The sequence below is a fragment of the Micromonospora sp. LOL_023 genome (assembly GCF_048060115.1).
Classification (GTDB): Bacteria; Actinomycetota; Actinomycetes; order Mycobacteriales; family Micromonosporaceae; genus Micromonospora_E.
In genome coordinates this window covers 1-56454 of record NZ_JBHMIM010000002.1, presented here as the reverse complement: position 1 = coordinate 56454, position 56454 = coordinate 1, and the positions used below count along the sequence as shown (strand labels likewise).

59 protein-coding genes (1 of these 59 only partly in view) are annotated in these 56454 nt (G+C 70.2%); 35 read left to right on the top strand and 24 right to left on the bottom strand.

The window, feature by feature from the left end; genetic code table 11:
* Positions 1-9, bottom strand: the beginning of a protein-coding gene (locus tag ACFHVL_RS01390; RefSeq protein WP_416624823.1) for a Maf family protein. 636 nt of this gene lie to the left of the window's left edge; the window shows 9 of its 645 coding nt (coding positions 1-9); it begins with the start codon at positions 7-9; the stop codon falls past the left edge of the window.
* A gap of 40 nt (positions 10-49) precedes the next feature.
* Entirely contained in the window at positions 50-271 is a 222-nt protein-coding gene (locus tag ACFHVL_RS01385; RefSeq protein WP_416624821.1) for an acyl-CoA carboxylase subunit epsilon, read from the bottom strand.
* Positions 272-455: 184 nt separating this feature from the next.
* Between ACFHVL_RS01385 and ACFHVL_RS01380 the strand changes: the two genes are divergently transcribed.
* From ACFHVL_RS01380 to ACFHVL_RS01370, 3 genes are all read left to right on the top strand, one after another.
* On the top strand, positions 456-2723 hold the full coding sequence (locus ACFHVL_RS01380) for a protein kinase domain-containing protein (RefSeq protein ID WP_416624819.1): 2268 nt from the start codon (positions 456-458) through the stop codon (positions 2721-2723).
* A gap of 71 nt (positions 2724-2794) precedes the next feature.
* The gene (locus ACFHVL_RS01375) at positions 2795-2998 is read left to right on the top strand and encodes a hypothetical protein (protein ID WP_416624817.1); all 204 of its coding nucleotides are present in this window, start codon (positions 2795-2797) and stop codon (positions 2996-2998) included.
* A gap of 71 nt (positions 2999-3069) precedes the next feature.
* Positions 3070-3804 carry a M50 family metallopeptidase gene (locus ACFHVL_RS01370; RefSeq protein ID WP_416624816.1) on the top strand — a complete coding sequence of 245 codons (735 nt, stop codon included), beginning with the start codon at positions 3070-3072 and terminating at the stop codon, positions 3802-3804.
* 21 nt (positions 3805-3825) lie between these two features.
* Here ACFHVL_RS01370 and ACFHVL_RS01365 read toward each other — a convergent pair whose 3' ends face one another.
* Complete coding sequence (locus tag ACFHVL_RS01365; RefSeq protein WP_416625054.1) at positions 3826-5418, bottom strand: acyl-CoA carboxylase subunit beta; 1593 nt, start codon at positions 5416-5418, stop codon at positions 3826-3828.
* 165 nt (positions 5419-5583) lie between these two features.
* On the opposite strand from ACFHVL_RS01365, the gene ACFHVL_RS01360 reads away from it, so the two are divergent.
* The 3 genes from ACFHVL_RS01360 to ACFHVL_RS01350 all read left to right on the top strand — a co-directional run bounded on the left by ACFHVL_RS01360 (position 5584) and on the right by ACFHVL_RS01350 (position 7755).
* Entirely contained in the window at positions 5584-6108 is a 525-nt protein-coding gene (locus tag ACFHVL_RS01360) for a hypothetical protein (protein ID WP_416624814.1), read from the top strand.
* A gap of 18 nt (positions 6109-6126) precedes the next feature.
* A complete protein-coding gene (locus tag ACFHVL_RS01355) occupies positions 6127-7083 on the top strand; it encodes a biotin--[acetyl-CoA-carboxylase] ligase (protein ID WP_416624812.1) in 957 nt (318 codons plus the stop codon).
* Positions 7084-7179: 96 nt separating this feature from the next.
* The gene (locus ACFHVL_RS01350) at positions 7180-7755 is read left to right on the top strand and encodes a PH domain-containing protein (protein ID WP_416624810.1); all 576 of its coding nucleotides are present in this window, start codon (positions 7180-7182) and stop codon (positions 7753-7755) included.
* Between the two features lie 31 nt (positions 7756-7786).
* On the opposite strand, the gene ACFHVL_RS01345 is transcribed toward ACFHVL_RS01350, so the two are convergent.
* The 3 genes from ACFHVL_RS01345 to ACFHVL_RS01335 all read right to left on the bottom strand — a co-directional run bounded on the left by ACFHVL_RS01345 (position 7787) and on the right by ACFHVL_RS01335 (position 9577).
* A complete protein-coding gene (locus ACFHVL_RS01345; protein ID WP_416624808.1) occupies positions 7787-8284 on the bottom strand; it encodes a MaoC/PaaZ C-terminal domain-containing protein in 498 nt (165 codons plus the stop codon).
* A 9-nt stretch (positions 8285-8293) separates the two neighbouring features.
* Positions 8294-8893 (bottom strand): GtrA family protein, encoded by a 600-nt coding sequence (locus tag ACFHVL_RS01340; RefSeq protein WP_416624806.1) that lies wholly within the window; start codon positions 8891-8893, stop codon positions 8294-8296.
* A gap of 147 nt (positions 8894-9040) precedes the next feature.
* Positions 9041-9577: a GtrA family protein gene (locus ACFHVL_RS01335; RefSeq protein WP_416624804.1), complete on the bottom strand. Its 537-nt coding sequence runs from the start codon at positions 9575-9577 to the stop codon at positions 9041-9043.
* A gap of 348 nt (positions 9578-9925) precedes the next feature.
* Between ACFHVL_RS01335 and ACFHVL_RS01330 the strand changes: the two genes are divergently transcribed.
* The 4 genes from ACFHVL_RS01330 to ACFHVL_RS01315 are packed head-to-tail and all read left to right on the top strand — an operon-like array spanning position 9926 to position 14717.
* Positions 9926-11773 carry a phosphoenolpyruvate carboxykinase (GTP) gene (locus tag ACFHVL_RS01330; RefSeq protein WP_416624803.1) on the top strand — a complete coding sequence of 616 codons (1848 nt, stop codon included), beginning with the start codon at positions 9926-9928 and terminating at the stop codon, positions 11771-11773.
* Between the two features lie 20 nt (positions 11774-11793).
* Positions 11794-12699: a hypothetical protein gene (locus ACFHVL_RS01325; RefSeq protein ID WP_416624802.1), complete on the top strand. Its 906-nt coding sequence runs from the start codon at positions 11794-11796 to the stop codon at positions 12697-12699.
* Positions 12700-12745: 46 nt separating this feature from the next.
* Positions 12746-13936: a geranylgeranyl reductase family protein gene (locus ACFHVL_RS01320; RefSeq protein ID WP_416624800.1), complete on the top strand. Its 1191-nt coding sequence runs from the start codon at positions 12746-12748 to the stop codon at positions 13934-13936.
* A gap of 10 nt (positions 13937-13946) precedes the next feature.
* Positions 13947-14717 carry an isoprenyl transferase gene (locus tag ACFHVL_RS01315; RefSeq protein ID WP_326555526.1) on the top strand — a complete coding sequence of 257 codons (771 nt, stop codon included), beginning with the start codon at positions 13947-13949 and terminating at the stop codon, positions 14715-14717.
* Between the two features lie 74 nt (positions 14718-14791).
* Here ACFHVL_RS01315 and otsB read toward each other — a convergent pair whose 3' ends face one another.
* The 3 genes from otsB to ACFHVL_RS01300 form a co-directional block, all read right to left on the bottom strand.
* Positions 14792-15616 (bottom strand): trehalose-phosphatase, encoded by an 825-nt coding sequence (gene otsB / locus ACFHVL_RS01310; protein ID WP_416624799.1) that lies wholly within the window; start codon positions 15614-15616, stop codon positions 14792-14794.
* Positions 15617-15718: 102 nt separating this feature from the next.
* Complete coding sequence (locus ACFHVL_RS01305) at positions 15719-16069, bottom strand: hypothetical protein (RefSeq protein WP_416624798.1); 351 nt, start codon at positions 16067-16069, stop codon at positions 15719-15721.
* Between the two features lie 188 nt (positions 16070-16257).
* On the bottom strand, positions 16258-16698 hold the full coding sequence (locus tag ACFHVL_RS01300) for an XRE family transcriptional regulator (protein WP_416624796.1): 441 nt from the start codon (positions 16696-16698) through the stop codon (positions 16258-16260).
* A gap of 265 nt (positions 16699-16963) precedes the next feature.
* Between ACFHVL_RS01300 and ACFHVL_RS01295 the strand changes: the two genes are divergently transcribed.
* From ACFHVL_RS01295 to ACFHVL_RS01270, 6 genes are all read left to right on the top strand, one after another.
* Positions 16964-17308, top strand: a complete 345-nt coding sequence (locus tag ACFHVL_RS01295; RefSeq protein ID WP_416624795.1) for a hypothetical protein — start codon at positions 16964-16966, stop codon at positions 17306-17308.
* A 22-nt stretch (positions 17309-17330) separates the two neighbouring features.
* The gene (locus ACFHVL_RS01290; RefSeq protein ID WP_416624793.1) at positions 17331-17687 is read left to right on the top strand and encodes a hypothetical protein; all 357 of its coding nucleotides are present in this window, start codon (positions 17331-17333) and stop codon (positions 17685-17687) included.
* 481 nt (positions 17688-18168) lie between these two features.
* Positions 18169-19614 (top strand): PhoH family protein, encoded by a 1446-nt coding sequence (locus ACFHVL_RS01285; protein WP_416624791.1) that lies wholly within the window; start codon positions 18169-18171, stop codon positions 19612-19614.
* Positions 19615-19904: 290 nt separating this feature from the next.
* Positions 19905-20600 (top strand): transglycosylase SLT domain-containing protein, encoded by a 696-nt coding sequence (locus ACFHVL_RS01280; RefSeq protein ID WP_416624789.1) that lies wholly within the window; start codon positions 19905-19907, stop codon positions 20598-20600.
* 131 nt (positions 20601-20731) lie between these two features.
* Positions 20732-21370, top strand: coding sequence for a rhomboid family intramembrane serine protease (locus ACFHVL_RS01275; RefSeq protein WP_416624787.1), 639 nt, complete (start codon positions 20732-20734; stop codon positions 21368-21370).
* Between the two features lie 172 nt (positions 21371-21542).
* Positions 21543-22511, top strand: coding sequence for an NAD(P)/FAD-dependent oxidoreductase (locus tag ACFHVL_RS01270; RefSeq protein ID WP_416624785.1), 969 nt, complete (start codon positions 21543-21545; stop codon positions 22509-22511).
* Between the two features lie 36 nt (positions 22512-22547).
* Here ACFHVL_RS01270 and glpX read toward each other — a convergent pair whose 3' ends face one another.
* Positions 22548-23579: a class II fructose-bisphosphatase gene (glpX, locus tag ACFHVL_RS01265; protein WP_416624783.1), complete on the bottom strand. Its 1032-nt coding sequence runs from the start codon at positions 23577-23579 to the stop codon at positions 22548-22550.
* 193 nt (positions 23580-23772) lie between these two features.
* Here glpX and ACFHVL_RS01260 point away from each other — a divergent pair, with 193 nt between their 5' ends.
* The 5 genes from ACFHVL_RS01260 to hpxZ all read left to right on the top strand — a co-directional run bounded on the left by ACFHVL_RS01260 (position 23773) and on the right by hpxZ (position 27080).
* Positions 23773-24336 carry a DUF4245 domain-containing protein gene (locus ACFHVL_RS01260; RefSeq protein WP_416624781.1) on the top strand — a complete coding sequence of 188 codons (564 nt, stop codon included), beginning with the start codon at positions 23773-23775 and terminating at the stop codon, positions 24334-24336.
* Positions 24337-24403: 67 nt separating this feature from the next.
* A complete protein-coding gene (locus tag ACFHVL_RS01255; RefSeq protein ID WP_416624779.1) occupies positions 24404-25069 on the top strand; it encodes a GntR family transcriptional regulator in 666 nt (221 codons plus the stop codon).
* A gap of 130 nt (positions 25070-25199) precedes the next feature.
* Positions 25200-25889, top strand: a complete 690-nt coding sequence (locus ACFHVL_RS01250; RefSeq protein ID WP_416624778.1) for a cysteine hydrolase family protein — start codon at positions 25200-25202, stop codon at positions 25887-25889.
* A gap of 8 nt (positions 25890-25897) precedes the next feature.
* Positions 25898-26614, top strand: coding sequence for a cysteine hydrolase family protein (locus tag ACFHVL_RS01245; protein WP_416624777.1), 717 nt, complete (start codon positions 25898-25900; stop codon positions 26612-26614).
* Positions 26601-27080, top strand: coding sequence for an oxalurate catabolism protein HpxZ (gene hpxZ, locus ACFHVL_RS01240; RefSeq protein ID WP_416624775.1), 480 nt, complete (start codon positions 26601-26603; stop codon positions 27078-27080). The genes ACFHVL_RS01245 and hpxZ overlap by 14 nt, the downstream gene beginning before the upstream one ends.
* A gap of 279 nt (positions 27081-27359) precedes the next feature.
* Here hpxZ and ACFHVL_RS01235 read toward each other — a convergent pair whose 3' ends face one another.
* Entirely contained in the window at positions 27360-27611 is a 252-nt protein-coding gene (locus tag ACFHVL_RS01235) for an exodeoxyribonuclease VII small subunit (protein ID WP_416624773.1), read from the bottom strand.
* A gap of 29 nt (positions 27612-27640) precedes the next feature.
* The gene (gene xseA / locus ACFHVL_RS01230; RefSeq protein ID WP_416624771.1) at positions 27641-28897 is read right to left on the bottom strand and encodes an exodeoxyribonuclease VII large subunit; all 1257 of its coding nucleotides are present in this window, start codon (positions 28895-28897) and stop codon (positions 27641-27643) included.
* Between the two features lie 145 nt (positions 28898-29042).
* On the opposite strand from xseA, the gene ACFHVL_RS01225 reads away from it, so the two are divergent.
* On the top strand, positions 29043-30050 hold the full coding sequence (locus ACFHVL_RS01225) for a 4-hydroxy-3-methylbut-2-enyl diphosphate reductase (RefSeq protein ID WP_416624769.1): 1008 nt from the start codon (positions 29043-29045) through the stop codon (positions 30048-30050).
* 5 nt (positions 30051-30055) lie between these two features.
* Positions 30056-30523: a hypothetical protein gene (locus ACFHVL_RS01220; RefSeq protein ID WP_416624767.1), complete on the top strand. Its 468-nt coding sequence runs from the start codon at positions 30056-30058 to the stop codon at positions 30521-30523.
* 68 nt (positions 30524-30591) lie between these two features.
* Here ACFHVL_RS01220 and ACFHVL_RS01215 read toward each other — a convergent pair whose 3' ends face one another.
* Together ACFHVL_RS01215 and ACFHVL_RS01210 are read right to left on the bottom strand one after the other, a co-directional pair.
* The gene (locus ACFHVL_RS01215) at positions 30592-33849 is read right to left on the bottom strand and encodes a S8 family serine peptidase (protein ID WP_416624765.1); all 3258 of its coding nucleotides are present in this window, start codon (positions 33847-33849) and stop codon (positions 30592-30594) included.
* A 192-nt stretch (positions 33850-34041) separates the two neighbouring features.
* Positions 34042-35241: a DNA recombination protein RmuC gene (locus ACFHVL_RS01210; RefSeq protein WP_416624764.1), complete on the bottom strand. Its 1200-nt coding sequence runs from the start codon at positions 35239-35241 to the stop codon at positions 34042-34044.
* Positions 35242-35340: 99 nt separating this feature from the next.
* Between ACFHVL_RS01210 and ACFHVL_RS01205 the strand changes: the two genes are divergently transcribed.
* Both ACFHVL_RS01205 and ACFHVL_RS01200 read left to right on the top strand, forming a co-directional pair.
* A complete protein-coding gene (locus ACFHVL_RS01205) occupies positions 35341-36114 on the top strand; it encodes a hypothetical protein (RefSeq protein WP_416624762.1) in 774 nt (257 codons plus the stop codon).
* A 60-nt stretch (positions 36115-36174) separates the two neighbouring features.
* Positions 36175-36792 (top strand): hypothetical protein, encoded by a 618-nt coding sequence (locus tag ACFHVL_RS01200; RefSeq protein ID WP_416624760.1) that lies wholly within the window; start codon positions 36175-36177, stop codon positions 36790-36792.
* A 58-nt stretch (positions 36793-36850) separates the two neighbouring features.
* On the opposite strand, the gene ACFHVL_RS01195 is transcribed toward ACFHVL_RS01200, so the two are convergent.
* Complete coding sequence (locus tag ACFHVL_RS01195) at positions 36851-37138, bottom strand: hypothetical protein (protein ID WP_416624758.1); 288 nt, start codon at positions 37136-37138, stop codon at positions 36851-36853.
* Positions 37139-37231: 93 nt separating this feature from the next.
* Between ACFHVL_RS01195 and ACFHVL_RS01190 the strand changes: the two genes are divergently transcribed.
* From ACFHVL_RS01190 to ACFHVL_RS01175, 4 genes are all read left to right on the top strand, one after another.
* Positions 37232-37381, top strand: coding sequence for a hypothetical protein (locus ACFHVL_RS01190; RefSeq protein ID WP_416624756.1), 150 nt, complete (start codon positions 37232-37234; stop codon positions 37379-37381).
* A gap of 42 nt (positions 37382-37423) precedes the next feature.
* Positions 37424-37672, top strand: coding sequence for a hypothetical protein (locus ACFHVL_RS01185; protein ID WP_416624754.1), 249 nt, complete (start codon positions 37424-37426; stop codon positions 37670-37672).
* A 277-nt stretch (positions 37673-37949) separates the two neighbouring features.
* Positions 37950-38783: a phytanoyl-CoA dioxygenase family protein gene (locus tag ACFHVL_RS01180; RefSeq protein WP_416624752.1), complete on the top strand. Its 834-nt coding sequence runs from the start codon at positions 37950-37952 to the stop codon at positions 38781-38783.
* 97 nt (positions 38784-38880) lie between these two features.
* Positions 38881-39777, top strand: a complete 897-nt coding sequence (locus ACFHVL_RS01175) for an RNA methyltransferase (RefSeq protein WP_416624750.1) — start codon at positions 38881-38883, stop codon at positions 39775-39777.
* 27 nt (positions 39778-39804) lie between these two features.
* Here the strand turns inward: ACFHVL_RS01175 and ACFHVL_RS01170 are convergent, their stop codons facing one another.
* From ACFHVL_RS01170 to ACFHVL_RS01155, 4 genes are all read right to left on the bottom strand, one after another.
* The gene (locus tag ACFHVL_RS01170) at positions 39805-40020 is read right to left on the bottom strand and encodes a hypothetical protein (RefSeq protein WP_416624748.1); all 216 of its coding nucleotides are present in this window, start codon (positions 40018-40020) and stop codon (positions 39805-39807) included.
* Between the two features lie 18 nt (positions 40021-40038).
* On the bottom strand, positions 40039-40230 hold the full coding sequence (locus ACFHVL_RS01165; protein ID WP_416624746.1) for a hypothetical protein: 192 nt from the start codon (positions 40228-40230) through the stop codon (positions 40039-40041).
* A 187-nt stretch (positions 40231-40417) separates the two neighbouring features.
* Positions 40418-41170: an SGNH/GDSL hydrolase family protein gene (locus ACFHVL_RS01160; protein ID WP_416624745.1), complete on the bottom strand. Its 753-nt coding sequence runs from the start codon at positions 41168-41170 to the stop codon at positions 40418-40420.
* Positions 41171-41254: 84 nt separating this feature from the next.
* A complete protein-coding gene (locus ACFHVL_RS01155) occupies positions 41255-41842 on the bottom strand; it encodes a GNAT family N-acetyltransferase (protein WP_416624744.1) in 588 nt (195 codons plus the stop codon).
* Positions 41843-42208: 366 nt separating this feature from the next.
* On the opposite strand from ACFHVL_RS01155, the gene ACFHVL_RS01150 reads away from it, so the two are divergent.
* A complete protein-coding gene (locus tag ACFHVL_RS01150) occupies positions 42209-44770 on the top strand; it encodes a beta strand repeat-containing protein (RefSeq protein WP_416624742.1) in 2562 nt (853 codons plus the stop codon).
* Between the two features lie 133 nt (positions 44771-44903).
* Positions 44904-45737 (top strand): class I SAM-dependent methyltransferase, encoded by an 834-nt coding sequence (locus ACFHVL_RS01145; RefSeq protein WP_416624740.1) that lies wholly within the window; start codon positions 44904-44906, stop codon positions 45735-45737.
* Here ACFHVL_RS01145 and ACFHVL_RS01140 read toward each other — a convergent pair.
* Genes ACFHVL_RS01140 through ACFHVL_RS01120 form a run of 5 tightly spaced genes read right to left on the bottom strand, consistent with a single transcriptional unit; the run spans position 45730 to position 52744 of the window.
* The gene (locus tag ACFHVL_RS01140; protein WP_416624738.1) at positions 45730-47637 is read right to left on the bottom strand and encodes an ABC transporter ATP-binding protein; all 1908 of its coding nucleotides are present in this window, start codon (positions 47635-47637) and stop codon (positions 45730-45732) included. The genes ACFHVL_RS01145 and ACFHVL_RS01140 overlap by 8 nt on opposite strands.
* Entirely contained in the window at positions 47634-49418 is a 1785-nt protein-coding gene (locus ACFHVL_RS01135; RefSeq protein ID WP_416624736.1) for an ABC transporter ATP-binding protein, read from the bottom strand. The genes ACFHVL_RS01140 and ACFHVL_RS01135 overlap by 4 nt, the downstream gene beginning before the upstream one ends.
* A 30-nt stretch (positions 49419-49448) precedes the next feature.
* Positions 49449-49964 carry a methylated-DNA--[protein]-cysteine S-methyltransferase gene (locus ACFHVL_RS01130; protein WP_416624734.1) on the bottom strand — a complete coding sequence of 172 codons (516 nt, stop codon included), beginning with the start codon at positions 49962-49964 and terminating at the stop codon, positions 49449-49451.
* A gap of 2 nt (positions 49965-49966) precedes the next feature.
* A complete protein-coding gene (locus ACFHVL_RS01125) occupies positions 49967-51496 on the bottom strand; it encodes a DNA-3-methyladenine glycosylase 2 family protein (protein ID WP_416624732.1) in 1530 nt (509 codons plus the stop codon).
* A 27-nt stretch (positions 51497-51523) separates the two neighbouring features.
* Positions 51524-52744 (bottom strand): MFS transporter, encoded by a 1221-nt coding sequence (locus tag ACFHVL_RS01120; RefSeq protein ID WP_416624730.1) that lies wholly within the window; start codon positions 52742-52744, stop codon positions 51524-51526.
* Positions 52745-53024: 280 nt separating this feature from the next.
* Between ACFHVL_RS01120 and ACFHVL_RS01115 the strand changes: the two genes are divergently transcribed.
* The 4 genes from ACFHVL_RS01115 to tnpB form a co-directional block, all read left to right on the top strand.
* The gene (locus tag ACFHVL_RS01115) at positions 53025-53495 is read left to right on the top strand and encodes a hypothetical protein (protein ID WP_416624728.1); all 471 of its coding nucleotides are present in this window, start codon (positions 53025-53027) and stop codon (positions 53493-53495) included.
* Positions 53496-53586: 91 nt separating this feature from the next.
* The gene (gene ychF / locus ACFHVL_RS01110; protein ID WP_416624726.1) at positions 53587-54672 is read left to right on the top strand and encodes a redox-regulated ATPase YchF; all 1086 of its coding nucleotides are present in this window, start codon (positions 53587-53589) and stop codon (positions 54670-54672) included.
* 227 nt (positions 54673-54899) lie between these two features.
* The gene (locus ACFHVL_RS01105) at positions 54900-55481 is read left to right on the top strand and encodes an IS607 family transposase (protein ID WP_416624725.1); all 582 of its coding nucleotides are present in this window, start codon (positions 54900-54902) and stop codon (positions 55479-55481) included.
* The coding region (gene tnpB, locus ACFHVL_RS01100; protein WP_416624723.1) for an IS607 family element RNA-guided endonuclease TnpB at positions 55478-56454 on the top strand (977 nt) is incomplete at its 3' end. The genes ACFHVL_RS01105 and tnpB, both read left to right, overlap by 4 nt.

Sequence of the window (56454 nt, the reverse complement as noted above, 5' to 3'; positions counted from 1 at the left end):
GGTAGGCACGAACGGTGAGGCTACCGGCCGGGTGGAAGCCGGCCGAACATCAGCGGGGCAGTGCCGACGCCCGCCAGGCGTCCGGCCCGGGGCGGGGCAGCGCACCGTCGGCCGGTCGGGCAGAGCGCTCCCACCGGGAGCCGGACGGCCGAGGGTCGCCACTGTCGGAAATCGGACGGGTACCCGCAACCACCGCACCGACGAGTGCGGCGAGCTCCTCGGCGCTCGGAGTGCCCCGTACGACCCGCCATTCCCGCTCCGCGTCGGCCATCGGCGCAGTTTACGTCCTGTCGGGCGGGTCAGCGACCTGCCCGATCATGGCCCGGCGCGAGTGGTGAGAATTACCAGCGCGATGTGACCGCCGCGGGGTTGGCGGATCGTACAATATGACGCGCGGCTCACACCGCCGCGTGCCGATCGTGTGGCACTCAGATCTTCCGGGTACGGTCATTTGGATGTCCGTGGTGCCCCCGCAACTAGTTGCTGACCGTTACCGGCTGGTCGAGCCGCTCGGTCAAGGCGGCATGGGCCGGGTCTGGATGGCCCGGGACGAGGTGCTGCACCGCGACGTCGCGATCAAGGAACTGGTGCCGCCGCCGGGTCTGACCACCCAGGAACGCCGCGAGATGCGCGAACGTTCGATGCGGGAGGCGCGGGCGATCGCCCGGCTCAATCACATCAACGTGGTACGCGTCTTCGACGTCCTGCAGACCGACGGTGACCCGTGGATCGTCATGGAGTACGTGGCGTCGCGGTCGTTGCAGGACGTGCTCGCCGAGGCCGGCCCGGTGCCGGCCGTCCGGGCCGCGGAGATCGGAATCGGGGTGCTCGGCGCGCTGCGGTCGGCCCACCTGTCCGGAGTGATGCACCGTGACGTCAAGCCCGGCAACGTTCTGCTCGGCCACGACGGCCGCGTGGTGCTGACCGACTTCGGGCTCGCCACCGTTCCCGGTGACCCCAACGTCACCCGGACCGGGCTGGTGCTCGGATCACCGGCGTACATCGCTCCGGAGCGGGCGCGGACCGGCAGCGCCGGGCCGGAAGGTGACCTGTGGTCCCTCGGTGCCACCCTGTACGCGGCCGTCGAAGGACAGTCGCCGTACGCACGGCCGACCGCGATCGCCACGCTCTCCGCGTTGGCCACCGAGCCCCCGCCGCCGGCCCGCCGGGCGGGTCCGCTCAAACCGGTCCTCGCCGGGCTGCTGCGCAAGGACCCACACGCCCGGATGAAGGCCGACGAAGCGGAGCGGCTGCTCATCCGGGCGAGTGGTCGCGGTCCCCGTCGCGGTCGCTCACTGCTCGACGGGGTACGCCGACCCAGCCCGCTCGGGTCCCGTGAGGTCCGGCCGGGCGAGTCCCGTACCGGACTCGTGCCCGGTCCACGTGCCGGCGCCGCTCGTATCCCGACTCCGGGCACCCCGCTGCCGACGGCGTTGCCGGTGGTCCCCGGGCCGGCCAAGTACAGCGCGCCCGTCCGGCCGGCCAGTTCGGCCGACGCGACCCGAGTCGTCACGCCGGCCGGGGCCGAGCCGGCGGCCGAGACGACGGTCCTCCCGCCGCAAGCCAGGACGACGCAACAGAAGGTCCCGGCTGGGCAGGCACCGACAGCGAAGGCCACGGCCGGTGCGGCTCCGGTCGACTCCACCGCCCTCGCCGCAGCGGCACCGGCGACGGAGCAACCAGCCGACGCCGCCGAAACCGGCAGCGGACAGCCGGTCGCAGCCGGGCCGGCCGCCCAGACGGCGGTGACCGACGGTACGGCCGTCGACGGTACGGCCGTCGACGGTACGGCCGTCGACGGTACGGCCGTCGACGGTACGGCGGTCGAGGCAGCGGCGCCGACCGCGCCGTCGGACACGGACCGTTCAGCAGCGGTCTCAGCTCCCGCTCCGGCCCCGGCCCCGGTGATCGCGAACGCCGCGGTGCCGCCGCCAGACACCCAGAGCCGGCAGAACTGGTCCGGCCCCGCGCGGGTCTTCGACCGGGTCGCCCGGACCACCACCACGGTGCCGCGCAAGTGGTTGCTCAGCGGCGTGGCCGGGGCGGTCGTGCTGGTGCTCCTGGTGACCGTCGCGTTGCTCAGCTCCGGCGACGAGGGCGAACGGCGCGGGCAGCTCGGCACCGACCCGCAGCCGGCGCCGCCAGCGGCGAGCGCCGCCGCGTCCACCGAGCCGACCCCCGAACCGGGCTCGGTCGCGCCGACGCAGGCCGCGCCCGTCGCGTCAGCGGAACCGCCGCAGAGCAGCGCTCCGACCCCGTCGCCGGATCAGAACGCGCCGCTGCCCGCCGGGTGGCGGCTGCACCAGGACTCCACCGGCTTCTCCGTGCCGGTGCCCGAAGGCTGGTCGGTCAGCAGGCAGGGTAGCCGGGTCGAGTTCCGGGAGACCACCCAGCTGGGTCGGCTGATCATCATCGACCAGACCAACGAGCCCAAGTCCGATCCGGTCGCCGACTGGGAGAACCAGGAGAGCAACCGCCGGAGCGGCTACATCAACTACGAACGGGTCCGGATCGAAGCCGTCGACTACTATATTTCGGCGGCCGACTGGGAGTTCCGGTACACCAGTAGGCAGGGTAACCGGCTGCAGGTGCGCAACCGTGGCTTCGTCACCGCCCCGGACCAGGCGTACTCGATCTACTGGTCCACCTCTGCCGACCGGTGGCAGGAGGACCTGGTGTTCTTCGACCTGATGGCGAGCCGGTTCCAACCCGCTTCGAGCTGAGCGGAGACTCACCCGCATGAACTTCCGATCTTCGGGGTAACAACCGGAGCACGACGGAAGGAGGGTGCGACATGTTCAACCGTCGACGAATCGTCAAGCCGAGTGTGGCACTGTGGATGCTGGTGGCCGTGGCCGACCTGGCCCTGCTGGTCGCCAGTGTCGGTCTGCTGACCGTACTGCTGGTGCTCTCCGGCGCCGCCAGCGTGGCCGTCGCCGCGGTCGGTGCCTTTCGAATGGTCGGCCGCAGTCTGGCCGGCGACCACCGGTCGGCCTAGCGCCGCGGTCTGGTGGGCCTGATGCGCGGTGAGTAGGCTCGCGGGCTGTGTCGATAACCGGGCTGACGGAAATGTGGGATCGCCTCTTCGGAGCGCAGCCCGACCCGCCGCCGCTGCTGGTGCTGATCACCGCGGCCGTGGCGTTGGTCGTGGTGATCATCCGGTTGCCGTGGCGGATCGCCCGCAACGCGATCACCATCGCGCACGAGGGCGGCCACGCGCTGATCGCGCTGGTAACCGGCCGCAAACTGCGGGGGATCCGGCTGCATTCAGACACTTCCGGGCTGACGCTGTCCGCCGGCCGGCCCACCGGGCTCGGCATGATCCTCACCCTGCTGGCCGGGTACGTCGCACCGTCACTGGTCGGCCTGGTCGGGGCGTGGCTGCTCGGCGGCAACCGGATCACCCTGCTGCTGTGGATCGCCGTCGCGCTGCTGTTCGCCATGTTGCTGCTGATCCGCAACGTCTTCGGCATCGTGTCGATCATGGTCACCGGTGGGGTGGTCTTCGCCGTCTCATGGTTCGCCAGCCCGCAGGTGCAGGCCGCTTTCGCGTACACCGGGGTGTGGTTCCTGCTGATCGGCGGGATCCGGCCGATCGGCGAGTTGCAGCGCCTCCGCGCCCAGGGCCGGTCGCCGGAATCGGACGCCGACCAGCTCGCCCGGCTGACCCGGATTCCCGGCCTGATCTGGGTGGGTTTCTTCGGGCTGGTCACCGTCATGGCCCTGGTCGTCGGCGCGTTGTTGCTGACCGGCCCGATGCTGCCGGAGCTCAGCCTGCCGGCCGTCGGCCTGTCCGGGCAGTGACGGCCGACCGCCAGCGCGGGCCTACAGCGGGATGTTGCCGTGCTTCTTCGGCGGCAGGGTCTCCCGCTTGCCGCGCAGCATCCGTAGCCCTCGGGACACCTGCACCCGGGTCTGTGACGGGGCGATCACCGAGTCGACGTAACCGCGCTCAGCGGCGACGTAGGGGTTGGCCAACCGCTCCTCGTACTCGGCGATCCGCTGCGCCCGCACGGCGGCCTGGTCGTCGGCAGCGGCCAGCTCCGCGCGGTGCAGGATGTTGACCGCGCCCTGCGCGCCCATCACCGCGATCTGCGCGGTCGGCCAGGCGAAGTTGAGATCCGCGCCGAGATGCTTGGAACCCATCACGTCGTACGCCCCGCCGTAGGCCTTGCGGGTGATCACGGTGACCTTCGGTACGGTCGCCTCGGCGTACGCGTAGATCAGCTTCGCGCCGCGCCGGATGATCCCGTCCCACTCCTGGTCGGTGCCGGGCAGGAAGCCCGGAACGTCGACGAAGGTGAGCACCGGGATGTTGAACGCGTCGCAGGTGCGCACGAACCGGGCGGCCTTCTCCGAGGCGCCGATGTCCAGGCAGCCGGCGAAGTGCATCGGCTGGTTGGCGACCACCCCGACCGGCCGGCCCTCGACGCGCCCGAACCCGACCACGATGTTCCGCGCGTAGAGCGGCTGGACCTCCAGGAACTCGCCGTCGTCGAGGACGTGTCCGATCACCCGGTGCATGTCGTACGGATGGTTCGCCGAGTCTGGGACGATGCTGTCCAGCTCACGGTCGTCGTCGGTGACGGTCGGCGACGGCTCAGCCGGCAGCGTGGGCGGGTCGTCGAGGTTGTTGCTCGGCAGGTACGCCAGCAGCGCCTTGACGTAGTCGATCGCGTCGTCCTCGTCGGTCGCCAGATAGTGGGCGTTGCCGCTGGTGGCGTTGTGGGTTCGGGCGCCGCCGAGCTCCTCCATCCCGACGTCCTCGCCGGTGACCGTCTTGATCACATCGGGGCCGGTGATGAACATGTGCGACGTCTTGTCGACCATGATGGTGAAATCGGTGACGGCCGGGGAGTAGACCGCCCCGCCGGCGCACGGCCCCATCACCAGGGAGATCTGCGGGATCACGCCGGAGGCGCGTACGTTGCGGAAGAAGATCTCGCCGTAGCGGCCGAGGCTGACCACCCCCTCCTGGATGCGGGCGCCACCGGAGTCGTTGATGCCGATCATGGGACAGCCGATCTTCATCGCCAGGTCCATCACCTTGACGATCTTCTCGCCGAACACCTCACCGAGCGAGCCGCCGAAGACGGTGAAGTCCTGTGCGAAGACGCACACCTGCCGCCCGTCGACTGTGCCGTAGCCGGTGATCACCCCGTCGCCGTACGGGCGGGTCCGCTCCAGCCCGAAGTCGGTCGACCGGTGCCGGGCGAACTCGTCGAGCTCGACGAAGGAACCCTCGTCCAGCAGCATCGCGATGCGTTCCCGGGCGGTCTTCTTGCCCCGGGCATGCTGTTTCTCCACCGCGCGGGCCGAGCCGGCGTGCACCGCCTCGTCGACCCGCCGTTCCAGATCCGCCAGCTTGCCGGCGGTGCTGTGGATGTCGGTTCCGGCCCCGGACTGCTCACTCGTCACGCCCACACCGCGGATCGTATCGACGCGACGACGTCGGGGCCGGCACGGATCGTGTGCGGTTTCCCTCAGTAGTGGGCCCAGGCCGCCGGTGCTGGGGGGCGTGATCGGCGGCGTCCGTCACGTTTCCTCTGCGTTGTCCTGTTCGTTACCACCACCGTGACGGTGTTGGGAGTCGCACTTATCGCGTCCGGGCTGACCGTGTTGCTGGTGATGTGGCGCACGCTCTGGCCGGGTCGGGCGATCGCCGAGGGCTGGACGGTCCCCGAGGGCCGGGTCGATGTCGAGACGGCGTCGCCGTCCGGCACGGGGCGCGTCGACGGGGGTGGCCGTCGGCGGCGTGGCCGTCGGCGGGCGACCCGCACCGGTCTGTTCCGCCGCCAGCGTGCCGCCACCGCTGCGGTCACGGCGGCCACGGTCACCGGCTCGGCCACCACCACCGTGACGGCCGCGGTCGCGCTGGTCCCGCAGCAGCGCGTCGGCGCAGGCGTACGGGCGACCGGGGCGCCCGTGGCGGCACCGGCCCCGCAGCCCGGGGTCGAGCCGCGGCCCGGGGCCGAGCGGCCGACCGCCACGGAGGAGTTCGACTGGTTCGACCACGAGGTCTTCGTGCCGGTGATTGGTACGACCGTCACCGGCGAGCCCTTCCGTGGGGTCGCCCCGGTACCGGACGGCCGGCACCGTCGGCGCTGAGCGCCGTAGGGTGGACTGATGCCCAGTTCGCCGTACACCGACCTGGATCGCCCTCCGCTGGATCAGCGGGCGCTGCGTCGGGCGCTCGTCGTCCCCGGTGGCCTCTGGACCGACCTGGAGGTGCGCCCGGTGACCAGATCCACCAACGCGGACGTGCTCGCCGCCGCTCGGGCCGGCGCGGCGGAAGGCCTGGTCGTCGCGGCGGAGCAGCAGAGCGCCGGCCGGGGCCGGCTGGGCCGGGACTGGATCTCCCCGCCCCGGGCCGGGCTGGCGGTGAGCGTGCTGTTGCGTCCGGCGCAGGCCCGTCCGTCGCGGGGGTGGCCGGCGGTGCCGATCTCCCGCTACGGCTGGCTGTCGCTGCTCGCCGGTGTCGCGCTGGCCGAGGCGGTGACCCGGCTGACGGAGCTGCCGGCGAGGTTGAAGTGGCCCAACGACCTGTTGATCGACGGTGCCAAGTGCGCCGGGATCCTCGCCGAAGCGGCGCCGGTCGGACCGGCCGCGCTCGCCGCGCCGTCGACTCCACCGGAGCTGGTCGGGGCGGCGACCGCCGACGCACCCGCAGTGGTGCTGGGTATCGGACTGAACGTCACGCTGCGATCCGACGAGTTGCCGCAGCCCGGTGCCGGGCTGCCGGTGACGTCGCTGCAGCTGGCCGGGGCCTCGACGGCGGACCGGGATCCGTTGCTGCGGGCGGTGCTGCGTGGGCTGGAGAGCTGGTACGGGCGATGGCGCGGTGCCGGGGGCGACCCGGTGGCCGCCGGGCTGCATCCGGCGTACCTGCGAAACTGTGTGACGCTGGGCCACGAGGTGCGGGTGTCGTTGCCGTCCGGCTCGGTCCATGTCGGGGTGGCACGCACGATCGACGACGATGGCCGGCTGGTGGTTCGGACCGCCGACGGTGACGTGGCGGTGTCGGCCGGCGACGTGTCACATGTGCGCCCTGGTGGAACGCCGGGAAACGGTACGCACGGTTGACGATTCTGCGTCGGTGACCCGCTACGGTCACCCCGGCGGCCGTAGCGTGGCCCGCCGGCCGGGCCCGCTTGCCCGGCCCCGGTCGAGGAGGTTGGCGTGGCGTTTCCCGAGGACATGCTCACGGATGACGAGCATGTCGTGTTGCACCTGCACCCGCACTGGAAGGTCCTGGTGCGACCGGTGCTGGTGAGCTTGTTGGCGGTCGCCGCGGTGGTGGCCGGATTCCTACTGTTGCCCGACGGCACCGGTGCGACGGTGGCGCTCTACGCGATCGCCGTGGTCGCGCTGTCGCTGGTGCTCTGGCTGGCGCTCTGGCCGTTGGTGGTCTGGCGGTCCACGCACTACGTGTTCACCAACGAACGGGTCGTGCTGCAGCACGGGGTGTTCTCCCGGGAACGTCGGGACATCCCGCTCAACCGGGTCAACGACCACTCGATGAATCAGCAGTTCAGCGAGCGGCTGCTGGGATGTGGCACGCTGACGATCGAGTCGGCCGGCGAACGTGGACAGACCGTCCTCGCCGACATTCCCGGCGTCGGTCGGGTGCAGACCAAGCTGTACGAGTTGGTGGAGGCCCACCACGACCGGCACAGCCTGGGCGACGGTGAGATGCGGGAGATCCTGCAGGAGGTCCGGCAGGACCGTGCCGGGGAGTCTCCGGCGCCGTCCTGACGGCTGAGTCGTAGCGGCCGGTCTGCCGGGATCAGCCCGGCGGGCCGCCGTCACGCCGGGCGAACCAGCCCCGGAAGCGGGTCCGTAGCACCTCGCGTTCGGGCCGGTCGTAGGTGTCGATCCGGGTCAGCGAGCCGAGCAGGGTGACGGTGCCGAGTCCGGGGCGGGCGCTGGACAGCTTGCGGCCGAGCACGTCGAGGCGCCCGGCGAGGCGATCTCCGGCGTACACCGGGGCCAGCCAGCGCAGCTCTTCCAACCCCGGGGAGGCGTCGGCGGCCGCCCGGGAGAGCACCGCTTCGACGTAGGCCCGCATGAAGAGGCTCACGGTGAAGAAGCCGCTGGCGATGAGTACGCCATGGTGACTGTCCCGGGCCAGCCGTGCGTCGATGTGGTACCACTGTGGATCGAATCGCTCGGCGAAGCTGACCATCTCCGCGCCATCCACAGTGGTGACGCCAAGGTCGAAGGAGCCGCCGGGGGTGAGGTCCTCGAAGAACAGGTCGGCGTCACCGCCGGTGCCGGAACGCACAGCCGTGCGTCAGTGGTTGCCCGGGCGGGTCCCTGCGGCGACGCCCGCAGTGGAACCGATGCCGGTCGGATCGGACAGAGGGGCTGGGCTGTCCAGCACCTGATCGGCCGGCCGCTTGGGTGCCACCTGTTGCGGGATACGGGATGCCGACTCCGCGTCGACCGGTGGCGCCGACGGCGCGGGCCGGAAGACGAACGTTCGGTAGGCCCAGAAGCGGAAGATCGTGCCGAGCGCCAGGCCGAAGACCTTGACGATGTTGAGCGTCAGCAGCCCGGTCATACCGAAGCCGTACTTGGCCAGCGCCAGGATGCCGACCTCGATCAGCAGCCCGGTGATGTTGAACAGGAAGAACAGCACGTACTCGCGCCGCAGGGCCGACCTGGGTCGGTCCCGATAGGTCCAGTGCCGGTTCATGAAGTACGACGTGGTGGTGGCCACGATCGCCGCGACGACTGTCGCCTTCAGCTGACCGTCGGCGAGAACGGTCAGCGCCAGCGTGTTGAACACCGCGAAGTTGATCACCGTATTGATGCCGCCCACGGTGCCGAACTTCAGGACCTCGCGGATGAACCTCTGCCACCGATCGGGCAGAAGGCGGAGTAGTCGCATCAGATCACCATACGGCAGTTCGGGTGCCAGCCTGGTGCTACCGGCCAGGTGGGCCGCGCCGCCCAGCAGGTGGATCAGGCCGGTTCACCCGGCCGGTCCGGGGCGGCCGGGTCGCGGGTCACTCGCGTTCGGCGGCCGGGTCGCGGGTCACTCGCGTTCGGCGACCGCCGCGGGCACCACGGCGGGCGCGGCGACGATGAAGACGAACCTGCGGTACGCCCAGAACCGGAACAGGGTGCCCAGTGCGACCCCGACCCCGTTGGCCGCGATGTTGTCGGCGAGCAGGCTGCGGAACACCACAGGCCAGATGCTGCCCAGCCCGTAGTGGCTGATCGCCAGGCAGCCGAGCCCGATGCCGAGTCCGACCGCGTTGAAGAAAAAGTAGAGCCCGTATTCACGGGCGAGTCCGGACCGGGCCCGGTGGCGCCAGGTCCAGAACCGGTTGCCGACGAACGCCACCGACGCGGCCGCCACCGTCGACAGGGTCTTGGCGGTCAGCGGACCCATCCCGAAGACGCTGGCGGCGATGTTGAACAGCACGATGTCGATGATGAACGCCACTCCACCGACGACGCCGAACTTGCCCGCCTCGCGGACCAGCAGGCCGAACCGGTCACGGATCCGGTCCGCCAACGACGACGCGGTGGCGGGCGCGGATGAGCCTCCGGCGGCGGGCGCGGGCACGCCTTCGAGCGTAGCGGTTGTCGGCGTGCCAGGTGGCGCGGTGGGGCGGCAGCCACTCGGCTTCACTGACCCGAACTTCACATCGGTCACCCAAAGTAATCGCATTGGGTGCGAGTGGTCCGCCGGAGGATTTTGCGTACAACTGCTCGTTGGAGCGAGAAACAGCTCGTCAGATTGCAGATGACCCCATCTTGTGCAGTTGTTCACAAGCTCCACGGCTGTCTCGGACGGTCGATCGGTTTACCCTGAGTCCAACTCCCGGACTTGTATCCCGGCGGCTGGCCCAGCCATTCGCCGGTGCCCGTGCACTCCAGGAACGAGGTCAGCGCCGACCACGAGGAGATCGCCATGACTGCAACGGCCACCACGCCCCTGACGTCGAACAGTCCGAGTCCCGCTCCCACCAACCACACCCGTCTGCTCGCCTGGGTGCGCGAGATCGCCGCCCTGACCACGCCGGAGCAGGTCGTCTGGGCGGACGGCTCAGCTGCCGAATGGCACCGGCTCACCGATGAACTCGTCGACTCCGGCACCCTGGTCCGGCTCGACGGCGAACGCCGCCCGAACTCCTTCTGGGCCCGTACCGACCCGACCGACGTGGCCCGGGTCGAGGAGCGCACCTTCATCTGCTCCACCGACGAATCCGATGCCGGACCGACCAACAACTGGATGGACCCGGCCGAGATGAAGCGGGTGATGACCGACCTGTACCAGGGCTGCATGCGCGGACGCACCATGTACGTGGTGCCGTTCTGCATGGGCTCGCTGGACGCCCCGGAGCCGATGTTCGGCGTGGAGCTCACCGACAGCGCGTACGTCGTCGCGTCGATGCGGATCATGACCCGGATGGGTGCCGAGGTGCTCACCGCGATGGGCGACGACGCCGAGTTCGTGCCGGCCCTGCATTCGGTGGGCGCTCCACTGGAGCCCGGCCAAGCCGATGTGCCGTGGCCGGCCAACGAGACCAAGTACATCTCACACTTCCCGCAGACCCGGGAGATCTGGTCGTACGGCTCCGGGTACGGCGGCAACTCCCTGCTCGGCAAGAAGTGCTACTCGCTGCGGATCGCCAGCGTGCTGGCCCGCGACCAGGGTTGGCTCGCCGAGCACATGCTGATCCTCAAGCTCACCGCGCCGAACGGCCAGGTCCGCTACATCGCCGGCGCGTTCCCGTCGGCCTGCGGCAAGACCAACCTGGCGATGCTGGAGCCGACCATCCCCGGTTGGAAGGTCGAGACCGTCGGCGACGACATCGCCTGGATGCGGTTCGGCGAGGACGGCCGGCTGTACGCGGTCAACCCCGAGTACGGGCTGTTCGGCGTCGCACCGGGCACCGACTGGCGGACCAACGCCAACGCCATGCGTACCCTCGACCGAGGCAACTCCATCTTCACCAACGTCGCGCTGACCGACGACCGCGACGTCTGGTGGGAGGGGATGGGTGAGCCGCCGGCGCACCTGACCGACTGGCGGGGCGAGGACTGGAACCCCGACCGGGGCACCGACGCCGCCCACCCGAACAGCCGGTTCTGCACCCCGATCACCCAGTGTCCGATCCTGGCCGACGAGTACCACGACCCGCGCGGGGTGCCGATCGACGCGATCCTCTTCGGCGGCCGGCGCCGGACCACCGTGCCACTGGTCACCGAGGCACGCGACTGGGTGCACGGCGTCTATCTGGGCGCCACCCTCTCCTCGGAGACCACCGCGGCGGCCGCCGGTAAGGTCGGTGTGGTCCGCCGCGACCCGATGGCGATGCTTCCGTTCATCGGCTACCACGCCGGGGACTACTTCCGGCACTGGATCGAGATGGGCAAGGGCGTCGACGGCGACGCGGCCAAGCTTCCCCGGATCTTCTACGTCAACTGGTTCCGCCGGGGCGACGACGGCCGATTCCTCTGGCCAGGCTTTGGCGAGAACTCCCGGGTGCTCAAGTGGATCGTCGAGCGGCTCGACGGCACCGGGGCGGCGGTGGAGACCCCGATCGGGCAGGTGCCGACCGTCGACGCGCTCGACCTGACCGGGCTGGAGACCGACCCGGCGGACGTCGCGGCGGCCCTGGCCGTCGACCCGGCGCAGTGGCGCGAGGAGCTGCCGCAGATCACCGAGTGGTTCGAGCGGTTCGGCGACAAGCTGCCCGGCGTGCTGTGGGCGGAGCTGGACGCCCTGCGAGCCCGGCTGGACGCCGCCGGGTGACGGTTGGATAGCCTGCGCCGGTGGCGGCAGTCGATCCCGGTCCGGACCGTCCAGACACGGTCCGGACCGCAGCGCCCCGCCTGCCGTCACCGGTCCGCCTGCTGCTCTGGTTGCTCGTGGCCACCGCGGCGGCCACCGTCGTGGTCGACCTGCTCAATTGGCGGTACGCCGCCGAGCACGATGTCGGTATGGCGGTCCGCTCCGGCTGGACGCTGCTGCGGACCCTCGGATTCCTGGTTCTCATCTGGCAGGTCCGTCGGGGCAGGGCGAGCGCCCGACCGTTCGGGCTGATCCTGGCGGTCACCACGGTCTTTGCCGTCGGTCGGCTGATCGTGCCCCGCACCGGGGTGCCGCCGCTGCCCGGAATCGCCGGGTTCGGCCTGCTGGCCGGGTGCTGCCTGGCGGTGGTCTGGCTGCTGTACCGGTCCGCAACGGTGCGCGGGCACCTCGTCCGGCACCCGGCCCGACCGGTCCGCGCCGGCCGCGGTCTGGCCTGGCGGGAGGTGCCACCGAAGCGGCCACCGGTCGCCGGTGGGCTGCTGGTCGCCCGGGTGTCGGCGTACACCTATCCGCCGCTGATGCTGGTGCCGGCCCTGGTGTCGATCGGGGTGCTGCTCGACGGCCGGCTGGTCGCGACTCCCGTGGTGCTGGGCTGGATCGTCGCCGCGATGGCCACCAGCTACCTGGTGCTGCTGCTCTCCTTCTTCATGCTGCGCGGCAGACGCTGGGCCCGCGGCCTGCTCGTCGTGGTCAGCCTCGGTGTGCTCGCCGTCGACCTGCCGCTGTGCTGGTGGCTGCTCGGGGTCGATGGACTGATCCGCGACGGCGTGCCACTGGTGGTGGCGGTGGTGCTCGCGTTCTACGGTGTGTGGCGGGCCGGTCGCGCCGAGCGTGCCGTCGTCGATTCCGTTGTCGGCCCGCCGTGACCGGCGGGTGTGCTGCCGGCCCACCGTCACCCGACGGTCAGGAGATGTGGTGAGCGGACCGGCGATCGTCGACGTCGCGGTGGTGGGTGCCGGCCCGGCCGGTGCCGCCGCGGCGATCGCCGCGCGTCGTGCCGGCGCCGAGGTGCTGCTGCTGGACCGGGCCGAGTTTCCCCGTGACAAGCCGTGCGGCGACGGTATCGCCCCGCACGCGCTCGACGTCCTGGCCGGCCTGGCGGTACCGGACCCGGCCGCCGGGTACGCCCCGGTGACCAGCCTGCGGATGACCGCCCCGCACGGCGGTCAGGTCGCCGCCCGGCTGGCTCGGCCCGCGTACACGGTGCCGCGGACCGTCTTCGACGCCCGGTTGGTCGCCGCCGCTGTCGCCGCCGGAGCCCGGCTGCGGCGACACACCGTCCGCCGGATGGTGGTCCGCGACGATCTGGTGCTGCTCGACGGTGAGATCGCGGCCCGGGCGGTGATCGGTGCGGACGGTGCCGGATCGGTCGTGCGGCGGGCGCTGGGCCACGGCCCGAACCCGGACGGACATCTGGCTCTGGCGATCCGCGGCTACGCGCCGGTCGATCCGGCGACCGATCGCGATGACCCGGCCGAGCAGCGGATCGTCACCACGGCCACCGGCTGGCCCGCGTACGCCTGGTCGTTTCCGATCGGTGACGGTCGCGCGAACGTCGGGTACGGCCAGGTGCTGCGTGGCCGGCCACTGACCCGGTCGCACCTGCTCGACCGGCTCGCCGAGTTGCTGCCGGGCGTCGATCTGGCCCGGGTCACCGATCTGCGCGCGCACCACCTGCCGCTGTCCACCCGGCGTCCCCCGGTGGGCGCGGGCCGGGTGGTGCTGGCCGGCGACGCGTTGTCGCTGATCAACCCGTTCACCGGGGAGGGCATCTTCTACGCGGTCCTCTCCGGCGCGCTCGCCGGTGCGGCGGCGGCGGATCCGGCGTACGCCGCGTACGCGGCCCGCCGCTACCGGTCGGCGCTGCGGCGGCGGCTCGGCGGGCATCTGCGCGACAGCACCATCGGTGCCTGGTTGGCTCGCAGACCAGCGGTGGTGGACGCCGCGGTGGCGGCCGCCGGCCAACACCGCGGCGTCTTCGACACGATCATCGAGCTCGGAGTCGGCGACGGCCGACTCGGCATGTCGACCGCGCGCCGGCTCGCGGTTCAGTTGTTGACCCACCAGTTGGGCGATACCGCGTGGCGGCCGCCGGGCCGCTAGTCTGCAGGGGATGACTCTGCGGGACCTGCTCTACTCGGTCTATGAGCGACGGCTCATGGCGAAGCTGGCGGGCAAGCCGGTGCCTGGCCACGTGGGCGTGATGTGTGACGGCAACCGGCGTTGGGCCCGGGAGATGGGGTTCGTCGACCCCAACGACGGGCACCGGGTCGGCGCGGCGAAGATCAAACATCTGCTCAACTGGTGCGACCAGGCCGGTATCGGCCACGTCACGCTCTACCTGCTGGCCACCGACAATCTGCGTCGGCCAGCCAGTCAGCTGGATCCGTTGCTGCAGATCATCGAAGATCTGGTGACCGAGTTGGCCGAGGACGGCAACCCGTGGCGGCTGCGGATCGTCGGCGCGCTCGACCTGTTGCCCGGCCCGACCGCCACCGCGTTGAAGGCGGCCCAGGAGCGGACCCAGACCCGCTGCGAGGGCGCGCAGGTCAACATCGCAGTCGGGTACGGCGGGCGCCGGGAGATCGCCGACGCGGTCCGGTCGCTGCTCTACGAGTACGCCAAGTCCGGCGGCACCCTGGAGGAACTGGCCGAGGTGCTCGACGTCGACCACATCTCCGAGCATCTGTACACCCGGGGACAACCGGATCCAGATCTGGTGATCCGGACCAGCGGTGAGCAGCGGCTCTCCGGTTTCCTGCTCTGGCAGTCGGCGCACTCGGAGTTCTACTTCTGCGACGTGAACTGGCCGGACTTCCGCCGGGTGGACTTCCTGCGGGCCCTGCGGTCGTACGCCAACCGGCAACGCCGCTACGGCGCCTGACCGCCGGGTAGCCGAAGAGCCGGTGCTCAGCCGAGGGAGGCCGCCGCTCAGTCGACGGCGGCCCGGCCAGGGGGTCAGTCGAGGGCGTGCACGGCCGAGGTGAGGAAGTCGCCGAGGGCCTCCGGCGAGTCGATGGTCAGGTCGGCGGCCGCCGACACGTCGTGTCCGGTCTCCGAGTTGGCGACCGCCACGCAGACGCCGAAGAAGTCCGGGTTGGCGGCCTCGTGCGCCCGCAGCGCGGCGAAGGCCTTGATGTCGGAGACGTCGTCGCCGAAGTACCAGGCACAGCCTGCGGTGCCGACCGCCTCGCCGATGACCATGCCCTTGTCCCGGGCGACCGGTGGCTTGAGCTCGATGACCATGCGGCCGCCCTGGACGGTCAGCCCGAGCCGGTCGGCCTGTTCGTGACCCCACGCTTCGACCGTTGCGGCCAGGTCGGGCGCGGTCCGGTAGTGCAGGGCCACCGAGAGTCGTTTGAACTCGACCAGGGCACCGGCCGGCAGCTCGGCGCGGGCCCGCTCGGCCAACTCCTCCATCGCCGGCACCCAGGGCAGCGCCGCGGGCTCGGTGACCGTCGGCCCGGAGCCGTGGCTGTGCTCCAGCCCGTACAACCCGTAGAGGTCGACGTCCGAGACCGCCGCGAACTGGGTGCGAAGGAAGTCGACGGGGCGGGCGGACACGATCGCGATCCGCTGCACCACCCCGACGAGTGACTCGATCGCCGCCAGCACCTTGGGCGCTGGTTGCACCGAGGTGGGATCGTCGCCGACCGGAGCGAGTGTGCCGTCGAAATCGAAGAACAGCACGCAACGGTCGGCGCGATCGATGGTGGCTCGCCAGGCCTGCTCCGCGGTGAGCGGTTGGGCCAAGCGCTGGTTTCCTACATCGAACGGCCGCACGGGCGCCAGAGTACCTGTTGAGGGGCCAGGTGCCAGACCTCTGGGCGGATGAACGTTCGGGTACGCCGACGCGACCACTTACGGTCCGCGTACCGCTGACGGTCAGTCGTCGCTGCCGCTCATCAGCCGCCGGCTGTGCATCCGCGGTGGAAATTGCACGACGGCGGCGTCCTGTTGTTGGCCCTGTCGGAGCAAATAGCCTTCGACGAAGCCAGCGTTTCGGTCGCTGACGTTGGAGTCGACCTCATTGAGGCGCGCTATGAGGAATTCGGTGAGTGCGGTCAGCCGTCCCTGTTGCCGGTCGTAGAGGTGCGCGATGACCGCTACCAGGGTGGCGACGGCCGCGGCGGCGATGACGAACATGTTCACCACCGCTGGTACCTCGCCGGCCCGGAGAAGGGCGACCACGGTATTGGTGGTGCCGCAAGTAGTGATCGCGACGGCCGCGATCACCACTGCCGACCATTTGAGGGTCATCGGTTTCGACCCTCCCTTCTGCGCCCGCAGGGCTGTGTCCGGCCTTGTCCCGTCCCCCCGCCGACGACGAGCCCAAGCAGTACGGAGAGGAACGTTATCGTGACTCAGCGTGCATGTGGGGCGGAATCGGGCTGCTTGATCGGCTTTCTTTCGCCATCTGAGAACTACCCTGCCCGCTTGGGCCCTTTGCGAGGTTCGACCAAGAGTGGAGGTCGATAGGCGAGATACCGGATAGTCTCCCGGATGTGAAACTTCTCCGCGTCTGAAACATTAGGGTCGACCAGGCGTCGGAGCAGGGCCTCCACGTCCGGATCCATCGGTGGGGCGATGGGGGTCGGGCGTGCGCTGGTGGCCCGGTCCCAGCCGAGCACGCCGAACGCCACGGTCGGATTGATGTCGAGTCCTTCGCAGAAGGCGACCACCCGCTCGGCCTCCGGGTCGCTGGACCACTCGCCGCGTACCCACCGGTTGATGGTCTGTCGGGACACCCCGGTCCGCCGGGAGACCTCGGAACCGGTCCAGGCCCGGACCGCTCGTGCGTCCGCGAGGGACTTGCGTACGAAGGCGGCGAAGGCGATCTTCCGCCCGGCTGAGCTGTCCGGCACCGGCCGACGGTACGGCGAACCACCACTCGCCCTGGGGGCAGGAAGTCGTCTGTACTGCGTCTGTGACAAAGCTTTGTGAATCTCTGTCGGGAAATCTTCCCTTGTGGTGAGGGGTGGCACGGCTGCAGTCTAGATTTCTGAGCGAGGTGACGCTAATCACCCGAAAAGACGATGCTGTCACTTGTGCGTGACGCTTTACTCTGTGTCACGGAACTGAGACGCTGAGTGAGTAGAGTTGTCGCTTGCGCGTGACGGAGAGGGTGCGGTGACCGAGCTAGCCACCCGCGCACAGGCCTTCGGGCTGATCGCGGACGCCGTAGCCGCAGGGCTGAGCGCGCCATGGCGGCTCTATCTGGCCCGAGGGTGTCGCCACCTGTCGTTCAACGTCGGTGACCGCGGCGAGTGGAACGCGTGGCGGTCGCACCTGGGCTGCCCGGAGTTGAGCGTGCGGGTGTACGACGCCGGAGGCGAGATCCGGCGAGCGTCGACCGCGGAGGTCGTCCTCGGCGGCTGCCGGATCAGCGTGGAACTGGTCGAAGAGGTGCGGACCGACGACATCGATCGGCTCCTCACTGCCGACACGACGTCGTTGGAGCCGGAGGAGACATGATCAGACGGATCGAGGCCACTGGATGAGCCCGTTCTTCGCGGTCTTCCTGGTGCTGCTGCTGGCCTCGTCCAGCTATGCCGCCGGTCGGCTGCACGGCCAGCTCAGCTACCGGATCGGCTACCGCTTCGGCTACCGCCAGGGGTACTTCGACGGCGACCGCGGGGCGTGGAACCACCGGCGTCGCGACGCCCAGGCCGCGATCGCCGCGGTGCTGCCGGCGGCGGCGCCAGTGGCACCGGCCACCCCCGCCGCGCCGGAGCGCCCAGCCGGCGCCGAACTCGCCGCCCGGCAGGGCACCACGTACACCGGTGCCGCCTTTGTCGGGTCGGCCGCCAGCGGCCGGCACTCGAAGGAGGTCCTGACCGGGCCACGTCCCTGAACGTCGACCGGCCTGGGGTCCGGAGACTTTCCGACCACGATTCAGACTTTCCCGAGCGCGGCGTCGGCGTTGAGGCGGACGCGACACCGCGCGGGAACTCCGACGTCACCGCGTCGGAGTTCTCCCGGCCGGGATGCGTGCAGGGGGTGCGCATCCCGGCCGGCCACCCCCGTGGGCTGGACAATCGGCGGATGTGTCCGGACCAGCGGATACATCTGATCGGTGACGGCGGGATTTCCGGCGTGGGTCCGGTCGGCTGTCAGTCACCACGTCGTCCGGTCTCCGTACCGAAGATCGCCGAAGATGCCTAGCCGAGGGCAGGCTCGGGCGGCTAGCGTCTAGGCATGGTCTGGGGTCATCCCAGGCCAGCCGGACGCTCCGGACCTGCTGTTCGCATGGGTTCCGCATCCGACCCGTGCTCCTGGGCCCCGGTGGAGCCGGAACGCGGGCGGACCGGGTGCACGCCCGACGGAGCAGGCCTGTGACGAGTCGACGTACCACCCCTCGGGCCGATCAGGACCCGACCCCCACCGTCCCGTCCAGCCGCAGCCGGATCCGACGCCGTACGGAGGATGCCACGTCGGCATCCGTGCCGGCCGCGCGGTCCGCCGACGGCGACCAACCGGAGCCCGCCACCACTACCCGCGCGTACGTGCTGGACACCTCGGTGCTGTTGTCCGATCCGGGGGCGTTCCACCGCTTCGCCGCGCACGAGGTGGTGATTCCGTTGGTGGTCATCTCCGAACTGGAGGGCAAACGGCATCATCCGGAACTCGGCTGGTTCGCCCGGCAGTCCCTGCGGCTGCTGGACGAGCTGCGGGTCCGCTACGGCCGGCTCGACCAGCCGGTGCCGGCCAACGAACTCGGCGGCACCCTGCGGGTCGAGCTGAACCACGCGGACACCGACGTACTGCCGCCGGGCTTCCGCAACGAGTCCAACGACACCCGCATCCTCTCGGTGGCGCTCAGCATGGGTGCCGACGGCCGGGACGTGGTGCTGGTCAGCAAGGACATGCCGTTGCGGGTCAAGGCCGCCTCGGTCGGTCTGGCCGCCGACGAGTACCGGCACGGACAGGCCAGCGACCCGACCTGGACCGGGATGGCCGAGCTGGAGCCGACCGACGAACAGGTCAAGCAGCTGTACGGCGGGGACGCCGTCGACCTGGACGCGGCCGCCAGCCTGCCCTGCCACACCGGGCTGGTGTTGCACGGCAGCGGTGGCTCCGCGCTCGGCCGGGTGATGGCCGACAAGACGGTCCGGCTGGTACGCGGCGACCGGGAGGCGTTCGGCCTGCGGGGCCGCTCGGCGGAGCAACGGATCGCCCTGGATCTGCTGCTCGACGAGACCATCGGAATCGTCTCGCTGGGTGGCCGGGCCGGCACCGGCAAGTCCGCGCTGGCCCTGTGCGCCGGTCTGGAAGCGGTGATGGAGCGCCGCCGGCACAAGAAGGTGATCGTCTTCCGCCCGTTGTACGCGGTCGGTGGTCAGGAGCTCGGATACCTGCCCGGGTCCGAGTCGGAGAAGATGTCGCCCTGGGCGCAGGCGGTCTTCGACACCCTCGGCGCGGTGGTGCACGAGAACGTGATGGAGGAGGTGCTCGCCCGCGGCATGCTGGAGGTGCTTCCGTTGACCCACATTCGGGGGCGCAGCCTGCACGACGCCTTCGTCATCGTCGACGAGGCGCAGTCGCTCGAACGCAACGTACTGCTCACCGTGTTGTCCCGGATCGGTCAGGGGTCGCGGGTGGTGCTCACCCACGACGTCGCGCAGCGTGACAACCTGCGGGTGGGGCGGCACGACGGGGTGACGGCGGTGATCGAAGCGCTGAAGGGACATCCCCTGTTCGCCCACGTCACACTTAACCGATCGGAGCGTTCTCCCATCGCCGAGATGGTTACCGATCTGCTGGAGGACATCCCGCGCTGAGAGCAGCTTGCCGAGGGTTTTGGAGCGTTTCCGGCAGGAAAATGGCGTGGCCAATATCACAAACCTGGCCACGTGTTTCCCGTTGGCCTCACTGTGCGCGATGGTAGTTGACGAGCGCGCGCACCGGCGGCGGCCGATGTCTGGACGCCGGTGGTGGCGCGCCGACCGCCCGAGTTCGTGGAGGTCGGCGCGCGACCCATCCGGTCGGGCGCTCACGGCGTGCTCAGACCGACCGCGTCGCGGAACGCCCGTGCGCGCCGTGTCCTTGCCCCCGACGAAGGGACCACTTCGTGAGTCGGCCGTGGAGCCGGTTCGGTGTCCGGGCCCTCGCCATCAGCCTGCTCGTGACAGGCGTCGCTGGCGGGCTCTACCTGGAAAGCGACCGGGAAACCCAGCAACGCATCAGCAGTGCCCGACTGGCCGCCGAGACGGAGCAGGTGGAGCTGGAGCTGCTTCGCCAGCGCCGTGCCGAGCACCAGCGGGCGACGGTGCAGCGCCGTACGGCCGAACGGGAAGCCGCAGAGAAGGCCACCGCTACCGCCAAGGCCGAGGCGGCCAAGGTCAAGCGGGCCGAGCAGGTGACCCAGCAACAGCAGCAACAGCAGCAACAACAGCAGCAGGCGCAGTCGGCTTCGGGAGCGACAGTGCCGTACACCGGTCCCATCCCGGCGTCCTGCGACGAGTTCAGTGGCAACCGGGCGATCGGCTGCGCCCTCACCCTGGAACAGGGCTGGGGCCTGGACCAGTTCGCCTGCTTGAACAAGTTGTGGAACAAGGAGAGCGGCTGGAACCACAAGGCCTACAACGCTGCCTCCGGTGCGACCGGAATCCCGCAGGCGGTGCCCGGCAACAAGATGTCTGGGGCCGGAGCCGACTGGCAGACCAACCCGGCGACCCAGATCAAGTGGGGCCTCGGTTATATCAAGAGCCGCTACAGCACGCCGTGTGGCGCGTGGCAGCAATCACAGAACGCCGGCTGGTACTGATCCGGCCATGGTGACAGCGGCGGCGTGGCCCGGGCAGGGCCACGCCGCCGGTCACGTTTTCCGCGCCCTTCCGTGTTCTCAGGTGGCGCTGGTTGCGCAGACCTGATAGCTACTTGAGGATGGCGTACGGCATGTCACCTGCCGGTGGCGATCCGAACCGGTTCGGCTCCGAGGCGTTCTACGCCTCGCTCGGTCGGGCATTCGTCGCGATGTGCGCCGCCGTGCCGGTGCTGTTCGTGATCGAGGCGCTCGACGTCTGGCTGAACGCGGGCTTCGACTACTCCGCAGGAATCATCCCGCGTCAGGTCGACGGGCTGGACGGGGTCTTCTTCGCCCCGTTCCTGCACCACGGATTCGATCACCTCTACAGCAACAGCGTGCCGCTCATTCTGCTCGGCACGTTCGTGCTCGCCGCCGGGGTCCGGCGGTTCCTCTACTCGACCCTGGTGATCATCCTGGTCAGCGGGCTCGGCGTGTGGTTCACCGGCTCTCCGAACACGGTCGTCGTCGGTGCCAGCGGAGTGGTCTTCGGCTACCTCGGCCTGGTCCTGATGCGCGGCATCGTCGAGCGCACCTGGTGGAATCTCGGCGTCGTGCTGCTGGTCGGGCTGCTCTACGGCTGGCAACTGGTGGGCATCCTGCCCACCGACGCGTTGATCTCGTGGCAGGGTCACCTGTTCGGCTTCGTCGGCGGCGTGCTCGCCGCGATCCTGTTCCGGCGGCGGCGCAGCTACGACCCGTACGAGACAGATCCGCTGACCATGCCCTGAGCGCCGACCACCGGCGAGGCGTCCGCCCAGGTGGGACGCGGTTGCCGGGTCGTGCCGCTGCCTCTAGCGTCGAAGTGAGCCGCGAGGCCAGCTTCAGCAGCGAGTCGCGAGGCCAGCTTCGTGGGGAGCGGGATCAACGAGGATCCCGCCGGTGAGAGGTGTCGGTGGTTGCATGCGCACAGTGGACGTCGCGATTGTCGGCGCCGGGCCGACGGGGTTGTTCGCCGGCTACTACGCGGGGTTCCGGGGGCTGTCGGTGGCGATCGTCGACGCGTTGCCGGAGCCGGGCGGTCAGGTCGCCGCGATGTACCCGGAAAAGGCGATCTTCGACGTGGCCGGGTTCCCGATGATCAAGGGTCGTGACCTGGTCGCCAACCTCGTGCAGCAGGCCGCACCGTACCGACCCGAGTACCTGCTGGGGGTACGCGCCGACACGCTCGACTACGCCGACGGTCTTCCGGTGCTCGGCCTGGCCACCGGGGAACGGTTGAGCTGCGGCGCGGTGCTGATCACTGGCGGGATGGGCAGCTTCACGCCGCGGCCATTGCCCGCCGCGGCCGACTTCGCCGGTGCCGGAATCGTCTACTTCGTGCCCCGGTTGGCGGACCTGGCCGGGCAGGACGTGGTGATCGTGGGCGGCGGTGACTCGGCTTTCGACTGGGCGCTCGCGCTGCACCCGCTGGCCAGGTCGGTGACCGTGGTGCACCGCCGGGAGCGGTTCCGGGCGCACGCGGCGACGGTGGCCCGGGTGCGGGAGTTGCCGATCCGGATCGTGGTCAACGCCGAGGTGACGGCGGTACACGGCACCACCCGGGTGACCGGCGTCGACATCACCGGCCGCGACGGCGGGCCGCAGACCGTCCCCGCCGACACCGTGGTGGCGGCCCTCGGCTTCACCGCCGATCTCGGGCCGCTGCTCGACTGGGGCCTCGACCTCGACAAACGGCACATCTGGGTGGACAGCACGATGGCCACCAACCAGCCCCGGGTCTACGCCGCCGGCGACATCTGCGAGTACCCGGGAAAGGTGCGGTTGATTGCGACCGGCTTCGGTGAAGCGGCGACCGCGGTCAACAACGCGGCCGTGATCATCGACCCGGCCGCTCACCTGTTCCCCGGCCACTCCTCCGACGTCCCCTGACCAAGATCGCGGCGATCTTGGGAGATCAGGGTCGGGTCAGGGGAGCTCGGCGATGGGGCGGCCGTCGAAGTCCACGGCCGAGTAGAGCGCCAGCTTCTCCAGCCGGTGATACGAGTCGATGACCCGGATGGTGCCGCTCTTCGAGCGCATCACGATCGACTGCGTGTACGCGCCACCCGAGCGGTAGCGCACCCCGCGCAGCAGGTCGCCGGAGGTGACGCCGGTGCCGACGAAGAAGCAGTTGTCACCGGTGACCAGCTCGTTGGTGCCCAGCACCCGATCCAGGTCGTGGCCGGCGGCCAGCGCCTTGGCCCGCTCGGCGTCGTCGCGCGGCCAGAGCTTGGTCTGGATGGCCCCGCCCATGCACTTCAGCGCGCAGGCCGCGATGATCCCTTCCGGGGTGCCGCCGATACCCATCAGCACGTCGATGTCGGATTCCTCCCTGGCCGCCGAGATCGCGCTGGCGATGTCGCCGTCGGAGAGAAACCGGATCCGGGCACCGGCGTCACGGATCTCCCGTACCAACTCGGCGTGCCGGGGACGGTCCAGGACACTCACCGTCACGTCGGAGACGCTGGACTTCTTGACCTTCGCGATCCGGCGCAGGTTCTCCCGTACCCCGGCCTCGATGTCGATGACGTCGGCGCAGTCCGGGCCGACGGCGAGCTTCTCCATGTAGAACACGGCACTCGGATCGAACATCGCGCCCCGTTCGGCCACCGCCAGCACCGCGAGGGCGTTCGGCATTCCCTTGCTCATCAGCGTGGTGCCGTCGACCGGGTCGACGGCGACGTCGACCTCCGCGCCGGTGCCGTCGCCCACCTGCTCGCCGTTGAACAGCATCGGGGCGTTGTCCTTCTCACCCTCGCCGATGACGACTACGCCACGCATCTGGATCGAGTTGATCAGCTTGCGCATTGCGTCGACCGCAGCGCCGTCGCCGCCTTCCTTGTCGCCTCGGCCGACCCACCGGCCGGCGGCCATCGCGGCGGCTTCGGTGACCCGGACCAGTTCCAGGGCCAGGTTGCGGTCGAGATCCTGCGGCTTGCGGGTCAGTGGACCGGTCATGGTTACTCCTCCTCGCGACGGTGCGGGGCGCAGAGCCGGCGGTCGGATCACGTCCGTAGGTCCCAGTCAGGCAACCGGGTGCCGGAGCCGTCAGCTCTGCTGCCGATCCTGGCACGTCGGCCGGCCCGCCGATCGTCGCGGGTCGGTGCTGGGTCCAGCGCGTGGGACCGCCGTGGGCTGCGAGGATGGATTCATGCAAGCAGCCGACTCCGCAGCGCAGGCGCCGCCCACGGGCAGCAGCCGGTTGGCCCGCTCACCGAAGGACATGGTGCTGTCGCTCGCCGTACTGCTGGTGCCGATCTTGCTGGTGTTCGGCGTCTACCAGGTGTTTCTTGGCGGCAACGACCCGGTGGAGATCGACCCGGGTCCGGCGTACGAGCAGGCCCGCGCCGCCGGTGAGCTGCCGGTGTCGGAGCCCGTCGGGCTCGGGCCGGGCTGGACCGCGGTCCGGGCCGTCTACCGGCCGGCCGGACCGGACGGGCCGACCCTGCGAGTCGGCTATGTCACACCGGACGGCGGCACGCTGCAGGTGGTGCAGAGCGCGCGACCCGCGCCGCAACTGCTGGTGGCCGAGCTGACCTCGACCGCGCAGCCGCAGGGCAGCGTCGAGGTCGGGGCGACGACCTGGCAGTGGTACGCGGCGCGGCCCGGCGAGCGCGCGTTGGTGTGGCTGGCTCCGCAGCGCAGCGTGCTGGTGGTGGGCAGCGCGCCGGAGGCCGAACTGACAGCGATGGCGGCCGCGCTCTCCGCCAACTGAGCGGTTCGTCGGCACCGCTCGCCGGGCGGGAATCCGCTTGCCCGGCACGGGTGGCAGACTCAACAGGGTGAGCGACGTGGCCGCATCGTCGGTGGATGGTGAGCTGGAGAGCCTCAGCCTGGTGGAGCTGGCCGTCCGGCGGCTGCGTCGCGAGATCCTCAGCGGCAAGACCGACCCGGGGGAACGGCTCGTAGAGGAGCATCTGACCCGGCGGCTCGGCATCAGCCGGGCCCCGCTGCGCGAGGCGCTGCGGCTGCTCGCCCAGCAGGGCCTGGTCGAGCACGTACCACGCCGTGGCGTGCGGGTGGCGACCCTGTCCGACCGCGACGTGCAGGAGCTGTACGCGGTGCGCGACGTCCTGGAGCGGTACGCGGTGGAGGCCGCGCTGCCGGTGCGCCGGGACAGCGCGCCGGGGGGGCTGCGTGCCGCGATCGACCAGATGCGGCTGGCCACGGCGGTCGGGGACCGGCTGCGGATCGCCGAGGCGCACCGGCGGTTCCACGTCGAGCTGGTCGGCCTGGCCGGCAACCAGCAGCTGACCGCCGTCTACGAGTCGATCCTGGTCAAGCTGCAGCTGTACATGGCGATCAACCTGCGGCGGGAAGCCGAGGTGGCACAGCCGGTCGACGGGGTGCACCGGCACGAGCGGCTGCTGGCCGCGATCGAGGCGGGTGATCCGGCGGTGGTGCTGCGCGGGCTGGCCGACCACGGAGCCCGTACCTATCTCGGCTGAGCCCGCCGAGTGCCGTTGACGGTCGCGGGTGCGAGGCGCCGCCGCAGATCACGTCACACGGCCGTTACCAGGGAACATGCTTCCGGAAACAATTCGGTCGACAATCGACTGTACTGGCGAAGGAGGCATGATGGTCCGCATCGGTCCGGTCAAGGCAGACCCCTACCCCTGGCCGTACGACGGAGCCGCGCCGGTCGAGCGCACCGCGCTGCTCTGCATCGACTGGCAGACCGACTTCTGCGGCCCCGGCGGCTACGTGCAGAGCATGGGCTATGACATCGGCCTCACCCGGGCCGGTCTGCCGGCCACCGCCCGGCTGCTGGAGCACGTCCGCTCCCTCGGCATGCTGGTGGTGCACACCCGCGAAGGCCACGCCCCGGACCTGTCCGACCTGCCGGCCAACAAGCGGTGGCGCTCGGCCCGCATCGGCGCCGAGATCGGCGGCGCCGGCCCGTGCGGCCGAATCCTGATCAAGGGCGAGCCGGGGTGGGAGATCGTCCCCGAGGTCGCGCCGGTGCCCGGCGAGGTCATCGTCGACAAGCCGGGCAAGGGTGCCTTCTACGCCACCAACCTGGACCTGGTCCTGCGTACCCATGGGATCACGCATCTGATCCTCACCGGGATCACCACCGACGTCTGCGTGCACACGACGATGCGCGAGGCGAACGACCGGGGCTACGAGTGCCTGATCCTGTCCGACTGCACCGGCGCCACCGACCCGGCCAACCACAGCGCCGCGCTGCACATGGTCACCATGCAGGGCGGGGTGTTCGGCGCGGTCGCCACCGCCGACGACGTCATCGCGGCGACCGAGCGGTGAACCGGCCCGTGGCGCAGGAACAACTGGTACGGGTACCGGCGAGGCCGTCCGCGTACACCTTCGAGCCGGCCACGACCGCGCTGCTCGTCATCGACATGCAGCGCGACTTCCTGGAGCCGGGGGGTTTCGGCGAAAGCCTCGGCAACGACGTCACTCTGCTGCGCCGGACCATCGCCCCACTACGCGGGGTGCTCGCCGCCGCCCGCGCGATCGGCCTGACCGTCGTGCACACCCGGGAAGGCCACCTGCCGGACCTGTCCGACTGTCCGCCGGCCAAGCTGCAGCGTGGGGCGCCGAGCCGGCGGATCGGCGACCCCGGCCCGAACGGCCGGATCCTGATCCGCGGCGAGTACGGCCACGACATCGTCGACGAACTCGCGCCGACGGCCGACGAGCCGGTGATCGACAAGCCGGGCAAGGGCGCCTTCTACGCCACCGACCTGGACGGGCTGCTCGGCGAGCGGTCGATCACCAGCCTGCTGGTCACCGGGGTCACCACCGAGGTGTGTGTGCACACGACGGTGCGCGAGGCCAACGACCGTGGCTACGAGTGCCTGGTGCTCGCCGATTGCGTCGGGTCGTACTTTCCGCAGTTTCACGCCGTCGGGTTGGCGATGATCGCCGCGCAGGGCGGCATCTTCGGCTGGGTGGCCGAATCGGCCGACCTGCTCGCCGCCCTCACCCCGTCGGCCGGCGGCGGTGAACGGCGCGGTGGAAGCCGGTGACGCGGTGGAGGTGAACCGGCCGGAGGCGCTCGCCGAGGTGAACCGGCCGGAGGCGCTCGCCGAGGTGAACGCCGCGTTCGCCGACTACGAGCAGGCCCTGGTGGACAACGACGTCGCGGCGATCATCGGCTGGTTCTGGTCGTCGGAGCAGGTGGTTCGCTTCGGCGTCGCCGACCACCAGTACGGCATCGACGAGCAGCGGCGGTGGCGGGCGGCCCAGCCGCCGTTGCCGCCCGGGCGCCGGCTGTCCGACGTGGTGACGACCACGTTCGGCACCGACTTCGCCGTGGTCACCTGCCGGTTCGACTATCCCGGCGGCACCGTCGTCGGCCGGCAGTCGCAGACCTGGGTACGCGGCCCCGCCGGCTGGCGCATCGTCAGCGCCCACGTCTCCGAAGCAGCAAGCGCCGCGAACCCGCCCGTGTCCCGGGCCGCGACGATCTCGCACCTTTCGACCGACAAATGAGACAAATCATCACCCGGGTTGTCGCGATTCCTGGCTGGTGTGCTGCCTGGTCGCCGGGGTGCCGAGCAACCGCAGCTCGGCGGGCTCGAAGCGCGGGACGAAGCCTCGGTATCCGAGCCGAGACTCGTCTGATTCGGCGGCCAGCAGCAGTACGGTGCCAGCGCGTAGCTGGCCGATCGGATCGGCCCGTCGAGTCGGGTCGCGTGCCCTCGTCGATCTGTCTGCCGGAGTGAACGTCGGGCTCGACGTCGGCCATGCGGACCCCTTCCGGTGAGGAGATCAAGCCTCGGCCGGGCGGGACTGACGGGCGGCGTCGAGCCGCTGGCGGGCACCGTCGAGCCAGCGCTGGCAGATGCCGGCCAGCTGCTCGCCGCGCTCCCACAGCGCCAACGACTCCTCCAACGACGTACCGCCGGACTCCAGCCGCTCCACCACCGAGGCCAGCTCGGCGCGGGCCTGTTCGTAGCTCAACGGGTCGGTCGCCGCCGGTGCTTCGGGGGCGTCGTTCGCGGCAGCCTTCTTCTGGCTCATCAGGTGGGCCTTTCTCCGTCAGGTCAAGGTCAGGACTGTTCGGCCGCGACCGCGGCGAGGTCGCCGTCCGCCGCGACCGCGGCGAGGTCGCCGCCGGCGAGCCGTAGCCGCAGCGGGTCACCGGCGGCCACGTCGTCGGGGGCTCGGACCACCCGGCCGGCGGAGTCCTGCACGATGGCGTACCCCCGGTCCAGGGTCGCCGCCGGCGACAACGCCCGCAGCCGGGCCAGGGTGTGCCCCAGCTCCGCCGTGCCGGCGGCGAGCCGGTGGGTCAGGCAGCGGGTGGCCCGGTCGCGCAGCGCGTCGACCTCGCCGGCCCGCCCGTCGAGCAGCACCTGCGGGCGGGCCAGCACCGGCCGGGACCGGACCATCTCCAGCCGGTGCGCCTCCCGGTCGAGCATGCCGAGCACCGCCCGGTCCAGCCGGTGCCGGGCCAAAGCGATCAGCCGCCGCTCCTCGGCCAGATCCGGCACCAGCCGCTTGGCGGCATCGGTCGGCGTGGAGGCACGTACATCGGCGACGTAGTCCAGCAGCGGCGTGTCCGTCTCGTGGCCGATCGCACTGACCACCGGCGTACGGCAGCCGAACACCGCCCGGCACAACGCCTCGTCGGAGAAGGGCAGCAGATCCTCCACCCCGCCTCCACCCCGGGCGATGACGATCACGTCGATCGACGGATCGGCGTCGAGCACGGCGAGCGCGTCGAGCATCTGCGGGACCGCGCCGGGGCCCTGCACGGCCACGTTGACCACCCGGAAGTCGACGGCCGGCCAGCGGCGGCGGGCGTTGGTCAGCACGTCACGCTCGGCGGCCGACGCCCGGCCGGTGACCAGCCCGATCCGCTGCGGCAGGAACGGCGGACGACGCTTGCGGGACCGCTCGAACAGCCCTTCGGCGGCCAGCAGCCGCTTCAGCTTCTCCAGCCGGGCCAGCAGCTCACCGAGACCCACCTGGCGGATCTCGTCGGCGCGCAGGCTCAGCGTGCCCCGGGCCGGGTAGAACTCCGGCTTGGCCCGCAGCACCACCCGGGCACCGTCGGTCAGCTCCGGTGCACCGCTGTCGAGCACGTCCCGGTTGGTCGTAACGGTCAAACTCAGATCGGCCGACGGGTCGCGCAGGGTCAGGAACACCGTGGTCGCACCGGGCCGCCGACTGATCTGGGCGACCTGTCCGTCGACCCACACCCAGCCGAGCCGGCCGATCCAGGCGCTGATCTTCTGGCTGACCACGCGGACCGGCCACGGCTCCTCCGCCGTACTGCGCGGCGTCGTCTCGGCGTCGGTCATCCGGCCAGGGTACGGGCGGGCGGTGACAGCGTCGGCGCGCCCTGCCGCTGGCCTCGCGGCACCGGGAACGCGGACGCCGGGGACGCTGACGCCAGGGACGCCCGGCGCCCTGCCGGCCGGGCCGGCGGCACGTAGACTCGGGCAGGTGAGCGAGCTTGAGGCGAATCCGGTCCGACGCAAGCGGGTGCTGCTGGCCAACCCCCGGGGCTACTGCGCCGGGGTGGACCGGGCGGTGCAGACCGTCGAGGAGGCGCTGAAGTTGTACGGCGCCCCGGTCTACGTGCGCAAGCAGATCGTGCACAACAAACACGTCGTCTCGACGTTGGAAGCCAAGGGTGCGATCTTCGTCGAGGAGAACGAAGAGGTCCCGCACGGCGCGATCGTGGTGTTCTCCGCGCACGGCGTGGCGCCGGAGGTGCACGAGCAGGCCCGCGAGCGTTCGCTCAAAGCGATCGACGCGACCTGCCCGCTGGTGACCAAGGTGCACCAGGAGGCCCGCCGGTTCGCCGCCCAGGACTACGACATCCTGCTGATCGGCCACGAGGGCCACGAGGAGGTCGTCGGTACCGCCGGTGAGGCGCCAGCGCACATCCAGCTGGTCGACGGCCCGGCCGACGCCGACAAGATCACCGTACGGGACCCGGAGAAGGTCGTCTGGCTGTCACAGACCACGCTGTCGGTGGACGAGACCATGGAGACGGTGGCCCGGCTCAAGCGTCGGCTGCCGATGCTGCAGTCGCCACCCAGCGACGACATCTGCTACGCCACGTCGAACCGGCAACAGGTGATCAAGCAGATCGCCCCTGACTGCGACGTGGTGCTGGTGGTCGGCTCCCGCAACTCGTCCAACTCGGTCCGCCTGGTCGAAGTGGCTCTCGGTGCGGGTGCCCGCGCCGGTCACCTGATCGATTTCGCCAGTGAGATCGACGACGCCTGGTTGGCCGGGGCGACCACGATCGGGTTGACCTCCGGCGCGAGCGTCCCCGACGAGCTGGTCTTCCAGGTCGTCGACCACCTCGCCGAGCGCGGCTTCGCCGACGTGGAGCCGGTCACCACGGTCGAGGAGACGATCACCTTCTCCCTGCCGTCCGAGCTTCGTCGGGACATGAAGGCTGCGGCGGCGGGAACGGACGCACACGCGGCCGCGTCCTAGATCGTATGAGAGCGACTCGGATCGGCGTACCGCTGCTGTTGGCCTGCCTGGTGTTGCTGCCGGCCTGCGGCCCCGCAGAGTCTTCCACCGAGCCCGACCCCACCGAGCCGACATCGACCGCGACGGTCGTCACGACCCCGTCAGCGGCGCCATCCCCGAGCGGAGGATCCGCGATGACCCCGACTCCACCGGCGCAGACCCCGGGTCCGCCGGAGGATCTGCCGTCCGTTCCCCCCGGCGGTACGCCCGGTGGTCCGGGCACGTCGTCGCGGCCGATGACGTTGAGCGGCACGGTCCAGGCCGGGGTGGAGAACAACTGTTTCCTGCTCGACGGCTACCTGCTGCTCGGCGGGTCGCCGGACCTGGTGCGAGCCGGTGCCCGGGTGACCGTCACCGGCCACGTCCAGGCTGACCTGATGACCACCTGCCAGCAGGGCATCCCGTTCAAGGTGCAGCGGGTCGAGCCGGCCTGACACCGAGCACGAAAGTGGGCCCACCCCGACGGGGTGGGCCCACTTTCGTGCTGGTTGGGACGGACGGGTCAGCTCACCGAGCTGACCAGGACGCCGCCGCGCCCGATGACCGCACCTTCGCTGGTGACGACCAGCATCTCGCCGAAGAGCTCCCGGCCGGCGGCCGGAGCGGCGTCGACCGTGACACTGCCGGTGACCGTCGCGCTGGCGCCGTTGGCCAGGTCGACGGTGCCCGGAGTGACCGCGATGGTGCCCAGCCCGGTCGAGTAGAACACGTCCAGGTAGTCGTACTCGGTCGTGCCGGCGGGTACGGAATACCCTTCGACCTCGATGTCGTACACACCCGGGACCGGGTTGTCGATGGTCACCTGCTCCTCGGAGTCACCGTCGGCGTTGTAGGCGACCAGCGCCCCGTTTCGGTAGACGAACAGGTCCAGGTCGGCACCGAGATCGCTGGTGTTGCCGATCTTCGTGAAGAGCCGGGTCGCCCCAGCCGGAACCGTCACCTGGAAGGTCTGTACCTCAAGGTCGGCGATGGTCGGCCGCTCGCTGTTCGACGAGCCGAGCGAGCCGCCCTGACCGGAGACCAGGACCGGGCCGAACGTGTTGCTGATCTCCCAGCTCACCGGGGTGGCCTCGCCGGGCGTGACGTCTTCCAGCACGGTGCTGGCCGGGTCGACCGACGCGCCCTGCACCCGGGCGGTCAGGGTGAACGGGTTCTGCAGCAGCGGCGAGGTGCGCCGCGACTCGACCTCGATCTCCCAGACGCCCGGCAGCGGGTTCTGGTAGTCCCGCTCGTCCGGCTTGCAGACGTTCGGGTCGGAGAAGTTGCTGAAGCAGATCAGGCTGCTGCCGCTCTCCAACGGCACGCCGTACGGGTTGATCGCGAGGAATCGGGTCTGCGAGCCCTCGGCGATCCGGGACAGGTTCACCTGCAGCGCCGTCGCGCCTTCCGGCACGGTGACGAAGTACGAGGTGAAGCCGTTGCGGGCGACCCGACCGGAGGCGGTGAACTCGTAGTCCGGGCTGGTCGTCGCGTTCGAGGCCACGACCGCGTTCATGAACTCGAAGTCCACCGTCGAGGTGAACGGGTTGTCCACCCGCAGGATGGCGCTGCGTACCCCGCTGGCCGGGGTGGCTCGTACGTTGATGGTGACCGCCTGGTTCAGCGGCAGGTTGACCTGGCTGGGGGCGGTGAAGGTGCCGTCGTTGCCGACCCAGTTCAACCGGTGCAGCACGTTGTTGGCCGGGCCGGTGGTCCGGGTGATGGTGACCGGGTAGACCTTGGTCTGCCCGGGCCGGTGACCGCCGTCTTCGGCCGCGCACCGGTTGTAGACCCCGGTGCCCCGGTGCGGGGTGGCCAGGAACTCCGAGATCGGGGTGCAGACCGGAGCGTCGACGCTGTACTCGGCGGTCTCCACACCCTCACGCAGCAGCTTCCAGGTGTCCGCGACGTGCAGCATGCCGTTGCCCTGCTCGTGGGCGGGTACGTTGTTCATCCACCGGGCACCGCTGTAGATCGCCCGACGCAGCTGCGCGGTGCTGAACTCCAGGTTGTTGGCCTTCGCTCCGGACAGGACCAGCGCGATGGCGCCGGTGGCCTGCGGGGCCGCCATCGAGGTGCCGTTGTACATGCCGTAGCCCGGCGGCAGCGGATAGCCGGCTTCGGCGACCGGACCGCCCGGCTCGTAGCTGGCGATCGTCGAGATGGCCGAGCCGGGCGCGCTGATGTTCGGCTTGAATCCGCCGTCTTCGGCCGGGCCGCGGGAGGAGAAGTTGAACATCGCCTTGGTCTTGTTCACTTCGGAGCCGTAGTTGGCCAGCCAGGTGTCCTTGCTGATGTTCGCTCCGACGCTGACCACGCTGGACGCAACCGACGGGTCACCGATCGTGTTGGTACCCGGCCCGGAGTTGCCGGCCGAGATGAACATCTGCACGCCGTACTCGTCGATCAGGGTGTTGTAGAGCCGCGCGCGGGCGTTGTTGCCGTCGTTGAGCGCCGGCAGGCCACCGATCGACATGTTGATGATGTCGACGCCCCGGGTGATCACCAGGTCGATCATGCCGTCGGTGAGCGCAGCCGCAGTGCAGCCGCCGGCGAAGGTGCAGGCCCGGGAGGAGACCAGCTTGGCGCCGGGCGCCGCGCCGTCGAACTCCGTGTTGCCCAGCATGTCGTTGGCGGCGACGATGCCCGCCACGTGCGTGCCGTGCGACGAGGAGATCAGACCGATGTTGACGTAGTCGACGAGACCAGGGCCGCCGACCGGCGTGGTGTCGACGCCGGTGCGGTACTCGACGACGAACGGCACCTGCTCGGAGATCGCCGTGGCGGGGTTGTCCGCACCGAAGTGTCCGATGTCGAAGCGCTCGTTGTACGGGCGCATCAGCGGGTCGTCGTTGAAGTCGAAGTTCTGGTTGGTGTCGATGCGGATGTCACCGGTGGCCGGGTCGTAGAGCACCCCGAAGCGGTCGGTGGTGTCGCCGTCGCGGTTGACGTCGCCGTTGGCGGCGCCGCCGACGGTGATGTTCTCCGCGAACAGGTTGATCTTGAAGGTGCCGGCGGGGGCGGACCAGGTCACCCCGGCGTAGCTGAAGCTCGGGCCGCTGACGCCGGTCAGCATCGGCCGCCAGCTGCCGTCGTTCTCGTACACCGGGTCGATCGGGGTGACCCAGTCGACGATCTTGCGCTCACCGGTGGTGGTGGTCATCAACGCCGGGTGGTCCAGGTCGATGCCGGAGTCCATGATGCCGACGAGTACGTTGCGGCCGTCCCAGCGGGGGTGGCTCTTCTTGAACGAGACCGCGCCGGTCTCGTTCGTCGGCATGTACGGGTTGGCCGCCTCGGTGTCCGGCCCGGGGCCGGTCGCCTCGGTCGAGACGGAGGAAGCAGCGGCCTGGCTCTCCGGCGTGGGATCCGGCAGCTGGATGGTCTCGTTGAGGTCCATCGCGGCGACGCCGGGGATCTTCGACGCCTTGATCACGTTGCCGGTCGGGACTCGGGCCCGCACATAACCGACCTCGTCGACCTGGTTGCCGATGACACCGCCGAGCTTCTCCAGCTCCGCGGCGACCTTCGGAGCCTGGCCTTCGTCGGTGGCGACCAGCAGCGTCACGCTCTGCTCGCTCTTGGCCTGGGCCTCGGCGAGCAGGTCCAGGTCGTTCGACCCCAACGTATCGGTAGGGGTGTCCTTCAGTACGTCGGCATTGGTCGACGGATTGGCGCTCGCGGTGGAGACACCGCCCGTCAGCGTCACGGCGCCGGCCACCATGACGGAAGCCAGGAGCGCGGCGGAGGTTCGCCGTCTCCAGATGCGGGGTTTACTCACGTTTTCTCTTCCTCCGGAAGAACTGGGCCCTGGGTGCAGGACACGTGTGACCGCATCCTTTGTGCTTCGGCCGATCGCTGTCACTACTTCTCTCAGCGTTGTGACCAGCCCGTGACATACATCATCGTGAATAGATGGCGCAGCTGTAGTGAATTGCCTGCAATGAGTGAAGTCAATCGCAGGATTTCCCGCTCAACCGGTCCACTCGGGACGTGTCCGATGCGTCGTATCCGCGCCCAGCGACGGCAACTCCAACTCCGGGGCCTGCACCTGCCGGGGCGCCACCTCGACCTGCGGCGGCGTCGCCAGCTTCGTGTCGGAAACACCCAGATCGGCCAGCTTGCGCGCGCTGACCAGGACCCGGGCCTCCAGCGAACCCACCGCCCGGTTGTACGCGGTGACCGCCCCGCCCAGCGAACTGCCCAACTTCGTCACGTGCTCGCCCAGTGTTCCCAGCCGTCCGTACAACTCCTGGGCCAACGAATGCACCGCAACCGCGTTGCGGGCCAGCGCCTCCTGCCGCCACGAATACGCCACCGTACGCAGCAACGCCACCAGCGTCGCCGGCGTGGCCAGCACGATGTCCCGGCTGAACGCGTGCTCCAGCAACGTCGGATCCCGCTGCAACGCGGCGTCCAGAAACGGGTCAGCCGGCACGAACAACACGACGAACTCCGGCGTCTGCGCAAACGCCGACCAGTACCGCTTGCCGGCCAACGCGTCCACATGTGCCCGCAGATGCCGGCCGTGGTTGTCCAGGTGCTGATCCCGGGTGCGTTCGTCGCGCGCCTCCATCGCCGACAGGTACGCGTCGAACGGTGCCTTGGCGTCCACCACCACGCTGCGCCCGCCATGTAGCCGTACCACCAGGTCGGGTCGGACCACCTGCTGATCGGTCGCCGCGGTCACCTGCTCGGCGAAGTCGCAGTGCTCCAGCATGCCGGCGGCCTCGACGACGCGGCGCAGCTGGTGCTCACCCCACCGACCACGAACCTGCGGGGCGCGCAGTGCCGCGACCAACTGCTTGGTCTCGGTACGCAACTCGCCGGAGACCGCCGTCATCGCCCGTACCTGTTCACGCAGCTCCGCGTACGAGTCGACCCGGTCGTGCTCCAACTCGGCGACCCGCTGCTCGTACCGGCGCAGCGCGTCATGCAGCGGTGCCACCGCCCGGGAGACCGCCTCCTGCGACTGGGCGGTCGCCTCGTACGACAACGCCCGCATCGACTGCTCCAGCCGCCCCTCACCGTCGCGGGTGGCGCGCAGCACGGCATCGAGACGCGCGATCTGGGTCGCCGACCGGGCCCGTGCGGCGAACCACCCCAGCGCCCCACCACAACCCAGACAGACGACCACCACTGCCACCGTCGCGACATCCACGCCCGGAAGCATGTCAAACAGGTACGCCGACCGCCCGCCGACGCCCGCCGACCGCCCGGTGTCGGCTCCCGGTGGTGGCCGGTGGTGGATCAGGCCAGCTACCGTTCAGCCATGGATTTCCTTTTGCTCCTGGTGTTGATGGCGCTGCTCGCCGGCGGCGTGCTCTGGTGGCAGCGGGAGAGCACCGCCCGTAAGGAGCGCGCGCTGGCCGACGCGCGGGCCGAGGCGCAGCGCTGGTATGAGCGGCTCGGCGGTCAGGTGATGAACCTGCACGGTGACGAGCCGGCCGTCAAGCAGGCCCTGCTCGATGCCGGCGAGCGGTACAACGCCGCCGGTTCACAGCTGGAGCAGGCTCGGAGCACCAAGCAGTTCGAGCTGGCCCGGGAGACCGCCCTCGAAGGCCTGGCCTACGTCCGGGCTGCCCGGGTGGCGCTCGGCATCGACCCCGGCCCGGAGCTGCCGGCGCTGGCCGCCGCCCGTGGCGCCGGGCAGCTCACCAAGGAGCGCGAGGTCAACGTGCAGGGCGAGACGTTCCGTGCCGGCCCCAACCCCGGCCCGCAGACCCCGCACTACTACCCGGGCGGCTACCACCAGGGCCGGCCGGTGCCGGCCGGCTGGTACTCCCAGCCGCTGTGGAAGCCGGCCCTGGCCGGAGCGGCCGGCGCGATCGGCGGCATGCTGATCTTCAGCGCGCTGTTCTCCCCGGCGTTCGGCGACCCCGGCTACGACGCGGGGCAGGCCACCGGGGCGGAAGACGCCGGTGGCGGTGAGGACGTCTCCGGTGGCGAGGACTTCGGTGGCGGCGAGGACTTCTCCGGTGGCGGCGAGGACTTCGGCGGCGGCGATTTCGGTGGCGGGGACTTCGGTGGCTTCGGCGATTTCTGACCCCGGATGGTAGGGCTGGCCTGATGGTGCGTCGGTGAGCCAACCGGCAGAGTCGTCGCTGTGGATATCCAGCGACAGACTCAGACCGGGTGGCTCGCCGGGCTCGGCTCGGCGGCCCTGGCCACCGCCATGGTGACCGCGGCCGCCCAGTCCACCGGGCGGTTCCACTGGTGGGCCGGCTTCATCCTGGTGCCCGGCGCGCTGATCGCCGCCTGCGGCGGACCCTTGCTGGCCAGAGGCGGCGGGCGGGCCTTCGGCGGGTACGTGATCGCCGGCACCGGCGCACTGGTCTTCACCGTCGGCACGCTGCTCATGCTCGGCTGGATGGGCGTCGGCTGGCCGGTGATGATCGCGCTGCCGTGCCTGGCCGTCGCCGGCACCTACCAATGGCGGGCAGATCATCCACTCGGCCGGGGCCTGCACCGCACGGTCGCATCGCTCGCACTGGTCGGCGCCGGCCTCGGCGTCACCTTCCTGCTGATCACCACCGGGCTGGTCGACTTCGGGGACACCGGCTGGTGGGGCGGGTTCATGATGCTCGCCGCCGTCGCGGTCCTCGCCAACGCGTTGGAGCTCGGCCGGCACCGGATCCCGTACCGGCTGCAGGCGGTGACCCTGCTCCTCGGCCCGTCCGTGGTCGCGTTCCTGCTCGGCCTGCGCTTCCTACGCGGCTGGTGACCCGACCAGAGACGGGCGGTGCGGGCCTAGGTGGCACTACTCATGCGTAGGCAGCAGGTCAGAAGGGTGGTGCGTCCTCGCCCATCAACGCCAGCACGACGCCGCCCTTCCCGCTCTTGACGCCCTGGACCACGACCTTGCCGGTGCTGCCGTCGGGCAACTCCAAGGTGAAGGTCCTCCCGACCGCGTTCTTGGGGCCGTTGCCGGCGCTGTTGGCGGGCCGGAAGTCGCCTGCCCACGGCGGGGTCCCACCCTTGCGGGCGGGTTCGGCGAAGAGCGCGGCAGTGCCGGGGGTCCTGGTGCCGTCGGAGGAGAGGAGGACTGAGGCGCTGCGATAGGTAGCCATATGCGCCAAGGATATCCCGGACTGGGCTCGTCCGTGCCCCGACAACTGCCCCGGAACGCGAACGGCCACGGGCCGACAGGCTAGTTTGCTCGGATGAGTCTCCTCGATGACGTCGCTGGTCGGGACAACTGGCGGTGCTGGGTGTGCGACGAGCCGGTCGACGCCGACATGTCGGTGAACGACCCGCGTGGTCCCAGCGTCGACAGCCGTACCGCCGACCGGAAGGCCAAGGTCGCCGAGTGACTCGCGCATCGGTCCTGCAACTCCCGCAAGGGCGCGGTCAAGGTGGTCATCGCCTGGCCGGACCGGCTGCGCGTGGTGGAGCCCGCGCCGCTGATCGCCGTCGCTGAGCGGCTCGAACGCAAGGGAGGCCGCGAGCTGGTCGCCCGCTGTCCAAGCAGGAAGGACGCCCAGCAGGCAGCGGACTGGTTGGTCGACCGGTTCTCCAGGCTGGTGCCCGGACTGCCGGTGACCGCGAGTGTCGACCCAGGCGGCGGACAGTATCTCGTCGCCCTGGCTACCGGCCGCCGCTGAACGATGCCCTGGTCGGAGGCCGCCGACCCTCGGCTGCCCGGACACGGAGCCACCGCCAGGGCTGCTGCTCACCACCACGCGAACCCCGCCACTCACTGCGGAGTCGACGGCAGAGCGATTCGCGCGTGATCGCTCCCTTCGACGGTCAGACGGGTGCCGAGATCATCGAGCCTCCATCCGACGTCAACCTTGGTCGCCGCGCACCGGCGGGCACCCGACAAAAGCGGCGCGGAAATTGTCGGGTGGTCGAGACCGGTGCCGCCGCACGATGGTGTGCATGGATGACACGACGTTGGTATCCCGCTTTCTTCGCGACGGCTTCGTGAAGCTGAAGGGCGCCGTCGCGCCGCGCGTGGCAGCGGACTGCGCGCGGCTGCTGTGGCGGGAGACAGGCTGCGACCCGGACGATTCAGCGACGTGGACGCAGCCCGTGCACTGGGTGCCCGGCATGGCGCAGGGGCCGTTCGCCGCCGCTCCCAACTCCCCGTTCCTCCATCACGCGTACGACCTGCTCGTCGGTGCGGGACGCTGGGAGCCGCGCTACTCGCTGGGTACGTTCCCGCTGCGCTTCCCGCACGAAGAGGAGCCGGACGACGCGGGCTGGCACATCGAGGGCAGCTATCTGCCGGAGGGCGAGAGCTGGTATTTCACCAATGTGCGCTCCCGGGGCCGGGCGCTGCTGATGCTGTTCCTGTTCAGCGAGGTCGGTGAGAAGGACGCCCCGACCCGGATCCGGGTCGGCTCACACCTCGACGTGCCGAAGGTGCTGGAGAAGTACGGGGAGGACGGAGCGAGTGGACTGGTCCTTGCGCCCGACCTGGTGGCGGCGTCCGAGCACCGGCCGCTCGCCCTCGCCACCGGATCTCCGGGCGACGTCTTCCTGTGCCACCCGTTCCTGGTGCACGCGGCGCAACCGCACCACGGGGCGCGGCCCCGCTTCATGGCCCAACCCCCGCTGATGCCAGCTGCACCGTACGAACTGGAGCGGACCGACGGCGCGTACTCGCCTGTAGAGATCGCGATCCGTCAGGGTCTCGGACAGGACGCCCTCGGTCCGGACGGGGACGGCACCGACCGCGGCGCCGGGGCGACATGTCCCGTCCATTCGTGAGTGCCTGGCCGAGGGTCTTGTCGGAACCTCGGGGAGCCGGAGGCCGGTGAGTGTGGCAGGCAGGGCCTGGGCCGGCTAGGTGCGTCGGAGGCGGGGTTTGGTAGTGGTTCTGCGAGTGAGTGGCCGCAATGCGCGGTTCCAGCAGTGGAAAGCTGTCCTTGGCAATCGGACCAAGCGGCAGCGGCGCGGCGAGTTCCTCGTGCAGGGCGTGCGCCCGATCACCATGGCCGTCGAACACGGCTGGCAGATCCGGGAGCTGCTCTACGACACCAGCGCTCAGCTGTCCGACTGGGCGCGGGAAGCCATGGACACAGTCCGGGCCGAGAAGATCGCCGTTTCCCGCGAACTGATGCACGAACTGGGAGGTAAGGCAGACACAGTTCCAGAGCTGCTGGTCGTCGTCGCGCTGCCGGAGGACAACCTGCGCCGTATCCCGGTCGGTCCGACCATGCTCACCGTCGTGTTCGATCGGCCCACCAGCCCCGGCAACATCGGGACCCTCGTTCGGTCGGCGGACGCCTTCGGCGCCGACGGTGTCATCATCACCGGCCACGCCGCCGACGTGTACGACCCGAAGGCGGTCCGGGCGAGCACCGGCTCGCTGTTCGCCTTGCCCGTGGTCCGGGTGCCCTCCCACCAGGCCGTTCTATCCTGGGTCGCTGACGTCCGCGCCGGCGGCATCGGCCTGAGCATCATGGGAACCGATGAGCGCGGCATCCTGGACGCCGCCGAATACGACTTCACACAACCCACCCTGGCGTTGATCGGCAACGAGACCACCGGCCTCAGCTCCGGCTGGCGCGAGGCATGCGACCAGCTCGTCCGGATCCCCATTTTCGGGTCCGCCAGCTCCCTGAACGCGGCGACCGCCGCGACTGTCGTGCTGTACGAATCGGCACGCCAGCGGCACCGCGGCGGCCAGGACGGCTCCGCCGGTGGCGGCGAGCCCGATGGCTGTCCAGGCCAACGCCCTGCTGATCGATTCTTGTGCTGATGTGTCAGTCGGCATCGATCGCGCCGCTCATGACCACTCCTCCTCGACGATCTGTGTGATCCGCTTCGCCGACTCACCCGCAGGCAGCGCGGACCGACGGATCTGGTCGTAGGCGTCAACGAACTTCCTGCTTCGGGGTCCTTCCAGGTAGAAGCTGCCGGCGAGGTTTTCCAGACAAGCGACCGAGAGGTACGGCTCGGGTAGCAGGCTGACCGATCGGTCGGTGTGGATGCTGCCGCCCATGTCGAAGACGTTCAGTTGTCACGAGGCGGCCAGGTCGGCCACGAGGCGGGCCCGCAGATCACCGTCGTTGACCTGGCAGAAGTCGAGCAGCATGTTCAGGTGGTCCTGGCGGAACGGCCACTCGGCCCGCTCACCGCGGGCCAGGTAGGACGGGTCGTAGCATGAAGCCCCACCTTTCGGCGTCGGGATGCGTTGGAACGCTTGCTCCAATGACGACGGCCGGTGAATATCGGCCGTGGACAGAGCTTCAGGTAGTCGCGATCGGGCTCTATCCCGACTGCAGGCTTCGCAGAGCGGCCAACTCCCACGGCCCGTAGTGTGTTTGCCGCAGTCGATTGAGTTGGCGCGACCCCGCGTCGATCGGTCGGTCAGGCGCAGAGGAGCTGAGCCAGCCGGCTCAGGCTGGTTGGACCGGTGCCCAGTCGGGGTACTTGGCGGTCCGCCCGTCACCGGAGGACCGGCCGCGGAGCCGGCGCTGCACCCAGGGGGCGACGAACTGCCGGTAGTAGCGGGCCTCGGCGAGCAGGCTACGGCGGCCGACCGGTGCCGGGTCGACGACGTGTGCCTCGGTGGCGTACCCGAGGCCGTCGAGCACCAGGCTGGCCACCCGGCGGTGCCCCGCTGAGTTGAGATGCAGCCGGTCGTCGGACCAGTACTGCTCGCGGCGGATCTCGACGTCGTTGAACACGTCGATGAATTCGAGGCCGTGCCGGGCGGCCAGGTCGGCGGTGGTGGCGGTGAGTGCCAGGCCGCGGCGGCGCATCATGGTGCCGAACGGCAGCCGCGCCGACGGGTCACCGCCGCTGAGCAGCACCAGCCGTACGCCGGCCGCGACGCATCGGCGTACCGCGTCTTCGATGAGCGCGCTCAGTCGGGCCATGTCCGCGCCGGGGCGCAGCATGTCGTTGCCGCCGCCGTTGAGCGTGATCATTGTCGGGGCCGGGGAGAGGGCCAGCGCCCGGTCCAGTTGCTCGGTGACGATCGGCTCCAGCAGCCGCCCCCGGATCGCCAGGTTGGCGTACTGCACGGGCTGTTCGTTGGCGGCGGCGAGCCCGGCGGCGACCAGATCGGCCCAGCCGCGCGTGGAGCCATCGGGCAACTCGTCGCCAAGGCCTTCGGTGAAGCTGTCGCCGATCGCCACGTACCGCACCACGACCTCCCTGTCCCGCCAAGCGCGCGGGCACCAAGGTACCTCCCGGTACCCGGGAGCGCTGTGACGCGAATCCCGCCCGGTTCAGTCCGCGCCGGAGTGCTCCATGATCCAGATTGTGAGCGGGTCCGCCGCCATTTGCCGGGTGACCTGCCAACCGGCGCGGCGGTACATCTCGACGTTGTCCGGGTTGCTGGTCTCCAGGATCGCGGGTACTCCGTCGGCGGCGGCCCGACTCAGCCCGACCCGCATCACTGCCCGGCCCCAACCCTGTCGGGTCCGCTCCGGATGGGTGCCCAGTACCCCCAGATACCAGAACGGCGTGGCCGGTAGCGCCGCGTGGACCGCCAGGTCGTAGCGGCGCACCCGCTCCAGCACGTCGGCGGGCAGCAGCGGGGCGAGGATTTCGGTGTCGTCGTTGTCGGCGGCGTCCGGCCGCTGCCACATCGCCACGGCGGCACCGCCGCCGATGGTCCAGACGGTGCCGTGCGGCACCCGCCGGTCGAAGAGCAGGCCGAAGAAGGCCCCGGCGTACGTGGGGTAGCTGGCGTGGTCCGGGAACAGGTGCCGCAGCACCGGGTCGTCGATGAACGCGGCGACCAGTGAGTCGACGACCCGGGTACGGTCGGCGGCGGTGGCTGCGGTGACCTGCGGCAAGGTCGGGGGCGCCATATCGGGTGAACCGGGTTGCTGCATCGGCCGAATATACGGTCCCCAGTAGCAGTCACAGCCAGCGACCGGAACCACCCTAACCGCTGGCGCGAACGGCAGCCGGCAAACGGCAGGAGTCGACTCGTCCGGCCGAGGTGGTGTTGACCGGCCAGGTGCAGGGCGGCAGACATACGTTCTGACTCATCGCCAGAGTGGGGGGATTCGCGAATCTTGACCCGATTTCTGATCGTTCGTCTTTCGGTGGACGGGCGCTCCTGCCCGTCCGTCCAACCCAGAGACGAGATGAGGTAAGTAGTGCGCTCGACATTGAAACGTGTAGCGGGCTTCTCCCTGGCCGCCTTACTCGGCGCAGCGTCTGGCGTGGTCGTGGGGACACCGGCCCTGGCCGCCCCCGGTGACGCGCATGCGAGAGGGGTGATCGTCGACCTGTCCGCGGAGGTGCTCGGGATTCCGGTGATCGAAGCCAGCGCCGTGATCGGGTCGGTGGACGCCCCACCCGCTGGCGGCACCGACACCGAGACGTTGCTCGACGTCACCCTGCCGGGCGCCATCGGCGTCGCCGCTGACGGCACAGTGTTGGAGGTCAGCGCTACCAGAGGTCCGATCTCGTCGTTCGCCTCATCCTCGGTCGCCGACGTGTCGTTGGACATCCTCGGTCTGAGTGTGCTGACCGCCTCGGTGGTCGAGGCCGCTGTCAGTTGCCCGTTCCTCGGGTCTCAGACGGCCGACACGACGTTGACCGGGCTGACCGTGTTCGGCTCACCCGAGGTGCTGATCCCCAACGGGCCGAGCCTCGACGTGAGCGCCGCGGTGACGGTGCCGGGTCTGGTCGGAGCGATGCTCGACGTGTCGTTGTCGCGTATCGAGACCGTCACCGCCGACAGCGGGGCGGCGGCTACCATCGTGCTCACCGCAGCGCTTTCAGGCGAGGTCCTCGGAATTCCGGTGATCATCCCGGTCGGTGAGGTCATCATCGCGGAAGCCACCTGCGAACGTCCGGCCGCACCGGCGCCGCCGACGGCGTCGTTGATTGATCCGGATTCTGGTCCGCAGTCTGGTGGTCAGACGGTGACGATCACGGGTACGGGTTTTGTGCCGAATGGTACATCGGTGACGTTTGATGGGTTGCCGGCTACTGATGTGGTGGTGGATCCGTCGGGTACGTCGTTGACGGCGGTGACTCCGGCGCATGCGCCTGGTGTTGTCGATGTGGTGGTGTCCACTGATGGTGGTTCGACTGATCCGTTGGCGTACACGTATCTGGCTGATGGTTCGGATGCGGTGGTGACCGGGCTGGATCCTGATTTCGGGCCGACGGTTGGTGGTACGGCGGTGACGATTACTGGTTCTGGTTTTGCTGGGGCGACCGGTGTCACGTTTGATGGCGTGGCGGGTTCGGGGTTCTCGGTGAATCCGGCTGGTACGGAGATCACGGTGGTGACTCCGCCGGGTGCTGCTGGTCCGGCTGATGTGGTGATCACGTTCCCGGCTGGTACGGCGGATGCGGGTATTTTCACGTATGTGCCGCCGACGATTGATTCGGTGGTGCCGGATTCGGGTCCGAACACGGGTGGTACCTCGGTGACGGTCACTGGTTCTGGTTTTACTGGGGCGACTGAGGTGACGTTCGGTGGTGTGCCGGGGACGGGTCTGGTGGTGGATCCGTCGGGTACGTCGTTGACGGTGGTGACGCCGCCGGGGCCGGTGGGTCCGGTTGATGTGGTGGTGGTGTTGCCGGGTGATGACGCGGTCGCTCCGGACGGGTTCACTTATGTGGTCGCGCCGCCGACGGCGTCGTTGATTGATCCGGATTCTGGTCCGCAGTCTGGTGGTCAGACGGTGACGATCACGGGTACGGGTTTTGTGCCGAATGGTACATCGGTGACGTTTGATGGGTTGCCGGCTACTGATGTGGTGGTGGATCCGTCGGGTACGTCGTTGACGGCGGTGACTCCGGCGCATGCGCCTGGTGTTGTCGATGTGGTGGTGTCCACTGATGGTGGTTCGACTGATCCGTTGGCGTACACGTATCTGGCTGATGGTTCGGATGCGGTGGTGACCGGGCTGGATCCTGATTTCGGGCCGACGGTTGGTGGTACGGCGGTGACGATTACTGGTTCTGGTTTTGCTGGGGCGACCGGTGTCACGTTTGATGGCGTGGCGGGTTCGGGGTTCTCGGTGAATCCGGCTGGTACGGAGATCACGGTGGTGACTCCGCCGGGTGCTGCTGGTCCGGCTGATGTGGTGATCACGTTCCCGGCTGGTACGGCGGATGCGGGTATTTTCACGTATGTGCCGCCGACGATTGATTCGGTGGTGCCGGATTCGGGTCCGAACACGGGTGGTACCTCGGTGACGGTCACTGGTTCTGGTTTTACTGGGGCGACTGAGGTGACGTTCGGTGGTGTGCCGGGGACGGGTCTGGTGGTGGATCCGTCGGGTACGTCGTTGACGGTGGTGACGCCGCCGGGGCCGGTGGGTCCGGTTGATGTGGTGGTGGTGTTGCCGGGTGATGACGCGGTCGCTCCGGACGGGTTCACCTACTCGGGTGGCCCGGCACCAGCGATCGGCTCGGCCGGCCCCGGACAGGGACCGGCTGCCGGTGGCACCACAGTGGTTGTCGGAGGCAGCGGGTTCATCCCGGGCCAGACGACCGTGACGATCTGCGGCAAGACGATTCCAGCAAACAAGGTCACGGTCAACAGTTCCGGGACCTCGCTGAGCTTCGTCACTCCGCCGTGCGACGTCAAGCACACGACCATCACGGTGACCACACCGAACGGCACCTCGAACGAGATCGCCTTCCGGTACGTGGGGCTGCCAGTCACCGGCAGCGCGACCACGAACCTGATCACCAGCGGCGGCGCGCTCGTGGTCCTGGGCGTCGCGTTGCTCCTGCTCGCCCGTCGGCGGGTGAACGGCGTGTGACGCCAGACAACTAAATGAAACGGGGGTGGTCCCGGGGCGCTCACGCGCCTCGGGACCACCCCGCTCGTCACAGCGCCTGCGGGGGACAGTTAATCGAATGCTCGCGAGGCGGGTCCGTGCGATCGTCGACGGCATGGCCGACTACCTTGCGATCAACCGGGCGAGTTGGGACGAACGCGCCCCGGCGCATGCCGCCTCGCCGGACTACCGGGTCGAGCAGTTGCTCGCCGACCCGGCCGAGCTCAGTGAGGTGGTCCGCTTCGACCTGCCCCGGCTCGGCGACCTCACCGGCGTACGCGGGGTGCACCTGCAGTGCCACATCGGCACTGACACGCTGTCGCTGGCCCGGCTCGGTGCCCGGATGACCGGTCTGGATCTGTCCGGCGCGTCGCTGGTGCAGGCCCGCCGGATCGCCGCGGCCGCGCAGACCCCGATCGAGTACGTCGAAGCCGACGTCTACCGCGCCGTCGAGGTGCTCGGCGCGGGCGAATTCGACCTCGTTTTCACCGGCATCGGTGCGCTCTGCTGGCTGCCGGACGTGAACCGCTGGGCGGCCACGGTCGCCGCGCTGCTGCGCCCCGGCGGTCGGCTGTTCATCCGGGAGGGCCACCCGGTGTTGTGGGCGATCGACGAGACCCGCCCCGACGGCCTGCTCGTGGTCGACCTGCCGTACTTCGAGACGGCCGAGCCGCTGGTGTGGGACGAGGGCGGCACCTACGTCAGCACCGACACCAGTTTCAGCCACACCCTGACCCACTCGTGGAACCACGGACTCGGAGAGATCTTCACCGCGCTCACCGGTGCCGGGCTGCGGGTGACCACGCTGGTCGAACACGACAGTGTGCCGTGGAACGCGCTGCCGGGCCGGATGGTCAAGGGCGACCACGACGGCGAGTGGCGGCTGACCGAGCGCCGGGAGCGGGTCCCGCTCAGCTACACCCTGCAGGCGGTCAAGGACATCAGCTGAGGCTGTCCCGCCACTGCTGGTGCAGTGCGGCGTAGCGTCCGCCGTCGGCGACCAGCTCGGCCGGCGGGCCGTCCTCGACGATCCGGCCGCCGTCGAGCACCAGCACCCGGTCGGCTATCTGCACCGTCGACAGCCGGTGGGCGATGACCAGGGCGGTACGGCCGGGAACCTCCGCCGCGCCGCCTGAGCCGCTGTTGTGCCTGGTCGGGTCGCCGCGCAGCATGGTCTGCAGGGCCCGCTGCACCAGCCGTTCGGACGGTACGTCCAGCGACGATGTCGCCTCGTCGAGGATCAGCACGGCCGGGTCGGCGAGCACTGCTCGGGCGAAGGCGACGAGCTGCCGCTGCCCGGCCGAGAGTCGGCCGCCGCGCCGGTGCACGTCGGTGGCGTACCGCTCGGGTAGTCCGGCGATGAACTCGTGCGCGCCGATCGCCCGCGCCGCGGCCTCGACATCGGCGTCGGTCGCGTCCGGCCGACCGAACCGGATGTTGTCGGCGACGCTGCCGGCGAACAGGTGATTCTCCTGGGTGACCATGATGATGTGCCGGCGCAGGTCGGTCGCGGAGATCTCCCGCAGGTCGACGCCATCCAGGGTGACCGATCCGGAGACCGGGTCGTAGAGCCGGGCGACCAGTTTGGCGACCGTCGACTTGCCGGCACCGGTCGCGCCGACCAGGGCGACGGTCTGCCCGGCCGGGATCCGCAGCGTCAACTCGGGCAGCACCAACCGGTCCGGGCGGTAGCCGAAGGTGACCCGGTGCAGCCGCACCGCGCCGCGTACCGGGGTCGGCAGCGGGCGGGGTCGGTCCGGCTCCGGCACCTCGGGCCGCTCGGCGAGTACGCCGGAGAGCTTCTCCAGAGCGGCGGTGGCCGACTGCAGCGAGTTGTAGAACTGGCTCAGCTCCTGCATGGGCTCGAAGAACCGGCGCAGATACAGCAGGAAAGCCGCGAGCACCCCGATCTCGGTGTTGCCCTGCAGCACCTGCCAGCCACCGTAGGTCAGCACCACGGCGATCGCGACGTTGCCGATGCCCTTGAGCCCGGGGGAGTAGATGGCGATCAGCCGGAAGACACGCAGGCTGGCCTGCCGGTAGCCGTCGTTGACCTCGGTGAAGATCTCCTGGTTGCGGGACTCACGGCGGAAGGCGTGCACCGCCCGGACCCCGCCGAGTGACTCGACGAAGTGGACGATGAGCAGCGCCACGGCCTCCCTGGTCCGCCGGTAGGCGGCGGTGGAGGCGCGGGCGAACCACACCGACATCCACAGCAGGAACGGGAACGCCAGCAGCGTCACCACGGCCAGCGGCGGGTCGAGCCAGAGCAGGATGCCGGCCACCGAGATCACCGACAGCCCGGCGAGCACCAGGTCGTCGATGCCGCCTTCGACGAGTTCGGCGATCGAGTCCATGTCGCTGGTCAGTCGGGCCACCACCCGGCCGGAGGTGTAGCGCTCGTGGAAGCCGACGGACAGCCGCAGGAAGTGGCGGTACACCCGTTGGCGCAGGTCGAGCAGGATCGCCTGACCGACCCGGGCGGACAGGATCAGAAAGCTGCGTTTGCCGGCGTACTCGGCGATCGTGGCGACCGCGAACGCCGCCGCGACCGCGACCAGCGGACCCGCGTCGCCGGTGTCGCGCAGTGGCGGGATGGCCCGGTCGATCCCCAACATCACCAGGTACGGCCCGGCCATCGCGGCCGCGTTCTGCAGCAGTAGCAACGCGACCGCGACCGCGATCATCCGCCGGTGCGGCCGGGCCAACGAGCCGAGCAGGGCGCGGCTGCGGGCCCGTAGCCGCGCTTCGTCACCGGGGCTGGTGAGCCCGCTCAGCGGATCACCGGCCTCGTCTGCGACCCCGAGCCACTCCGGCTGCCCGGTGGTGGTGTCCCGATCGCTGGTCATGCGGACCGGACCAGGCCGTGTCCGTCGGCGGACAGCACGGCGCGGTACGCGGGCACGGTGGCGAGCAGTTCGGTGTGGGTGCCGACGGCGACGATCCGACCGGCCTCCAGCAGTGCCACCCGGTTGGCGAGGGCCACCGTGGATGGTCGGTGCACCACCAGCAGCGCGGTGGTGCCGGCCAGCACCCGGCGTAGCGCCTGCTCCACCAGCGCCTCGGTGTGCACGTCGAGTGCCGACAGCGGGTCGTCGAGGACCAGCACCCGGGGGCGGCCGAGCACCGCGCGGGCCAGCGCGAGGCGCTGCCGCTGCCCGCCGGACAGCGACAGGCCTTGTTCCCCGATGCGGGTGCGCAGCCGCCACGGCAGGTCGTAGAGGAAGTCGGCCTGGGCGAGCCGGATCGCGGCGCGCACCTCTGCGTCGGTGGCGTCCGGGCGGCCGAGGGTCAGATTTTCCCGGACCGACATCGAGAACAGCGTGGGATCCTCGAAGGCGACGCCGACGCATCGCCGCAGCTGGTCGAGGCGCAGGTCCCGTACGTCGTGTCCGTCCAGGGTGATCCGGCCACCGGTGACGTCGTACAGCCGGGGCACCAGCGACACCAGGCTGGTCTTTCCGCTGCCGGTCAGCCCTGCGATGGCCAGCGTCTCACCCGGCCGTACGGTCAGGTCGACGCCGCGCAGCACCGGCGTCGCCGCGCCCGGATAGCCGAAGGCGACGCCTTCGAAGCGCAGTTCGCCGCGGACCTCCTCGACCCGGATCCGGGTGGCGTCGGGCCGGTCGGTGATCGCCGGTGCGGTGTCGAGGACCTCGTGGATGCGGTCGGCGGCGGTCATCGCCTCCTGCGCCTGGGCGATGATCCAGCCAAGCGACTTGATCGGCCAGATCAGCATCAGCTGCAACGTGACGAACGCGACCATCTGCCCGATGGTGAGTTGCTCGTAGGCGACGGCGGCCGCCCCGGCGACCAGCACCACCGCGAGGGTCGCGTTCGGCACCAGGTCGTAGCGGGCCGACGCGCGGGCGAGCAGCCGGCCCTTGACGACCGCCGTGTCGTGCAGGCGCAGTGAACGTCGGGCGAAGCGTTCGGTGAGGAACGGCCCTCGACCGAACGACGTGATCGTGCGCAGCCCCCGGGCGGACTCCTCGACCAGGGTCGCCAGGTCGCCGCGTTGGTCCTGCATCTGCCGGGAGACCCGCAGGTAGGCGCGGGTGAAGTGGCGGCTGAACAGGTACAGCGGGACTGCGCTGGTCGCCACCAGCAGGCCCAGCGGCCAGTGCAGGTGCAGCAGCAGCGCCACCACCGTGACGTAGGTGGCCGTGTTGAGGATCAGGAAGAGCAACCCGAAGGAGAGGAACCGGCGGATCACCGACAGATCGCTGGTGGCCCGGGACAGCAGTTGGCCGGACTGCCATTCTTCGTGGAAGGTCACCGGCAGCCGTTGCAGATGCGCGTAGATGTCGCTGCGGATGCTGCTCTCCATGCCGATCGACGACGCGCTCTGCGTCCACCGGCGGATGAAGATCAACATGGCTTCGACGACCCCGAGCAGCAGGGCGAGCCCACCGAGGACCAGCAGCCCGGTCGTCTCGCCGGCGGCGACCGGCCCGTCCACCACCCGGGCGATGATCAACGGAATCGCGATGCCGGCCCCGGTCGCCGCCGCCGCGGCCGCCAGCAGCCAGCCGAGCTGGCCAAGGTACGGACGCAGATACCGGCGTAGCCGCCAGAGGTTGTGGACCGCGGGTCGATGCCGGGAAGATCGACTTGTCTCGGTGTCCACAGTAAGACGGTAGCCGGTAGGGGCACCCCGTCACCGCCCCCGATCGGTCACCTGTCCCTCGTGCTTCAGCAGCCATTTCTTGATTGACAAACCCCACCGGTAGCCGCCGAGGCTGCCGTCGCTGCGCAACACCCGATGACACGGCACGATCAACGCGATCGCGTTGCGGGCGCAGGCGCTGGCCGCCGCCCGTACCGCCGGTGGCCGACCGGCCAGCATGGCGAAATCGCGGTAGCTGACCGGCTCGCCGGGCTTGACCTCACGCAGCACCGACCAGGCGGCGTGCAGGAACACCCCGCCGTGCTGGCGTACCGGCAGGTCGTCGAGCGCGGCAACCTCACCGGCCAGATAGGACCTGATGGCGATGGTGGTCGTGCCGAGGTCGGCGCGTTCCCGCAGTGACCCGCGCAGGCTCGGGTGGATCAGCGGCAGCAACTGCCCGACGTCGGCGGTGAAACCGGCCGCCCGGACCGCCCCGTCGTCGTCGGCGAGCAGCGTGAGCGGACCCACCGGCGTCGGCACCGCAGCCCAATCCAGTACGGACACACTCATCTCCTGTCGGTCCTTCCGTTTGTCGGATCGGTGGTGCAAAGCCACAGCCGGACCGTGGCGTAGGACCGCCACGGTCGCCACCGGGCGGCGTGCCCGGCCAGCCCGGCCCCGGCGGTCGGCAGCCCGAGCCGGTCGGCCCCGTGCCGCACCCCCAGGTCGGTGCCGAGCAGTACGTCCGGATCGGCGAGCGCGCGCATCGCGATGTACCCGGTCGTCCACGGCCCGATCCCGGGCAGGGCACCGAGCCGTTCGACCAGCGCGGCCCGGTCCGCGCCCGGAGCCAGGTCGATGGTGCCGTCGTCGTCGGCGGCGGCGAGTGCCCGCAGGGTGCCCCGCCGGGCGGCCGGCATCGCGAACGCCGCGTCGGGCAGCTCCAACAACTCCGCAGGCCCGGGAAACGGCACCAGTTCCGTCCGCGCTTCGGTGTCGGTGGCGGTCGGGTCGGCGCTGTCGGTCGTCGGGTCGGTGCCGACGGTGCTGTCGGTGACCGGCCTTGTCGCCGCGCAGAGCCGGGCCAGCACCCGGCGGGCGGCGGCGACCGAGATCTGCTGGCCGACGACCGCCCGTACCGCCAACTCGAAGCCGTCGACCGCACCCGGCACCCGTACCCCCGGCGCGGCGGCCACCGCCGCCGCGAACGCGGGGTCGGCGCCCAAGGTGGCATCCACCGCCGCCGGATCCGCGTCCAGATCGAACAACGCACGGCAGCGGGCCACCGCCGGCGCCAGGTCACGCAGGTCGGCCAGTCGAAAGGCCGCGCCGACGTGGTCGTCGTGCGGGGTCAGCGTCACCGCGCCGGGACCGTACGGCAGCCGAAGTGCCCGGTGGTACGCGTCGGCCGTGGCCGCCTCCACCCCCGGCACCGCCCGGGCGGCGAGAAACCCCAGCAGGACGGCGGCCGGCAGCGGCCGTCGGAACGCCAACCGCACCGCGATCGCCCCGGGTGCCGCGGTTGCCGCGGGTGCCCGCAACCGGGCGCGTAGCCCGGTAGGTGCCAGCCCGTACACCGCCCGGAACGTGTCGTTGAACTGCCGGACGCTGCCGAACCCGGCGGCGAACGCGACCTCCGCGACGGTCAGCCCGGTCTTCTCCACCAGAATCCGAGCCGTCTGCGCCCGCTGCGCCCGGGCCAACGCCAACGGGCCGGCCCCGACCTGCTCGGTCAACACCCGGGTCAGATGCCGCTCGGTGTAGCCCAGCCGGCGGGCCAGCCCCGGCACCCCGTCACGGTCCACCACCCCGTCACCGATCAGCCGCATCGCCCGCCCGACCAGATCGGCGCGCAGATCCCAGTCGGGAGAGCCTGGGGTGGCATCCGGATGGCAACGTCGGCAGGCCCGCAAACCGGCCCGCTGGGCGGCCGCCGCAGACGGGAAGAAACACACGTTGTCCCGCTTCGGGGTGATCGCCGGGCAGGACGGCCGGCAGTAGATGCCGGTCGACGTCACACCGGTGTAGAACCAGCCGTCGAAACGCTGGTCGCGGCTGTCCACCGCCCGGTAGCACCGCTCGAAGTCGAGCTCCATGCGTCGATCCTGCCTGCCGCACCCCGGTCACGGCTGGCGGGAATCGGACCCCACCATGGCATCGTCGGTCAGCGGTCGGGCGGCCCCGGCCACCAGCAGGCCGATCGCCAGCGCGCCGAGCACCACCAGCAGCGACCGCAGGATGCCGACCTGCTCGGCGAGGAAACCCACCAACGGCGGACCGGCGAGGAACGCCGTGTAGCCGATCGAGCTGACCACTGACACCCGTACCGCCGCCCGGTCGGCCTCGTCGGCGGCCGCGCTCATCCCGACGGGAAAGCCGAGCGACGCGCCGGCCCCCCACAACAGGGCACCCACCAGCGCCAACGGCAGCGCCGGGGCGAACACCACCAGCGTCAGGCCGACCAGGGCGAGCGCCGCCGTGGCCCGCAGCACCGGCACCCGGCCCCAGCGTTCCAACGCGGCACCGCCGAACATCCGGGCGATGGTCATCGCCGCGACGAACACCCCGAACGCCACCGCGCCGACGGCGTCACCGACCCCGTAGCCGTCGACGATGGCCAGGGTGAGCCAGTCGTTCGCCACCCCCTCGGTGAACGCGAACGCCAACACCACCAGCCCGACCAGCAGGGTGCGCGGCTCCCGCCAGGCCCGAAGCACCCCGGACCGGGGCGCGGTGACTCCCGGCTCCCGGGCCGGAACCGGCAGGAACATCCGCACGGCGGCGGCGACCGCCACGATCACCAGCAGCGCGGTGGCGGCGAGCTGCCAGTCGACCGGCACCCCCAGCCAGGCGCACCCCGCCCCGGCGAGCGCCCCGGCGACCGTACCCAGGCTGAATCCGGCGTGGAAACGGGGCATCAGCGGGCGGGCCAGCCGGCGTTCGACGTCGGCCCCCTCCACGTTCATCGCCACGTCCCAGCTGCTCACCCCGGTGCCGGTGAGGAACAGTCCGGCCCCGGCCAGCGCCGGCACGCCGAGGGTGACCCCGAGCGAGACGGCGATCATCCCGACGGTCACCGCCGACGCGCCCAGCAGCACCGTGCGGCGCGGTCCGATCGCGTGCACCAGCGGACCGGACAGCGGCAACGCGCTGACCGCCCCCACCGACAGGCACAACAGCAGCAGACCGAACTGGGCGTTGCTCAGGTCGAGTCCGTCGCGGATCGCCGGGGTACGGGAGATCCACGACGCGAAGGCCAGGCCGCTGACGCCGAACGCGATGCCGACGGCGATCCGGGCCCGCTCCAGTGTCGCCCGCGCCAACGTGCCGGTCTGTTCCGTCACCACGTCCACCCGCTTCCCCGTATGCCACCGGCCGGCAACCGTACGCGAAACGCGTCGGTGGCCGCCTGCGCGAACGGTAGATCACTGGACACCGGTAGTTGACATGACGGTGCTCACCTCCCGGACACCGACGGCCCGCCGGATCTCCGCCGCGTCGGTGCTGGAGGTACGGATCGAGCTGTCATCTGCCCCTGTCGATCGACTGCCCTGGGCGGACAACGCCACGAATCGATAAAGTGGTCCAGTTTGGTCCACCTCGATAGAGGAGTCGATAAATATCATGCGTCGTCTACTGGCCACCGCTGCCCTCGGCTCGGCCCTGGTGCTCGGCTTCACCGGCTGTGGGACGGAGTCGCCGCCGAGCGGGTCGACCCCGCCGGGCAACACCTCCACCACGGCTACCGCCGAGGACATGCTGGCCGCCACCAACGCCGCCTGCAACCAGGCCGTCTCGATGAGCAGCGATTTCGCCGCCGGGTTCGAGCGCGACGCCAACCTGCTGTTCGCCGAGGCAGACGAGGAGGTGGCGGCCCAGGTGCCGGTGGAGAACTTCGAGGCGCAGATGCGCGCCTGGTCCGCGACGCTCACCTCACTCGCGACCGGTCCGATCGAGGAGGACCTGCGTACCACCCTGGCCGAGAGCAAGACTGCCATCGAGGCCGCCACCGAGGTCGGGGATACCGCGTTCACCGATGAGCAGATCGCTGCGGTGACGGCGGTGCCGGAGAACCTCCGTGCCGTCTGTCAGTGAGCGATCCCGACCCGACTGAGGTGTCCGTGGTCGGCGGCGTCATCCACGGTGCCGCCGCCGGCCCCGGGGGCCCTGCGTAGACTCGTCCGACGTGAGTCTCACCATCGGCATCGTCGGCCTGCCCAACGTCGGCAAGAGCACCCTGTTCAACGCGCTCACCAAGAACGACGTGCTCGCGGCGAACTACCCGTTCGCGACGATCGAGCCCAACGTGGGTGTGGTCGGCCTGCCGGACGAGCGGCTGGCCAAGCTCGCGGAGATCTTCGGCTCGCAGAAGATCCTGCCGGCGCCGGTGTCGTTCGTCGACATCGCCGGGCTGGTCCGGGGCGCGTCCAAGGGGCAGGGCCGAGGCAACGCCTTCCTGGCCAACATCCGCGACGCCTCGGCGATCTGCCAGGTCGTCCGGGTCTTCACCGACCCCAACGTGGTGCACGTCGACGGCAAGGTCGCCCCCGGTGACGACATCGAGACGATCAACACCGAGCTGATCCTGGCCGACCTGCAGACCCTGGACAAAGCGCTGCCCCGGCTGGAGAAGGAAGCCCGGCTGCGCAAGGACCGGCTGGCGGTGCACACGGCCGCGAAGGCCGCCAGCGAGCTGCTCAACGGCGGCACCACGCTGTACGCCGGTGCCGCGAGTGCCGGCATCGACGTGGCCGAGCTGCAGGAGCTGCACCTGCTCACCGCGAAGCCGTTCCTCTACGTGTTCAACGTCGACGAGGACGAATTGGGCAACGCCGCGCTGCTCGACGAGCTGCGGGCGCTGGTCGCCCCGGCCGAGGCGGTCTTCATGGACGCCAAGATCGAGTCCGAGCTGATCGACCTGCCCGACGACGAGGCGCTGGAGTTGCTGGAGTCGACCGGGCAGAGCGAGCCGGGGCTCAACCAGCTGATCCGGGTCGGGTTTCGCACCCTCGGCCTGCAGACGTACCTCACCGCCGGGCCGAAGGAAGCGCGGGCCTGGACCATCCCGGTCGGGGCGACCGCGCCGGAGGCCGCCGGGGTGATCCACACCGACTTCCAGCGCGGCTTCATCAAGGCCGAGACCGTCTCCTACGACGACCTGGTCGCAGCCGGATCGATGGCGGCGGCCAAGGCGGCCGGCAAGGTCCGGATGGAAGGCAAGGAGTACGTCATGCAGGACGGCGACGTCGTCGAGTTCCGATTCAACGTCTGATCCGGTTTAACCTCCGCCGCCAAGGTCTTCGCCACTCGTGAGCGTTCGCGGCAGGTCCTCGACGGTGGATGCCTCTCGAAGTTGCTCACCGACGACGAGACCGAGCGCGGGCCGAACGGCGCAGGCTCCTCCGCGAGGAGTTGGACCGCTATCAAGCTGGATTCGGGGTAGCTGACTGTTGGCGCTCCGGGCATCTATGGCGCTCTTGAAGCTGCTATGATGCTGGCGTGAACCTCAAGGAGTGGGCAGCGTCGACCGGCATCGCGTACATCACCGCTCGGCGACAGTACGCAGCCGGGACGCTGCCTGTTCCCACCTACCGGATCGGTCGACTGATCATGGTCGGTGAGCCGGTCACCGGCACGTCGGCCGGGACGGGGCAGACCGTGGTGTACGCCCGGGTGTCCTCAGCCGATCAGAAACCCGATCTGGACCGGCAAGTCGCCCGGGTCACCGTGTGGGCCACCGGGCAGAAACTCGGCGTCGACCGGGTGGTGACCGAGGTTGGATCCGCGTTGAACGGGCACCGCAAGAAGTTCCTCGCGCTGCTGCGCGACCCGAAGGTGGCAACGATCGTGGTTGAGCATCGGGACCGGTTCGCCCGGTTCGGGGCCGAGTACGTTGAGGCGGCGCTGGCCGCGCAGGGCCGCCGACTGCTGGTGGTCGACCCGGCTGAGGTCGACGATGATCTGGTCCGCGACGTGACGGAGATCCTGACGTCGTTGTGCGCCCGCCTGTACGGGCGTCGCGCTGGCGCGAACCGTGCCCGCCGGGCGGTCGAAGCCGCCACCGAGAGTGGCCCGGTGTGAAAACGATCCAGGCGTACCGGTTCGCCCTCGACCTCACCTCGCGCCAGGAACGCGACGTCCTTGCACACGCTGGGGCCGCCCGGCTCGCCCACAACTGGGCGCTCGCGAAGGTCAAGGCGGTCATGGACCAGCGCATCGCCGAACGCTGCTACGGCGTACCAGACGAGTTGCTGACGCCATCACTGTCCTGGTCGCTGGCCGGTCCTCGGAAGGCATGGAACGCCGCGAAGCCCGAAGCCGCGCCGTGGTGGGGTGAGGTGTCGAAGGAGGCGTTCAACACCGGCCTCGACGCGCTCGCTCGCGGGTTGAAGAACTGGACTGACTCCGGCAGCGGGAAACGCGCCGGTCGGCCGTCGGGTTTCCCCCGGTTCAAGTCCCGCCGCCGTACCACGCCCAGCGTACGGTTCACCACCGGGGCGATCCGGGTCGAACCGGACCGGATGCACGTGGTGCTACCCCGGCTGGGCCGGTTGAAGTTGCACGAGTCCGCCCGCAAGCTCGCCCGCCGTATTGAAGCCGGCACCGCCCGGATCATGTCCGCGACGGTGCGTCGTGATGGCGGACGGTGGCATGTGTCGTTCACCGTCGAGGTCGAACGCGCCGAACGCAGCCCGGCCCGACCCGGCTCGGTGGTTGGTGTGGACGTCGGTATCCGGCATCTCGCGGTGCTGTCCACCGGCGAGTTGGTCGACAACCCGCGCCACCTCGTGGCCGCGCGGCAACGGATGCATGCGCTCGGCCGGACGCTGTCGCGCAGGCAGGGCCCGGACCGGCGTACCGGACGACGTCCCTCGAAGCGGTGGGAACGGGCCGCGAGCCGGCTCGGTCGCGCTCACGCCCGGGTCGCTCATCTGCGCCGTGACGGGCTGCACAAGCTCACTACCCGACTCGCCACGACGTACGGCACCGTTGTGGTGGAAGACCTCAACGTCACCGGCATGCTGCGCAACCGGCGGTTGGCTCGGCACGTCGC

What these genes read in the sequence shown, in the direction of transcription:
- ACFHVL_RS01250 (WP_416624778.1), top strand. Translation starts at nt 25,200, where the DNA reads ATGGTCCGCATCGGTCCGGTCAAGGCAGACCCCTACCCCTGGCCGTAC.
- ACFHVL_RS01220 (WP_416624767.1), top strand. Translation starts at nt 30,056, where the DNA reads ATGAGAGCGACTCGGATCGGCGTACCGCTGCTGTTGGCCTGCCTGGTG.
- ACFHVL_RS01235 (WP_416624773.1), bottom strand. Translation starts at nt 27,611, where the DNA reads ATGAGCCAGAAGAAGGCTGCCGCGAACGACGCCCCCGAAGCACCGGCG.
- ACFHVL_RS01125 (WP_416624732.1), bottom strand. Translation starts at nt 51,496, where the DNA reads ATGGAGCTCGACTTCGAGCGGTGCTACCGGGCGGTGGACAGCCGCGAC.
- ACFHVL_RS01260 (WP_416624781.1), top strand. Translation starts at nt 23,773, where the DNA reads ATGCAAGCAGCCGACTCCGCAGCGCAGGCGCCGCCCACGGGCAGCAGC.
- ACFHVL_RS01275 (WP_416624787.1), top strand. Translation starts at nt 20,732, where the DNA reads ATGTCACCTGCCGGTGGCGATCCGAACCGGTTCGGCTCCGAGGCGTTC.
- ACFHVL_RS01340 (WP_416624806.1), bottom strand. Translation starts at nt 8,893, where the DNA reads ATGCGACTACTCCGCCTTCTGCCCGATCGGTGGCAGAGGTTCATCCGC.
- ACFHVL_RS01210 (WP_416624764.1), bottom strand. Translation starts at nt 35,241, where the DNA reads ATGCTTCCGGGCGTGGATGTCGCGACGGTGGCAGTGGTGGTCGTCTGT.
- ACFHVL_RS01140 (WP_416624738.1), bottom strand. Translation starts at nt 47,637, where the DNA reads ATGACCAGCGATCGGGACACCACCACCGGGCAGCCGGAGTGGCTCGGG.
- ACFHVL_RS01170 (WP_416624748.1), bottom strand. Translation starts at nt 40,020, where the DNA reads ATGGGCGGCAGCATCCACACCGACCGATCGGTCAGCCTGCTACCCGAG.
- glpX (WP_416624783.1), bottom strand. Translation starts at nt 23,579, where the DNA reads ATGACCGGTCCACTGACCCGCAAGCCGCAGGATCTCGACCGCAACCTG.
- ACFHVL_RS01195 (WP_416624758.1), bottom strand. Translation starts at nt 37,138, where the DNA reads ATGGCTACCTATCGCAGCGCCTCAGTCCTCCTCTCCTCCGACGGCACC.
- ACFHVL_RS01355 (WP_416624812.1), top strand. Translation starts at nt 6,127, where the DNA reads ATGCCCAGTTCGCCGTACACCGACCTGGATCGCCCTCCGCTGGATCAG.
- ACFHVL_RS01330 (WP_416624803.1), top strand. Translation starts at nt 9,926, where the DNA reads ATGACTGCAACGGCCACCACGCCCCTGACGTCGAACAGTCCGAGTCCC.
- ACFHVL_RS01385 (WP_416624821.1), bottom strand. Translation starts at nt 271, where the DNA reads ATGGCCGACGCGGAGCGGGAATGGCGGGTCGTACGGGGCACTCCGAGC.
- ACFHVL_RS01290 (WP_416624793.1), top strand. Translation starts at nt 17,331, where the DNA reads ATGAGCCCGTTCTTCGCGGTCTTCCTGGTGCTGCTGCTGGCCTCGTCC.
- ACFHVL_RS01205 (WP_416624762.1), top strand. Translation starts at nt 35,341, where the DNA reads ATGGATTTCCTTTTGCTCCTGGTGTTGATGGCGCTGCTCGCCGGCGGC.
- ACFHVL_RS01145 (WP_416624740.1), top strand. Translation starts at nt 44,904, where the DNA reads ATGGCCGACTACCTTGCGATCAACCGGGCGAGTTGGGACGAACGCGCC.
- ACFHVL_RS01190 (WP_416624756.1), top strand. Translation starts at nt 37,232, where the DNA reads ATGAGTCTCCTCGATGACGTCGCTGGTCGGGACAACTGGCGGTGCTGG.
- ACFHVL_RS01375 (WP_416624817.1), top strand. Translation starts at nt 2,795, where the DNA reads ATGTTCAACCGTCGACGAATCGTCAAGCCGAGTGTGGCACTGTGGATG.
- ACFHVL_RS01155 (WP_416624744.1), bottom strand. Translation starts at nt 41,842, where the DNA reads ATGGCGCCCCCGACCTTGCCGCAGGTCACCGCAGCCACCGCCGCCGAC.
- ACFHVL_RS01115 (WP_416624728.1), top strand. Translation starts at nt 53,025, where the DNA reads ATGCGTCGTCTACTGGCCACCGCTGCCCTCGGCTCGGCCCTGGTGCTC.
- xseA (WP_416624771.1), bottom strand. Translation starts at nt 28,897, where the DNA reads ATGACCGACGCCGAGACGACGCCGCGCAGTACGGCGGAGGAGCCGTGG.
- ACFHVL_RS01180 (WP_416624752.1), top strand. Translation starts at nt 37,950, where the DNA reads ATGGATGACACGACGTTGGTATCCCGCTTTCTTCGCGACGGCTTCGTG.
- ACFHVL_RS01370 (WP_416624816.1), top strand. Translation starts at nt 3,070, where the DNA reads ATGTGGGATCGCCTCTTCGGAGCGCAGCCCGACCCGCCGCCGCTGCTG.
- ACFHVL_RS01315 (WP_326555526.1), top strand. Translation starts at nt 13,947, where the DNA reads ATGACTCTGCGGGACCTGCTCTACTCGGTCTATGAGCGACGGCTCATG.
- ACFHVL_RS01270 (WP_416624785.1), top strand. Translation starts at nt 21,543, where the DNA reads ATGCGCACAGTGGACGTCGCGATTGTCGGCGCCGGGCCGACGGGGTTG.
- ACFHVL_RS01380 (WP_416624819.1), top strand. Translation starts at nt 456, where the DNA reads ATGTCCGTGGTGCCCCCGCAACTAGTTGCTGACCGTTACCGGCTGGTC.